General features: G+C 54.0%; 53 protein-coding genes and 2 pseudogenes (2 of these 55 running past the window's edge). 26 read left to right on the forward strand and 29 right to left on the reverse strand.

What is annotated here, in order from left to right; genetic code table 11:
- Window positions 1-334: the beginning of a ribonuclease PH gene (gene rph, locus A0251_RS00575; RefSeq protein ID WP_062814910.1), read on the reverse strand. It extends 383 nt beyond the left edge of the window; the window shows 334 of its 717 coding nt (coding positions 1-334); its start codon is at window positions 332-334; its stop codon lies beyond the left edge, outside the window.
- A gap of 160 nt (window positions 335-494) precedes the next feature.
- Here rph and A0251_RS00580 point away from each other — a divergent pair, with 160 nt between their 5' ends.
- The 4 genes from A0251_RS00580 to A0251_RS00595 all read left to right on the forward strand — a co-directional run bounded on the left by A0251_RS00580 (window position 495) and on the right by A0251_RS00595 (window position 4,777).
- A complete protein-coding gene (locus A0251_RS00580) occupies window positions 495-1,346 on the forward strand; it encodes a YicC/YloC family endoribonuclease (RefSeq protein ID WP_231874132.1) in 852 nt (283 codons plus the stop codon).
- A 292-nt stretch (window positions 1,347-1,638) separates the two neighbouring features.
- Complete coding sequence (locus A0251_RS00585; RefSeq protein WP_062814912.1) at window positions 1,639-2,856, forward strand: site-specific integrase; 1,218 nt, start codon at window positions 1,639-1,641, stop codon at window positions 2,854-2,856.
- 449 nt (window positions 2,857-3,305) lie between these two features.
- Complete coding sequence (locus A0251_RS00590) at window positions 3,306-3,620, forward strand: helix-turn-helix domain-containing protein (protein WP_052042919.1); 315 nt, start codon at window positions 3,306-3,308, stop codon at window positions 3,618-3,620.
- Window positions 3,621-3,853: 233 nt separating this feature from the next.
- Window positions 3,854-4,777 carry an alpha/beta hydrolase gene (locus A0251_RS00595; protein ID WP_035248713.1) on the forward strand — a complete coding sequence of 308 codons (924 nt, stop codon included), beginning with the start codon at window positions 3,854-3,856 and terminating at the stop codon, window positions 4,775-4,777.
- 74 nt (window positions 4,778-4,851) lie between these two features.
- Here A0251_RS00595 and A0251_RS00600 read toward each other — a convergent pair whose 3' ends face one another.
- From A0251_RS00600 to A0251_RS00620, 6 genes and pseudogenes are all read right to left on the reverse strand, one after another.
- Complete coding sequence (locus tag A0251_RS00600; RefSeq protein ID WP_035248714.1) at window positions 4,852-5,739, reverse strand: LysR family transcriptional regulator; 888 nt, start codon at window positions 5,737-5,739, stop codon at window positions 4,852-4,854.
- A gap of 194 nt (window positions 5,740-5,933) precedes the next feature.
- A pseudogene (locus A0251_RS17085) lies at window positions 5,934-6,095 on the reverse strand (integrase core domain-containing protein); the annotation flags it as partial.
- Between the two features lie 19 nt (window positions 6,096-6,114).
- Window positions 6,115-6,489: pseudogene (locus A0251_RS00605) on the reverse strand (iron-containing alcohol dehydrogenase); the annotation flags it as partial.
- A gap of 148 nt (window positions 6,490-6,637) precedes the next feature.
- Complete coding sequence (locus tag A0251_RS00610) at window positions 6,638-7,819, reverse strand: lipid-transfer protein (RefSeq protein ID WP_035248717.1); 1,182 nt, start codon at window positions 7,817-7,819, stop codon at window positions 6,638-6,640.
- Between the two features lie 23 nt (window positions 7,820-7,842).
- Window positions 7,843-10,830, reverse strand: a complete 2,988-nt coding sequence (locus tag A0251_RS00615) for a peroxisomal multifunctional enzyme type 2 (RefSeq protein WP_052042931.1) — start codon at window positions 10,828-10,830, stop codon at window positions 7,843-7,845.
- Between the two features lie 54 nt (window positions 10,831-10,884).
- Entirely contained in the window at window positions 10,885-12,060 is a 1,176-nt protein-coding gene (locus tag A0251_RS00620) for an acyl-CoA dehydrogenase family protein (protein ID WP_052042934.1), read from the reverse strand.
- Between the two features lie 204 nt (window positions 12,061-12,264).
- On the opposite strand from A0251_RS00620, the gene A0251_RS00625 reads away from it, so the two are divergent.
- A complete protein-coding gene (locus A0251_RS00625) occupies window positions 12,265-12,888 on the forward strand; it encodes a TetR/AcrR family transcriptional regulator (RefSeq protein WP_052042950.1) in 624 nt (207 codons plus the stop codon).
- A 681-nt stretch (window positions 12,889-13,569) separates the two neighbouring features.
- Here A0251_RS00625 and A0251_RS00630 read toward each other — a convergent pair.
- From A0251_RS00630 to A0251_RS00645, 4 genes are all read right to left on the reverse strand, one after another.
- Window positions 13,570-14,802 carry an NAD(P)/FAD-dependent oxidoreductase gene (locus A0251_RS00630; protein ID WP_062814913.1) on the reverse strand — a complete coding sequence of 411 codons (1,233 nt, stop codon included), beginning with the start codon at window positions 14,800-14,802 and terminating at the stop codon, window positions 13,570-13,572.
- A gap of 97 nt (window positions 14,803-14,899) precedes the next feature.
- On the reverse strand, window positions 14,900-16,555 hold the full coding sequence (locus A0251_RS00635; RefSeq protein WP_062814914.1) for a GMC family oxidoreductase: 1,656 nt from the start codon (window positions 16,553-16,555) through the stop codon (window positions 14,900-14,902).
- Entirely contained in the window at window positions 16,555-17,925 is a 1,371-nt protein-coding gene (locus A0251_RS00640) for a cytochrome P450 (RefSeq protein ID WP_404840817.1), read from the reverse strand. The genes A0251_RS00635 and A0251_RS00640 overlap by 1 nt, the downstream gene beginning before the upstream one ends.
- A 56-nt stretch (window positions 17,926-17,981) precedes the next feature.
- Window positions 17,982-18,302: a 2Fe-2S iron-sulfur cluster-binding protein gene (locus tag A0251_RS00645; RefSeq protein WP_062814916.1), complete on the reverse strand. Its 321-nt coding sequence runs from the start codon at window positions 18,300-18,302 to the stop codon at window positions 17,982-17,984.
- A gap of 135 nt (window positions 18,303-18,437) precedes the next feature.
- Between A0251_RS00645 and A0251_RS00650 the strand changes: the two genes are divergently transcribed.
- Window positions 18,438-19,469 (forward strand): AraC family transcriptional regulator, encoded by a 1,032-nt coding sequence (locus A0251_RS00650; RefSeq protein ID WP_231874133.1) that lies wholly within the window; start codon window positions 18,438-18,440, stop codon window positions 19,467-19,469.
- Between the two features lie 59 nt (window positions 19,470-19,528).
- Here A0251_RS00650 and A0251_RS00655 read toward each other — a convergent pair whose 3' ends face one another.
- Window positions 19,529-20,134, reverse strand: coding sequence for a TetR/AcrR family transcriptional regulator (locus tag A0251_RS00655; protein ID WP_062814918.1), 606 nt, complete (start codon window positions 20,132-20,134; stop codon window positions 19,529-19,531).
- Between the two features lie 181 nt (window positions 20,135-20,315).
- Between A0251_RS00655 and A0251_RS00660 the strand changes: the two genes are divergently transcribed.
- The 10 genes from A0251_RS00660 (at window position 20,316) to A0251_RS00705 (ending at window position 33,974) form a co-directional block, all read left to right on the forward strand.
- On the forward strand, window positions 20,316-21,248 hold the full coding sequence (locus A0251_RS00660) for a metal-dependent hydrolase (protein WP_062814919.1): 933 nt from the start codon (window positions 20,316-20,318) through the stop codon (window positions 21,246-21,248).
- An 8-nt stretch (window positions 21,249-21,256) separates the two neighbouring features.
- Window positions 21,257-22,084, forward strand: coding sequence for an SDR family oxidoreductase (locus A0251_RS00665; RefSeq protein ID WP_062814920.1), 828 nt, complete (start codon window positions 21,257-21,259; stop codon window positions 22,082-22,084).
- 39 nt (window positions 22,085-22,123) lie between these two features.
- Window positions 22,124-23,083, forward strand: coding sequence for an alpha/beta hydrolase (locus A0251_RS00670; protein ID WP_062814921.1), 960 nt, complete (start codon window positions 22,124-22,126; stop codon window positions 23,081-23,083).
- Window positions 23,080-24,687 (forward strand): NAD(P)/FAD-dependent oxidoreductase, encoded by a 1,608-nt coding sequence (locus tag A0251_RS00675; RefSeq protein ID WP_062814922.1) that lies wholly within the window; start codon window positions 23,080-23,082, stop codon window positions 24,685-24,687. The genes A0251_RS00670 and A0251_RS00675 overlap by 4 nt, the downstream gene beginning before the upstream one ends.
- Before the next feature lie 359 nt (window positions 24,688-25,046).
- Window positions 25,047-26,408 (forward strand): OmpP1/FadL family transporter, encoded by a 1,362-nt coding sequence (locus A0251_RS00680; protein ID WP_062814923.1) that lies wholly within the window; start codon window positions 25,047-25,049, stop codon window positions 26,406-26,408.
- Window positions 26,409-26,442: 34 nt separating this feature from the next.
- Entirely contained in the window at window positions 26,443-29,523 is a 3,081-nt protein-coding gene (locus tag A0251_RS00685) for an Ig-like domain-containing protein (RefSeq protein WP_062814924.1), read from the forward strand.
- A 186-nt stretch (window positions 29,524-29,709) separates the two neighbouring features.
- A complete protein-coding gene (locus A0251_RS17090) occupies window positions 29,710-30,666 on the forward strand; it encodes an alpha/beta fold hydrolase (RefSeq protein WP_082810717.1) in 957 nt (318 codons plus the stop codon).
- Window positions 30,663-32,189, forward strand: a complete 1,527-nt coding sequence (locus A0251_RS00695; protein ID WP_062814926.1) for an NAD(P)/FAD-dependent oxidoreductase — start codon at window positions 30,663-30,665, stop codon at window positions 32,187-32,189. Before A0251_RS17090 ends, A0251_RS00695 begins: the two co-directional genes overlap by 4 nt.
- Window positions 32,186-33,049, forward strand: coding sequence for an SDR family oxidoreductase (locus tag A0251_RS00700; protein ID WP_062814927.1), 864 nt, complete (start codon window positions 32,186-32,188; stop codon window positions 33,047-33,049). Before A0251_RS00695 ends, A0251_RS00700 begins: the two co-directional genes overlap by 4 nt.
- A 40-nt stretch (window positions 33,050-33,089) precedes the next feature.
- Window positions 33,090-33,974: a metal-dependent hydrolase gene (locus A0251_RS00705; RefSeq protein WP_062814928.1), complete on the forward strand. Its 885-nt coding sequence runs from the start codon at window positions 33,090-33,092 to the stop codon at window positions 33,972-33,974.
- 647 nt (window positions 33,975-34,621) lie between these two features.
- Here the strand turns inward: A0251_RS00705 and A0251_RS00710 are convergent.
- Genes A0251_RS00710 through A0251_RS00740 form a run of 7 tightly spaced genes read right to left on the reverse strand, consistent with a single transcriptional unit; the run spans window position 34,622 to window position 42,976 of the window.
- Window positions 34,622-36,223, reverse strand: coding sequence for a GMC family oxidoreductase (locus A0251_RS00710; protein WP_062814929.1), 1,602 nt, complete (start codon window positions 36,221-36,223; stop codon window positions 34,622-34,624).
- A complete protein-coding gene (locus A0251_RS00715; protein WP_035248740.1) occupies window positions 36,210-37,325 on the reverse strand; it encodes an acyl-CoA dehydrogenase family protein in 1,116 nt (371 codons plus the stop codon). The genes A0251_RS00710 and A0251_RS00715 overlap by 14 nt, the downstream gene beginning before the upstream one ends.
- An 8-nt stretch (window positions 37,326-37,333) precedes the next feature.
- Complete coding sequence (locus tag A0251_RS00720; RefSeq protein WP_007150215.1) at window positions 37,334-38,494, reverse strand: acyl-CoA dehydrogenase family protein; 1,161 nt, start codon at window positions 38,492-38,494, stop codon at window positions 37,334-37,336.
- A 47-nt stretch (window positions 38,495-38,541) separates the two neighbouring features.
- The gene (locus A0251_RS00725) at window positions 38,542-40,092 is read right to left on the reverse strand and encodes a long-chain-fatty-acid--CoA ligase (RefSeq protein WP_035248742.1); all 1,551 of its coding nucleotides are present in this window, start codon (window positions 40,090-40,092) and stop codon (window positions 38,542-38,544) included.
- A gap of 58 nt (window positions 40,093-40,150) precedes the next feature.
- The gene (locus A0251_RS00730; protein ID WP_231866193.1) at window positions 40,151-41,131 is read right to left on the reverse strand and encodes a PaaI family thioesterase; all 981 of its coding nucleotides are present in this window, start codon (window positions 41,129-41,131) and stop codon (window positions 40,151-40,153) included.
- Complete coding sequence (locus A0251_RS00735) at window positions 41,106-42,107, reverse strand: BtrH N-terminal domain-containing protein (RefSeq protein WP_052042942.1); 1,002 nt, start codon at window positions 42,105-42,107, stop codon at window positions 41,106-41,108. Before A0251_RS00735 ends, A0251_RS00730 begins: the two co-directional genes overlap by 26 nt.
- A complete protein-coding gene (locus A0251_RS00740) occupies window positions 42,107-42,976 on the reverse strand; it encodes a metal-dependent hydrolase (protein ID WP_035248744.1) in 870 nt (289 codons plus the stop codon). Before A0251_RS00740 ends, A0251_RS00735 begins: the two co-directional genes overlap by 1 nt.
- A gap of 877 nt (window positions 42,977-43,853) precedes the next feature.
- Between A0251_RS00740 and A0251_RS00745 the strand changes: the two genes are divergently transcribed.
- The 6 genes from A0251_RS00745 to A0251_RS00770 all read left to right on the forward strand — a co-directional run bounded on the left by A0251_RS00745 (window position 43,854) and on the right by A0251_RS00770 (window position 48,336).
- Window positions 43,854-44,186: a membrane protein gene (locus A0251_RS00745; RefSeq protein WP_035248785.1), complete on the forward strand. Its 333-nt coding sequence runs from the start codon at window positions 43,854-43,856 to the stop codon at window positions 44,184-44,186.
- A 79-nt stretch (window positions 44,187-44,265) separates the two neighbouring features.
- A complete protein-coding gene (gene radC, locus A0251_RS00750) occupies window positions 44,266-44,760 on the forward strand; it encodes a DNA repair protein RadC (protein WP_062814930.1) in 495 nt (164 codons plus the stop codon).
- Window positions 44,761-44,801: 41 nt separating this feature from the next.
- Window positions 44,802-45,770, forward strand: a complete 969-nt coding sequence (locus tag A0251_RS00755) for a DUF932 domain-containing protein (RefSeq protein ID WP_062814931.1) — start codon at window positions 44,802-44,804, stop codon at window positions 45,768-45,770.
- A gap of 84 nt (window positions 45,771-45,854) precedes the next feature.
- Window positions 45,855-46,355, forward strand: coding sequence for a hypothetical protein (locus A0251_RS00760; protein WP_231874134.1), 501 nt, complete (start codon window positions 45,855-45,857; stop codon window positions 46,353-46,355).
- Window positions 46,352-47,359, forward strand: coding sequence for a YqaJ viral recombinase family protein (locus A0251_RS00765; protein WP_062814933.1), 1,008 nt, complete (start codon window positions 46,352-46,354; stop codon window positions 47,357-47,359). The genes A0251_RS00760 and A0251_RS00765 overlap by 4 nt, the downstream gene beginning before the upstream one ends.
- A gap of 95 nt (window positions 47,360-47,454) precedes the next feature.
- Complete coding sequence (locus A0251_RS00770; RefSeq protein WP_062814934.1) at window positions 47,455-48,336, forward strand: hypothetical protein; 882 nt, start codon at window positions 47,455-47,457, stop codon at window positions 48,334-48,336.
- Here A0251_RS00770 and A0251_RS00775 read toward each other — a convergent pair.
- Window positions 48,333-48,662, reverse strand: a complete 330-nt coding sequence (locus tag A0251_RS00775; protein ID WP_062814935.1) for a helix-turn-helix domain-containing protein — start codon at window positions 48,660-48,662, stop codon at window positions 48,333-48,335. The genes A0251_RS00770 and A0251_RS00775 overlap by 4 nt on opposite strands.
- Before the next feature lie 250 nt (window positions 48,663-48,912).
- On the opposite strand from A0251_RS00775, the gene A0251_RS00780 reads away from it, so the two are divergent.
- The 3 genes from A0251_RS00780 (at window position 48,913) to A0251_RS00790 (ending at window position 50,742) form a co-directional block, all read left to right on the forward strand.
- Entirely contained in the window at window positions 48,913-49,473 is a 561-nt protein-coding gene (locus A0251_RS00780) for a DUF4339 domain-containing protein (RefSeq protein WP_062814936.1), read from the forward strand.
- Window positions 49,474-49,512: 39 nt separating this feature from the next.
- Window positions 49,513-50,301: a hypothetical protein gene (locus A0251_RS00785; protein WP_062814937.1), complete on the forward strand. Its 789-nt coding sequence runs from the start codon at window positions 49,513-49,515 to the stop codon at window positions 50,299-50,301.
- 84 nt (window positions 50,302-50,385) lie between these two features.
- Window positions 50,386-50,742, forward strand: a complete 357-nt coding sequence (locus A0251_RS00790) for a hypothetical protein (RefSeq protein ID WP_035249895.1) — start codon at window positions 50,386-50,388, stop codon at window positions 50,740-50,742.
- Window positions 50,743-50,872: 130 nt separating this feature from the next.
- Here the strand turns inward: A0251_RS00790 and A0251_RS00795 are convergent, their stop codons facing one another.
- From A0251_RS00795 to A0251_RS00815, 5 genes are all read right to left on the reverse strand, one after another.
- Window positions 50,873-51,319 carry a type II toxin-antitoxin system YhaV family toxin gene (locus A0251_RS00795; protein ID WP_231874144.1) on the reverse strand — a complete coding sequence of 149 codons (447 nt, stop codon included), beginning with the start codon at window positions 51,317-51,319 and terminating at the stop codon, window positions 50,873-50,875.
- 80 nt (window positions 51,320-51,399) lie between these two features.
- Complete coding sequence (locus A0251_RS00800; RefSeq protein ID WP_062814938.1) at window positions 51,400-51,723, reverse strand: type II toxin-antitoxin system PrlF family antitoxin; 324 nt, start codon at window positions 51,721-51,723, stop codon at window positions 51,400-51,402.
- Between the two features lie 63 nt (window positions 51,724-51,786).
- A complete protein-coding gene (locus A0251_RS00805; protein ID WP_035249891.1) occupies window positions 51,787-51,975 on the reverse strand; it encodes an AlpA family transcriptional regulator in 189 nt (62 codons plus the stop codon).
- A 79-nt stretch (window positions 51,976-52,054) separates the two neighbouring features.
- Window positions 52,055-52,768: an inovirus Gp2 family protein gene (locus A0251_RS00810; RefSeq protein ID WP_035249889.1), complete on the reverse strand. Its 714-nt coding sequence runs from the start codon at window positions 52,766-52,768 to the stop codon at window positions 52,055-52,057.
- A gap of 225 nt (window positions 52,769-52,993) precedes the next feature.
- Window positions 52,994-54,340: a hypothetical protein gene (locus A0251_RS00815; RefSeq protein ID WP_156478204.1), complete on the reverse strand. Its 1,347-nt coding sequence runs from the start codon at window positions 54,338-54,340 to the stop codon at window positions 52,994-52,996.
- A gap of 304 nt (window positions 54,341-54,644) precedes the next feature.
- Between A0251_RS00815 and A0251_RS00820 the strand changes: the two genes are divergently transcribed.
- Window positions 54,645-55,379 (forward strand): hypothetical protein, encoded by a 735-nt coding sequence (locus A0251_RS00820; RefSeq protein ID WP_156478205.1) that lies wholly within the window; start codon window positions 54,645-54,647, stop codon window positions 55,377-55,379.
- A gap of 52 nt (window positions 55,380-55,431) precedes the next feature.
- Here A0251_RS00820 and A0251_RS00825 read toward each other — a convergent pair whose 3' ends face one another.
- From A0251_RS00825 to A0251_RS00835, 4 genes are all read right to left on the reverse strand, one after another.
- Window positions 55,432-56,709, reverse strand: coding sequence for a type II toxin-antitoxin system HipA family toxin (locus A0251_RS00825; RefSeq protein ID WP_062814941.1), 1,278 nt, complete (start codon window positions 56,707-56,709; stop codon window positions 55,432-55,434).
- Entirely contained in the window at window positions 56,699-56,986 is a 288-nt protein-coding gene (locus tag A0251_RS00830) for a helix-turn-helix domain-containing protein (protein WP_062814942.1), read from the reverse strand. The genes A0251_RS00825 and A0251_RS00830 overlap by 11 nt, the downstream gene beginning before the upstream one ends.
- 155 nt (window positions 56,987-57,141) lie before the next feature.
- Window positions 57,142-57,294 carry a hypothetical protein gene (locus A0251_RS17305; RefSeq protein WP_156478206.1) on the reverse strand — a complete coding sequence of 51 codons (153 nt, stop codon included), beginning with the start codon at window positions 57,292-57,294 and terminating at the stop codon, window positions 57,142-57,144.
- 281 nt (window positions 57,295-57,575) lie between these two features.
- Window positions 57,576-57,671, reverse strand: the 3' portion of a protein-coding gene (locus A0251_RS00835; protein ID WP_062814943.1) for a Glu/Leu/Phe/Val dehydrogenase. 1,332 nt of this gene lie beyond the right edge of the window; the window shows 96 of its 1,428 coding nt (coding positions 1,333-1,428); its start codon lies beyond the right edge, outside the window; its stop codon occupies window positions 57,576-57,578.

Genomic DNA, 57,671 nt, shown 5'->3' on the forward strand with positions numbered 1-57,671 from the left:
TGGTGCGCTCACCCAGCTTTTTCATGTCCACCGCCGCACGCAGGGAGCGGCCGATCAGTCGCTGGATCTCCAGGGTTCGGCCACCCTGCTTGCCCCGGGATGCCTCGCGACCGGAACGGGTGTGAGTGGAACGGGGCAGCATGCCGTACTCGGCGGTGATCCAGCCCTGGCCCTTGCCCTTCAGAAAGCGCGGCACACCCTCCTCCACGGACGCAGTGCAGAGCACCTTGGTATCACCGAAAGCGACCAGCACGCTGCCCTCGGCGTGAACGGTGTAGTTGCGGGTAAAGCTTAATTCACGCAGCTGATCGTGGGCTCGGCCGGAAGGACGCATGGAAACTCCTGAAGTGTCTAGAATGCAAAAGGGCCGCCATTGTAGCAAAGGCAGGGACCGGTCTGCCTGCCTGGCGCATTATTAGGCCACACCGGGCCCTGTGGTCTAGACTATGGGTCCGTCCCAACAGCTGTTTCGAGGTTCATCCATGATCTGCAGTATGACCGCTTTTGCCCGCGCCGACCGTCATCTGGAAGGTTACAGCCTGGTCTGGGAGATCAAAGCCGTGAACCACCGGTACCTGGAAGTGAGCCCGCGTCTGCCCGATGCGCTGCGCGCCCTGGAAAACGGCGTGCGCGAGAAATGCCGCCAGGCCCTGGCCCGGGGCAAGGTGGAAGTGACCCTGCGCTACCAGCAGGACGACAGTGAGGCATCCCTGGAATTGAACGAGGAGCTGGTCAAACAGCTTTCCGACGTGTCCCGCCGGGTGGGCGACATCGTCCAGCACCCGGGGCAAGTGAATCCCATGGAAATCCTCCGCTACCCCGGCGTTCTCAGTACCCGCCAGCTGGATGTGGAGCTGCTGCAGAACGAGTCCCTGTCCCTGCTGGATGAGGCCCTGGAAGCCCTTGTCGACACCCGCCGCCGGGAAGGGGAACAACTGGGCCAGCTGATCGTCGACCGGCTGGATGGCATCGGTACCCAGATCGAGATCGTCAAAGCCGCCATTCCCCGCATCAAGGACGCTCAGCGGGAACGGCTGCGCACCCGCATTCAGGATGTGATCGACTCGCCGGACCCGGACCGGCTGGAGCAGGAACTGGTGATGCTGGCCCAGAAAATGGACGTGGACGAAGAGCTGGACCGCCTGGTGACCCACGTCAGCGAAGTGCGCCGCATCCTCAAGAAGGGCGGCCACATCGGTCGCCGGCTGGATTTCCTGATGCAGGAGCTCAACCGCGAAGCCAACACCCTGGCAAGCAAATCCGTAGACAGCGAAACCACAGCGGCGGCGGTGGAACTCAAGGTGCTCATCGAGCAGATGCGGGAGCAGATCCAGAATATCGAGTAAAATCCAGGTAAGTCCATAATCGTATTTAATACGTTGTTTTTAAAGAATTAAATTCGAAACTCAATCCATGGAAATCCACTGCCATCCACCACTATCCAGACAAAAGTGGTGGGCAAAATGGTGGGCAAAAACGTGACTTTTCCCTCCCTGACACCTATATTGACCTGAAATGGTGGGCAGCCATCAAGAGACTGCCTGCATACCATTGATAACAGAGAATTTTTCTCTTTAATCAACAAACAAAAAGTGGTGGGCAGCCTGTTTTTATAGGCTCAAACGCCACAAGGTCAAAATGAGCAAACTCAGCGCCACTCAGATCAAGTCCCTGGCAAAGCAGGCCCCCAAGAAGCATACCGATGGTGGCGGCCTCTATTTCTGCGTGCGCAAGTCAGGCACGCCCTACTGGATGCTGCGCTACAGCGCCCAAGGCAAGCGCCACGAGATTACCTTGGGCCAATACCCCCAGATGTCCCTGGGTGACGCCCGGGAAGCCGCTGTGCTGACCAAGCAAGGCATCCGAACGGGCACCGACCCAATCCAGGAAAGGGCCAAAGTTGTCCAGCCCGACATCCGCACCGTCAAAGACCTCTTCCAGGACTGGCATGAGACCGATCTGTCCCGGCGCCTGAAACACCCCAACATCCCCAAGCGCATCTACCAGAAAGAAATCCACCCGGTGATCGGCCTCTACCCGATTGCCGACGTCACCCCAAGGGATATCCGGGCAGTCCTGCAGCGCGTTCAGCGCAGCAACCGCCCCACCATCGCCAATGACACCCTGATGTACATGAAGCAGCTGTTTCGTCATGGCATCAAACTGGACCTGTGCCAGAACAACCCGGCCAGTCCCTTCACCGTCAGCGACGCCGGCGGCGTCGAAGCCAGCCGGGAGCGCACCCTGACGCTGGAAGAAATCGAACATTCCTTTGGGGTCTTCCGGGAGCACATCAGCAGCTTTGGTCGAGACAACTATCGGGCCTGCTGCTTGTTCCTGGTGCTAGGCGTGAGAAAAAGCGAGCTATGCGAGGCCCGCTGGGAAGAATTCGACCTCGAGGCCGGAATCTGGGATCTCTCCAAAGAGCGCAGCAAGACTGGCGCATCGATCACCATCCCTCTGCCAACCCAAGCCATTGAGTGGCTAAAGGTACAGCAAGGCCATGCCTGCGGCTCCCCCTATGTGTTCCCTGCCAGGCGCGCCAGCAAACGCCCCCACATGGGCCCTGACACCCTGAACCGCGCCATTTCCAAGCTATTTGGCCGAGAGGCTGGCCGGAAGGTGCAGCCACCCAACAAAATGGACGACTTGGAACACTTCACCATCCACGACCTGCGACGCACCTTCCGCAGCCTCGCAGCTGCGGAAGGTGTGCCGAGCCATGTGGCGGAGAGGTGTTTGAATCACAAGCTGAAGGGGGTTGAGGGGATTTATGATCGGTATGATTATTTTGAGGAGCGAAAAATAGCTCACCAGCGAGTAGCCAACGCCATAGAAGCCTTAATACACCGATGATGCACAGGTGTGTTTAGGCTGTATTTATTGACTATCGACAACCATAAGCCAAGACCCTGAACTACAACCTATACAAAGAATCGGGATTTTGATGGACTCGCTTGGACACCTCTGGACAATCAGCAGCCTGCATCACACAACAGCAAATGTGGCCACGAATCGCTGTCCTGCTACCCTGCGCCGCCCAATGGCTTATGCATAATCTTTTAACCTGATCCAGCTCCCTAGCGCCACAGGTTGTCGCTTCTGCCTCGGATTCATTTTTGCCAGCCAGGTTGTTTAGTCAATCTATAACCGCTCAAGATACTGGCCGCTTGCGAAAAGATGGCGCCGCTTATACGCAGGGAAATTTGTTGGAGCCTGTTGTGCTCGCCGCTGGGGGGGGGCGGCGGCGTTACACCAAATCGGCAGAAAGACAGCGACATCACTCGCATCGGTCGGGTCACGACTTGGATGCATGCGAATTATCAAAAGTCTTTCAAAGTCGGGGAGCTGACCGCTATGCCGAATATAAGCCCCGCGTTTTTCATCGGCATTTCAAGACCATCAGCCAGCTAACCCAGGTGCAGTTCCAGGAGCGGGTGCGTTTGCAGGAAGCCTGGCGGCTGCTATTCAGTGAGCAGGACGTGGCCAGCGTTGATTACCTGGTCGGTTATGAAAGCCCGTCCCAGTTCAGCCGCGACTACCACAAGCTTTTTGGTGCTCCGTCAGATCGAGACAAGGCGATGATGCGGTCTAGTTTGGCGATTGAGAGTGGGGTTTAGGTGCTCGTAGACATGGAGCTGGCCTACCCCCCTTTGGGGTACGAAATAAGAGATCTGGGAAGATATTGCATCGTGCAGTAAAGCGCAGTGTCGAAAATATAGTACTGCCTTAATTCATTAGCTAAGCTAATAACCCCTTCCTTAAATTGCCATCTAATCAGAACAATCCCCGCTTGCTACCGTGAATCCCATAGTCACTGACCAACCTAATGGATTCACAAGAGGGTAAGACCATGAAAGCTGTGAGCTTCAAGAACCGTAATGTCGATGTGGCCGCCAATCTGTACTTCCCGGAAGGCTTTGATGCGTCCCGGCAGTACCCCACGATTATCTGTGCGCACCCGATCAGTAGCTGCAAGGAGCAGACCTCCGGTGCGATCTATGCCGCCCGGCTGGCGAAAATGGGGTATGTGACGCTGGCGTTTGATGCGTCCTTCCAGGGGGAAAGTGGTGGCGAGCCCCGTTTTCTGGAAGACCCGGCGACCCGGGTGGAGGACTTCCGCTGTGCGGTGGACTATCTGGTGACCCAGGATTTTGTGGATGAGAGCCGCATCGGGGTGCTGGGTATTTGTGGCGGTGGCGGTTATGCCGTGCATGCGGCCATGACGGAGCGTCGTATCAAGGCGGTGGGCACGGTGGTGGCGGCCAACTATGGGCGGCTGATGCGCGAGGGGGATATGTCCCCGAATGCAGCGATCCAGACCCTGGAGGCCATTGGCCAGCAGCGTACCGCCGAGGCCCGTGGGGCGGAGCCGCTGATCACCGGCTATATTCCCAACTCGAAAGACGAGTGTGAGCAGGCAGGCATTACCGATATTGATGTGGTGGAAGCGGTGGATTACTACACCACGCCGCGCGGGCAGCAGCCGGGTTCCCCCAACAAGCTGCGTTTCTCAGGGCTGGCACCGGCAGTGGCCTTCGATGCGTTCCATCTGGCTGAGCATCTGCTGACCCAGCCGCTGCAAGTCATCATCGGCAGCAAGACCGGGGCCTTCGGTTCTCACCGGGATGGCTACGAGCTGTATGGCCGTGCGGCGTCGAAAAACAAGGATCTGCTGGTGGTCGATGGTGCCAGCCATTATGACCTGTACGATCAGCCGCAAGCGGTGGATCAGGCGTTGGCAAAACTGCAGCAGTTTTATCAGGATCACTTGTAACACATCGCGACAGCATCAAGGGCGGCCAGGTTGGTCGCCCTTTTTTATATTCGGTCGATTGGTTTCGAGAGCTCTCAGGTAAGGCGCAAGGCATCAACCACCATGGCAAAGGCAGTGGAGGCCTTGCGGCGGCTGGTGTAATAGAGGTGATAGCCGGGAAAGGTGTGGCTATAGCGATCCAGCACGGAGATCAGGCTGCCGTCGTCCAGTCCCGGCTGGGCCAGGGCTTCTGGAAGGTAGGCCAGGCCCATGCCGTCTTTGGCCGCTTGCAGCACTTGCAGGATGCTGTTGAATACCAGTTGTCCTTCCGTGTGGGTTTTCACTTCTTTCTTGCGTACCTGAAACAGCCAGGGGAAAACGCCGCCCTGGGTGGGCAGGCGCAGGTTGATGGCGTTGTGTGCCACCAGGTCCTGGGGTTTTTGCGGTGGCGTGTGTCGGTTGAAGTAGTCCGGTGAGCCCACCACGACCATGCGGATCGGCGGGCAGATCGGTACTGCAATCATGTCCTTGGCAATCAGTCCGGCGCGGCGTACCCCGGCATCGAATCGTTCCTTGGCAATATCCACCAGTCCATAGTCCACGCTTAGTTCCACCTTGATATCCGGGTGGTCACGCAGCAGGGGCTGCAGGGCTGGCCACAGCACGGTGGAGACGGCAAATTCATCGGCGGTGATGCGTACGGTGCCGGCGGGTTTGCCCTTGAGCGAGTGCAGCTCCGCCAGCCCGGCGTCGATATCGTCCAGCGCCGGCCCTACCAGTTCCAGCAGCCGGTCGCCGGCTTCCGTGGTGGTGACGCTGCGGGTGGTGCGGTTGAGCAGCTTCAGGTCCAGCCGCTCCTCCAGGTTACGCAGGGTCTGACTGAGGGCGGACTGGGACACACCCAGCCCGGCGGCGGCGCGGGTAAAGCTCTGTTCCCGAGCCACGGCCATAAAGGCGATCAGGTCGTTCAGGTTCTCTTTCATGACTAATTAGCTGCGCTAATGGCTGATTCGGTATTGATCATGAAAGCATGAAGCGCGGAGGGGTGCCAGATTTAGTGATTCATGCGTGTCACCGACGTCTATCACGGAAAGCAGAATCGTTCTACGGGCTCACTGAGGAAGCAATCCATGAAGGTGTAATCCACCCATTTTTCATCGCTCGTTTGAGTATAGAGTCACTGTAGCAATCGGGCCGGAGGCACTCCGCCAATGGCCGAATTGGGCCATCCGTTATTGTATTGCCACCGCCACTGTGTGGTTAATAGCTGGGCATGGGCAACGCAGGTGAACTCGTGGAGATCCAGCCACTCGCGCCATGTCGTTCGATTAAATCGTTGTCCCCGTTTCCACAAAACCTCAGGCCTGCATCTTCTTCAACAGTGCCTCACACACCGTCTGATTCATATAGCGCGGTACCGCATAAATGAAATGCGCTTCCTGCAATGCAGCCCTGGCAATGTCGGGAACATCTTCGCTGCGCAATGCGTCCAGCTTCTCGGGAATGCCAAGCTCCTGTTTCAGTTCGCGGACACGTTTGATGAATTTTCCTGCCAGCGCTTCATCGGTTTCACCGCCCTGCTCCAGGCCGCTGACGCGGGCCAGTTCGGCCAGGCGCTCAATGCAGGCGGGGGCGGAATATTCGAGTACGTGAGGCAGCACAATGGCATTCGCCAGGCCATGGGGCGTGTGATAGTGGGCGCCGAAGTTGTGGGCAATGCCGTGGGCGTAGCCAAGACCGGCGCGGTGAGAAGCTGGCCTTTACTACCTTGCTTTTACTTTTTGTCGTTACCGCATTCATCCCGGACCTCCTTAACAGGGAAGCCGGCCTGCGAACCGGCAGGCCGGCACCCTGTATGTGACAGTTCAGTCTTTACGGTACTCAGTCATTGCGATACATGGTTACCACACAGGCACCACCCAGACCGAGGTTATGCTGCAAGGCCACCCGTGCACCGTCTACCTGACGCTTGTCCGCCTGACCGCGCAACTGCCACACCAGCTCAGTACATTGCGCCAGCCCGGTGGCGCCCAACGGATGGCCCTTGGACAGCAGGCCACCGGATGGATTGGTCACATACTTGCCGCCATAGGTGTTGTCACCATCCCAGATGAATTGCTCCGCACCGCCTTCCGGGCACAGACCCAGGCCTTCATAAGTGAGCAGCTCATTGGCGGTAAAACAGTCATGCAACTCGACCACATTGATGTCTTGCGGACCAATGCCGGCCTGCTCGTACACACTCTCTGCAGCCGCGCGTGTCATGTCGTAGCCGACCATCTTGATCATGGATTTTTCGTCAAAGCTGCTGGCGAAATCCGTGGTCATGGCCTGGGCGGCGATATACACCGGATTCTCAATGCCATGCTTTTTCGCGAACTCGTCCGAGCACAGGATCGCCGCACCGGCACCACAGGTGGGAGGACAGCACTGGAAGCGGGTGAGCGGATCAAACACCTCGTCGGACGCCATGATTTCTTCCAGCGACAGCACCTGGTTGAACAGCGCGTAGGGGTTGTTGGCGGCATGGCGGCGCGCCTTCTCGGCGATCTTGCCGAAGGTTTCCCGTTTGGTGCCGTGCTGCCACCGGTACTCGCGGCCCGCGCCACCGAACATCTGTGCCGCCGGCGGCGCCTGGTTGAAACCCTGCGCATCCATCATCACCTGCGCATGCTGACTCATGGGGTTTTCGCGATCATTGAACTTGGAGCCCAGCGCCCCGCGTTCCATTTTCTCGAAACCGAGCGCAATCACACATTCGGCCAAGCCGCCCTCGATGGCCTGGCGGGCCAGGAACAGGGCCGACGACCCGGTGGAGCAGTTGTTGTTCACATTGACCACAGGAATACCGGTCAATCCCAGCTCATACACGGCGCGCTGACCACAAGTGGAATCGCCGTAGACATAACCGCAGAACGCCTGCTCCACATCGCTGTACTGGATGCCGGCATCCTTCATGGCGGCGAGGCCTGCAGCCTTTGCCATCACATGGTAATCATCGCTGGCACCGGGCTTGGCAAACTTGGTCATCCCGACACCGATTACATTCACTCTACGTTTCATTGTCGTTTCTCCGAATTCGGGTGTTACAGGATTTGTTCGAGTTTGCGTACCAGCGACAGATCACCGTCCACGCGCATGTCGCCTTTCTGGTACAAGGCCCGCAAGGCCACCTTGCCGGTAATCAGATCGGCCAGCTTGCCGTCGTCCAGTGTCATCACCGCCACGGCGTCTTTTTCGCCGCTGGAGACAGCAGGCGACGAATCGGACAGGTCGATAAACCAGGTACTGTCAGGGCGTTGTACCTTGATCTGCAATACACCGCCCTGCCCGCCGATGGCCGACAGTTTTTCCGCCAGCTGCTGCAGCACTTTTTCCGCCTGCGGTTCCTTCTGCTTTTTCGGTGGCGCGGCGGCGGTGTCCGGCTGGCCGGAGGCCAGTCTCTTGTCCCGCGCCTGTTCCACCAGCTTCGGGTCCATGTCCTGCAATACGGTGAGCTTGTTGGAGGCCATCACATTGCCACCGATCTTCAGCTCGCCACCGAAGAACAGTTTCTGCACGGCAGCAAGGTCACCGCCAAACAGTGTCGGTGCATGCCTGGTATCCAGTTCCAGCGTCACATCCGCCTTGTCCAGCTGGCCCGGACCGGCAGAACCCGGCGCGTTCTTCAAATCGATAAAGAAATCCTGATCCGGGTTGCTGAACGCAAACTGGAAGCTGGTGCCGGTCTTCTCGATCAGGTCCGGGTTATCGGCAATGAAGTGGCCGATGGCACTGAACACATCCGCCATGGTCGGTTCCTGCGATTCGGCCGGTGCTGCGGCAACCTGTGAACCACCACCGGCAGCCACACGCTTGTCGCGTTCCTGTTCGGCCAGTTTCGGGTCCATGTCCTGCAACACGGTCAACTTGTTGGAGGCCATCACGTTGCCGGAGATTTTCAGCTCACCACCGAAGAACAGTTTCTGCACGGCAGCGAGATCGCCACCAAACACGGTGGAAAGGTGCTCGCTGTCCAGTGCCAGGGTCACGTCCGGTTTATCAATCGTGCCCGGCCCTGCCGCGCCCGGTGCATTTTTCAGGTCAATAAAGAACTGCTGATCCGGATTGCTGAACTCGAACAGGAAACTGGTGCCGGTCTGGTCGACCAGTTCCGGCTTCTGCTCGATGTAGGTCGCCACTGCCGCGAACACATCGTCGGGCGTCACCGCCTGCTCCACCTGTGGTGCAGACACTTCCTCGGCGGACACCCGCTCCGGCACCGGCGCTTCTGCCGGAATCTCCGAGAACAACTCGATGGCGGCATTCTTCAGCACCACCTCGTTACGCTCTTTCACCCAGGTTTCGAAGATGATGCGGTTATCGGATTCCTTCCACATGCGTGTTTCCAGGGTTTCACCCGGGAACACCGTCTTGGCAAAGCGCACCTTGATGCTCTTGAAGTAACGGCCATCGTTATTGCTGAACGCCTTGATCACATGGCGGCCCGCGTAACCAAAGGTACAAAGCCCGTGCAGGATCGGTTTGTCATAGCCAAAGGCCTTGGCAAACGCCGGGTCCGCATGCAGCGGGTTCCAGTCACCGCACAGGCGGTACAGCAATGTCTGGTTGGCGTCGGTTTTTTCCTCGATCACCGCATCCGGTTCGCGGGCGGGCGGCACATTGATCTCGCCGGAATCGCCACGCTCACCGCCCCAGCCACCGGCACCTTTCACGAACGAGGTCATCTCGTTGTAGGCCACCTCGTTACCGTTCTCGTCGGTGGAAGTAATGGCGAAGGTGACGACTGCGTTCGGGTCCTTGTCCAGCGCCTTCTTGAATTTGAAGGTGTGTTTCAGCTTGGCATGCGGCGGCAGTGGCCGCTTGATCTCGGTGTACTGCTCACCATGCAGTAAGCGGTCAAAACCAAAGTTCATCCCCGGCAAGGTCAGCGCACCTTCCTTCGCCGCTTTCAGCATCGCGCCGATCTGCGGCATGACGCCATAGGTGGGCAACGCCTGGAAATTGCCGCCCAGCTCGTAGACGAATTTCAGTTCATCTTTATCGAGCGGGTCACGGGCGGCGCCAACACTCAGCGCGTACAGCGACAAATCATTTTCATCATAGGCCGATTCCAGCTCGACGCTTTCCTTGCTGGCCACATCCAGATCGATGAATTCGTTGCCACCCAAAGACGGATTATTGATGTTGTCGAGGATCGGCGAGAAGGATTCGTTGACGTTGGAGGGATGGTTCGCATCCGTAAAATCGGTGATCTTGTCCCAGCGACGGGCCACGTCATCAACGCTGAAGGCCTTGCCGAGCGGGAAGTTGTTGCCCTGGGTGCGCTCCCAGCGCAACTTACTGATGTAGCCGGCACCCACTTCGAAGATGCCCTTGGTCTCTTCGCAGTCTTCATGACACAACCAGGCCACCAGCGGACTGACCGCTTCCGGCTTCAGGTTTTCCAGCAGGTTCGGCGGCATGATGGTTTCTGTCAGCCGTGAAGCGGCGATCGGCGCAATGGTATTCACATGAATGTTCTTGCTGCGCCCTTCCTCGGCCAGACAGTTGGCCAGCCCGGCCAAACCAAGCTTGGCGGCACAGTAGTTGGCCTGGCCGAAGTTGCCGTACAGGCCCGCCGCCGAGGTGGTCATGATGATGCGGCCATAGCCCTTCTCGCGCATGATCGGCCAGGCCGCATGGGTGACGCTCATGGAGCCTTCAAGGTGGACTTTCAGCACCAGGTCCCAGTCCTTCTTCGTCATCTTGGCGAAGCTCACATCACGGAGGATGCCGGCATTGTTGATCACGATATCCACGGTGCCGAAGTGATCCAGCGCGGTCTGCACTATCGACTCGCCGTTTTCCACCGAGTCATAGTTGGCAACCGCTTCTCCCCCCATGGCCCGGATCTCTTCCACCACCTTGTCTGCGGCGGACGATGACTTGCCGTCACCGTGGGCACTACCACCCAGATCGTTAACCACCACCTTGCAGCCGCGCTCGGCCAGGGTCAGTGCATGCTGGCGGCCCAACCCGCCCCCGGCACCGGTAACGATGGCCACACGATCATCAAAACGACGTTCTGCCATGATGCTTTCCTCCTTTTATTCCCGGGCCCACTGCACGCGAGCCCGGAGGAATCTTTAGATAGAACGGGAAATGAGTTCTTTCATGATTTCGTTGGTGCCGCCGTAGATACGGTTGGCACGAGTGTCGATATAGGCGCGGGCGATGGGGTACTCGAGCATGTAGCCGTAACCACCGTGTAGCTGCACACAACGATCCACTACCTTGCTGAGCAAATCGGACACCCAGTACTTGGCCGCACAGGCCGCCTCGGGGGACAGAGCATTGCGCACCACCAGCTCCATACAGCGATCCACATAGACCCGCGCAATCTGGATTTCAGAACGCATCTCGGCCAGTTCAAAGCGGGTGTTCTGGAACGCCGCCACCGGCTTGCCAAACGCCTGGCGCTGTTTCACATATTCCACGGTGGTTGCCAGCGCATGCTCGGCAGCTGACGCACAGATGATGGCGATCATCATTCGTTCCCAGGCCAGCTCCTTCATCAAGGCAATAAAGCCCATGCCCTCGGCGCCCAGCAGGTTTTCCCTGGGCACCTTGACGTTGTCGAAGAACAACTCGCAGGTGTCCTGCCCGCGCATGCCTACTTTCTTCAGTGGCTTGCCCTTGGAGAAGCCCTCGCGATCCGCCTCAATAATCATCAGGGACACACTTTGTGCTCCCAACTCAGCCGGCCCGGTTCGCACCGCCACCACCGCCATGTCACAGAGGTAACCGTTGGTGATAAAGATTTTCGAGCCATTCACCACATAGTGATCACCCTCAAGGGTGGCAGTGGTCTTGATGCGCTGCAGATCGGAACCGGTACCCGGCTCGGTCATGGCCACGGCAGTGACCGCTTCACCGGTGGCCATTTTGGGCAACCACTGGCTTTTCTGTTCATGGGAGCCAAAGTTGTTGATGTAGTTGGCAACAATGTCCGAATGCAGCGCAAAGCCGCTGGCCGAATCACCCACCCGGGCCTGCTCTTCCATAAGAATCATCGAGTAGAGGCGGTCAACGCCGCAGCCACCGTATTCCTCGGGCATGGTGGCACACAGCAGCCCAAACTCACCCGCCTTGTTCCACAGCTCGCGATCGAGATGCTGCTGCTCTTCCCACTTCTCGTGATAAGGGGCAATTTCCGTCTCGAAGAAACGTCGAGCGGTGGCGCGAAACGCTTCATGGTCTTCATTGAACAGGGTACGGGGAATCATTGGCGACACATCCGCCGGTACATGCACGTCACTCATTACAGGTTTTCCACTGTTGATTCATAAACATGACAAGAACTCTATAACTTACAATACGTACGTTCAACTTGTTTTTAATCGTTCGCGCGCATAAGCTATATATCGTTTAGAATCAGCATCCTACGCCAGAGAAAGCAAACCCGACAACAGGCAGATAACGTCATGAAGGCACAGCGACGAACCCAGGAACAACGTAGCGATGCCATGCGAGAACGCATCATCCAGGCGGTACTCACGTGTCTTGAGAAGGACGGATTTGCAGGCACGACAGTGAGTCGCATCATCGAGGTCGCTGGCGTTTCCCGGGGAGCACCGCTACACCATTTCCACAGCAAAGCCGCCATGATTGCCGCTGCTGCCGAGCAACTGATTCGCCAGCAATATATTCAACTGGGCAAAGCCATTGCCAAGCTGCACGGCTCTGAGGACCGACTGGAAGAGCTGATCTTTGGCGCCTGGAAAAATGTCTTTGATCAACCGGAATACATCCCGTTGATGCAGCTACTGACCGCCAGCCAGCACGATCAGGAACTCGCCGCCATTTTGCAGCGCGTCTGGACATCCAGTTATTTCATCGTGGGTAACGCAGCCGATCACTACCTGGAGGCCACCAAGGAAGATACCGATGTGCGCTCGATGATGATGTTGACGCAATGGCTATTGCGCGGCATGGCACAGGACCTGCACATCGTTGCGGACAAGGCGCTGTTTGACCGTTATCTGAAGCTTTGGTGTGACACGCTTGCCCTTCACTTGCGAGCTAGGGCGGGCGTAACGACACCGCCCCCTTATCCACCCAGGTGGGATCTACCGCTGACTGATGTTTGACGGTAGCTATCTCAGCACGCCATGTTTATGTCAACGTATCGCTTATCCAATACTCGATATGTCACAGCATTTCGCCCCTGGCTAGCAGCGATAATGGCAGACAGGGGTATCCTCAGCTGAGCATACGCCAATAATACAAAGGTACCCGAGTATCACTACGACTGATGCACAGGTGTTTATGGGCAAAGTCAGTGGAATTTCCAAGACAGGGAAGAGGCTGGCTACACCAATTACTACACTTTCAGTACGGTTACAGAAGCCGGACTGAAATACAGCCTAACCAGCTGATTTAAATAAAAGTACAAAGTCGAAAAAGGTGTTGCCCAACACGGTTAGCCCATCAAAAATAACCTGAAGATGGGGCCCGAACCCCTAGCGAGTAGCAGTGTATCGCAGCCCTCACGACAAGTCATCGAACGATGGAAAATCGCCAGCACAGCCAGGATCGTCCCACTGAAGAGACTCCAACACTCTATAATATTTTCCTTTCCACACAGGCATCCACCTTAGGCCTCAATGAGTGATCGTACATTCAGATGTAGTGTCAAATTAACTATCTCACTACAATTTACCCAGCCGATGCTCTCAAGGAGGCCATGCCAGTGGATCCCTCCTTTAAACCGGAATCTCTATTGGGATACCACGAAAGGATGACCGGTTACTGATCGCACTTCGCATGCTTCAGATTAAAGACTTCAGCTCGATATCCGTATTACTCAATGCGTCAGCGCTAACGCTCTTGCGTTGCTGGACCAACTGCTTGCCCACCATGAAAGCAATGGGCAGATTGACCGCGTCAACAGCAATGACAGAGCCCTCGAGCAGATAGAACACCGCAAATCCCTTATCATTGGTGGTGCCGCGCAGCACCCGCTGATCATGATTTTGCGACAGCCCAACCATCTGTAAGCGGACGTCATATTGGTTCGACCAGAACCATGGTGCGCTATCGTAGGGCATCTCCTCGCCCATCAAGGTCGCCGCCGCCGTACGCGCTTGATCAACCGCGTTGGCAACAGACTCAAGCCGTTGCATCTTTTCGAAAAAAAGATTCCGGTGGCGGGTACAGTCACCGATTGCCAGGATGTCGCGATCATCAGTGCGGGTAAATTCATCCACAACAATACCGTCATCGCAGAGTAGGCCAGCGTTCTCGGCCAATGTAGTTTCCGGTATGACACCTATTGATACGAGCACGATATCAGCCGGAACATTGCCACCATCGGCCAAGGTCACGCCTGCCACACGCCCCTTATCACCCGCTTCGAAGCCAGTTACCGCCGTGCCAAGACGCACATCAACGCCAGCAGCAGTGTGCTTGGCGTAGAAAAACGTGGACATCTCTGGCCCCGTAACACGCTGCATCAAGCGTTCGGTGGCTTCCAGGACCGTGACATGAACACCTTTCTTGATAGCGCTGGCAGCCACTTCAAGGCCAATATAACCGCCGCCCACGATGACCAGACGTTTACCCGGCACTAATTGATTGCGCAGAGCATCGGTGTCAGCGATATCATGCAGATAGTGTATTCCTTTCAAATCTGATCCGGGCGCTTTAAGGCGACGAACATGTGACCCCGTCGCCAGAACCAGTCGATCGTATTTCAATGTGCTTTGATCCGACAACTTGATGCTTTTCGCGTATCGGTCGATCCCTTCGACGCGCACACCGAGCCGCAACTGCTGCCCCGCATTCTCATACACCGAACGCGGCTTCAGGTACAGAGACGACTGATCAACCTCTCCTGCAAGATAACTTTTGGACAAAGGTGGACGCTGGTAGGGAGGATGAGGCTCATCGCTCACCAGTACTACCTCATGCTGATATTTCTTTTGCAGCAAGGCTGTCAAGAGCGTACCGGCTGCATGTCCACCACCAACGATGACTGTCGTATCTTTCTTTTTGTTAACCATAGGTTGTCTCTTTTGTGCGCCTTGGAAGCGTATTTTCATATCCCAACACCGCAGGTGAGCAAGAGGCCGCGATATCGATCGCGCACGCACAGGATGCCTAACTGCTGAGCATCTCAGCATCCTCAAGGATCATCGCGGCTCCCTTCTCGCCGATCATGGTTGCCGGCTGGTTGGTGTTACCGCCGACCAGTGTCGGCATGATGGAGGCATCAACTACCCTCAAGGATCGCAGGCCGTGCACTCGCAGACGCGGATCGACCACCGCCATCGGATCCACACCCATCTTACAGGTGCCGACTGGATGGTAGGCGGACTCGCCGCTACGCCGCACCCATGCGGCCAGGTCCTCATCATTCTGCAGCTCCGACCCTGGCGACATCTCGACTTCGTGGTGCAAGCAGAATGCAGGCTGCGCCAAGATCTTACGCACCAGACGTACCCCGCGAACGAGCTGCTCGACGTCGGCGGATTCGGCCATGTAGTTGGGATCTATCAACGGGGCAGTGAACGGATCAGCACTGTGCAAACCAATCCGCCCACGCGACAATGGCCTAAGTCCGTAGATCATCACTATGTAGCCATAACCACTCATTGCGACCTTCATGTCCCTCCCGTGATCGGCGTACAGCATAGGGCCAAAGTGTAGTTGCAGGTCGGGTATCGCCTCCTCCGGCCGGGAGCGGATGAACCCGCCTGCCTCGGCGCCGTTGCTGGACAGCACACCGCGCCGACCGATCAGGTATTGCAGCAGTGCCCCCAGGCCCTTTAGCCAGTAGCTAGGATGCATCGAGATACTCTGGCGGCTGCGCGTTCTGGCGCGCACGAACACGTCGATATGGTCCTGTAGATTCTGTCCAACGCCCTCCAGGACATGACGCAATTTAATTCCGTGCCGGTACAGCTCCTCACGCGGACCGATGCCGGATAACATTAGCAATTGCGGCGAGTTGAACGTTCCGCCGCAGAGCACAACTTCGCGCCCGGCACTGACCTGCACCAGCCCCTTAGCGCTTCGGTACTCGACACCGGTGGCACGGGTGCCATCAAGCAGCACACGGGTAACATGCGCGCCGCTGCGAACCGTCAGGTTGGAACGCTCCTCGGCGGGTTCGAGATAGGCACGCGCATTACTGCACCGCATGCCGTCTTTCTGATAAGCGTAGTAGAACCCCACTCCCTCCTGCTCACTACCGTTGAAGTCCCTATTGAGCCGGTACCCTGCCTGCCTCGCTGCCTCAACGAAGGTCGCACTTAACGGGTTGGTGTAACGGCGCTCGGCAACATTGAGCGGACCTCCGAGGCCATGAAATTCAACCTCGGCCGAGTTCAGCTTCGGCTCGAAATGTTCGGATCTACGAAAGTAAGGTAGAACATCAGTGTATGACCACCCATCACAGCCCTGCCGCGCCCATTCGTCGTAGTCCCAGGCATGCCCGCGGATGTAGACCTGCGCGTTCATGCCACTAGAACCACCAAGCATTCTGCCCCGCGGCTGGAACAAGACACGGTCATGCATATGGGGCTGCGGTTCGGTATTGAACTGCCAATTGAATCGGCGGCTGAACATCAGCTGCAGGAAACCCAACGGCATGTTCACAAAAGGGTTACCGCGGCTCTCAGGTCCGGCTTCAAGCAGCAGCACCGAATAGCGGCCGCTCTCGGACAAACGGCTTGCAACCGCACACCCAGCAGAACCCGCGCCGACCACCACATAATCGAATGCTTCAGGCGCCACCCCGCTCAGACGTTTCATTAACTTTTTGCCGTCAGCTTGACCATCAATTTGGAATAGCCCCGCACGAAGTTAGACTGCACACGCTCGGGCTCGCCAACAACTTCAATATTCTCGAAGCGTTTCAGCAACTCTTCCCACAGAATGCGAAGTTGCAGCTCGGCCAAGCGGTTACCCATGCAACGGTGAATGCCGTAACCAAAAGAGATATGGTTTCGCGCGTCCTTGCGATCAATAATAAGTTGATCAGGGTTTTCGAACTTGCGTTCGTCCCGGTTTCCCGAGGCATACCACATTAACACCCGATCCCCTTTCTTGATGGTCTGACCACGAATCTCAACATCCTGGGTAGCAACCCTGCGCATATTCGCCAACGGGGTTTGCCAACGGATGATTTCCGAAACCATATTCGGAATCAACTCCGGTTTTGCCTTCAGTTTTCTAAATTCCTCGGGAAACTGATTCAAAGCCAGCACGCCACCACTCATCGAGTTGCGAGTGGTATCATTTCCACCAACAATAAGCAGCGCCAGATTCCCGATAAACTCCATCGGCCGATTGATCAGGTCTTTTGTATCTTCGTTGCTCTGCAGCATGCTGATCAAATCGAAACCCGGCTCTTCGCCAGCTGCGCGGCGAGCTTCCTTGTCACGCCACAATCTGGAGAAAGCCCTCGCCATGTCAGCGGCGTCATCAAACATGACATCTTCGTCGGTAAATTCCCCACCAGTGGCAGATGCCGCACCGGACAAGCGATCAGACCACTCGACTAGCTTGTGGCGCTCCTCATAAGGGAAATCCAGCAGCGTAGCCAACATGCGCCCGGTCAGCTCTTTTGATACTGCTGGCACCCAGTTAAAGGGTTTATTCAAGGGCAAGCTGTCCAGCACTTCGGCTGCACGAGAACGAATCAGTCCCTCCATTTCCTTTAGGTTTTTCGGCGCCACCACCCCTTGTACAGCCCGACGCTGTACATCATGCTTGGGCGGATCCATGGCGATGAACATTTCTACCGATAGTCCTTCAGGTGGATCACCCAGAATAATTTGCGGCTCTGAGGAGAACAATTCGTGACTCTTGTCCACGAACAAAATGTCTTCATAGCGAGTTATCGACCAGAAAGGACCGAATGGGCTCTTCTTCTGGTAGTGCACCGGGGCCTCATCACGCAACCGCTTGAAATAGGCGCGCCACTGATCTTGTCGATACAAAAATGGGTTACTGGTGTCGATGTCTTCGAGTGAGAGGGTATTGATATCGGGCACTGGCGTTTCGACGAAGTTAACCTGGGGACGCCGAGAACCAACGGTCTTTTTCTTTGCCTTCATCAACATCTTCAGCGCCTTGATCTGCAAATGCATCGGCACCACTTTGGACGAAGCGTTGATCATTTTAGTCTGGATAGCATTGGTTGAGCTTGTTTTTGTTGACATGGCGTCCTCCGTGCTTACATCTGGAATTCGGGCAAATGCACGGTCATGCCGTCCATCGCCTCCGTGGTTTCTATCTGACAACCCAGACGGGAGGTTCTCGCCCGCTCCGGGGTCATGGACAACATCTGCTCTTCCGCGTCACCGACTGCTCCAGTCTTGTCAAACCACTCATCCGCAACAATCATGTGGCAAGTGCCGCAAGCGCATTCCCCGCCACAGTCCCCATCAATACCAGGAACGGCATTATCGACGGCAATTTGCATTAGCGTAGAACCCACACCAAATTCCGTAACATGCTCGGTGTTGTCATGTTCGATAAAGATAATTTTTCCCACTGCGCGTCTCCTGCCAGTAATGTCTACTCTGAAGATTGGCGATGTTCTGCCACACCGGCGAGGACATTTCTTGACAGAACGGGGACATTTAAAGACAGTTAAGGGCGTTTTGAGAAGTGGCTGATGGCAATAACGATGCAGAAGAAGGATTCGCACAACATGCAAGCCGATATTCCCTCGAATTACTCACGCCTGATCGCCCGTGAACTGGGTCTGACTGCACGACAACTTCCCAAACTCTTGGGCGACACTGGGCTGGATATTGCACAGTTGCTCAGAGATGAAAGCCTGCTCACTGCGGCTCAGCAGATCCATATCCTGCGCAACGCATTGGAATTATCCGGCACACCAGAGTTCGGTTTACGGCTGGGCAGACGTCTAACCCCAGCAACCCATGGTGCGATGGGTTTTGTTGCCAATAGTAGTCCGGATCTGTATGCCGCGCTGCAAGCCGTTCACACTTTCCTGCCTACTCGGGCAAGCTTTATTCAAGTGGACTTGCAACAGACTGAAGACGATCTGGAGTGCGTTGTGAACTTCCAGGTGCCGATGGAAAATGATGTAGAGCGCTGCCTGGCGGATACTGTGATCAAGGCTTTTTTCGAGATTGGCGAGTTCATCGTAGGCCGCCCCTTGTATGAAGCCGAGGTCTGCTTCACCCATCCAGCCCCCGTCTACAAAGAGATGTACCGAGACTATTTGCCAGGTAAGATTTACTTTAACTGCGACCTATTCAAGCTCAAATTGCCAATGGCGTTGTGCCGAAAACCGAACGCATCTGCCAATCATGAAAGCTATCATCTAGCCTTGCAGCAGTGCGAATCTATGCTTGCGCGGCTGCAGACTCGTGAACCGGACTATCGGACTCGGCTAAAGAAAATGATGTTGTCTCGACCACCCGGAACACTCAGTGAAGAAGAGGCTGCAGCCACCCTCTTCATGAGCAAACGCACCCTGGCACGCAAGCTCAAAAGAGAAAACAGCAGTTTCAGGCAAATTCGCGAGGAAGTGTTATCCAGGCAGGCAGCAAGCTATTTATGCGACAGCCAAATGTCCGTTGAAGCCATCGCTACACTGTTGAATTATCACGACACGGCGAGCTTTAGGCGGGCTTTCAAGCGCTGGTTTGGTCTGACCCCTGATCAATACAGGCAAAGTACACATTAAGGATTATTACTCACAATAACGGCAAGCACAGTCATGAGCTCTCATTGAATAGAAAAAATCTATCGCTTGAGCACTCCATCCTTAATTACCGTCCACACAAAGTCTCCGATATCCTTGGCGGTATATCGGCCACCTTCGTTAAACCACGTTGCTACCCAGTTTAACGCTCCTAGCCCGATAAGGCGCAAAAGATCACGATCCACATCAGGACGAATCAGGTTTTGAGAGGACAAGGATTGCAGCATGGCAGACCAAAGAAGCTCGTATCTGTCTCGTAAATCAATCATTTCCTGGCGTGATGCACCATGCAAGGAGCGCCACTCAAAAAGGAGCACATAGACCATATCCGACCCACCAACCAGCAACTCAAGGTGGGCATTGATCCCCTGGCGCAACTGCTCAAGCGGCTCACTCTCTCCCCGAATTGCCTCAGACAAGGACGCCGACGCCTGCTCAAGCGCAAGCCGCATCAGGTCTACCAGGATGCTCTCTTTGGAGGGATAACGGTAATGCAGGCTACCAGGCAACATGCCACAAGCTTCGGCGATTTCCTTAACGGTGGTTTTATCAAATCCCTTTTGGCGAAACAGGCGAGCTGCTGCACCAAGCACAAACTCTCGGTCAGTCTCCGCCACCGGCGTTACCTGATTTTTCTTTCTTCCCACAAGCCACTCCCATGCTGTAAGCCTTTGATTCTAGCATTCCTTTTAAGGACGGCCCAGCCTTGCATACAGTTGTCGCCACCCCGGTTATACAGATAAAAACACGCTGTCTACCTATAAATATTGCATTTGGTTGGTTGAACAAATAAAGTCCGATTAATGGACTTTATTTGGGAGCTATCCAATGGCCCTAGAAAATCGCAAGATCGGTTATGACGAGGTCGTAACCCGTGACATTCACTTTCCCATGAACGTCGAAAACGTGGCCCGCCACTGGTTCGGTAATGATCCTTGGTCTACCCACTGGATGAACGCCATACTCGCCGCCGTCCCCGACGGCGAGCGCTGGGTGATGAACTCTGCCAGGCGACAGCTTGACAAGCTTGACGACCCGGAGGTTCTCAACGCCGCCAAGGAATTCATTCGTCAGGAGCGCATTCATGCTCGCGAACACGACGAAATGAATGCCATCGGGGTGCAGCATGGGGTTCCCATCGATAAGGTTGAAGGAGTATTTAAGCTGATTCGCAAGCAGCTCCAGCACCGCCTCAGTGACGACATGCAGAGCTCCATCGCTGCGGCTTTCGAGCACTTCACTGCCATTATATCCTCTGTACTCCTTGAGCATCCGGAGCTGTTTGACAAGACCCATCCGGAATTACGCGCCATGCTCTACTGGCACTTTGTCGAAGAAACTGAGCACAAGAGTGTCAGTTATGACGTGTTCGTCGATGCCAGTGGCGGCGGTTTTCGCAGTTATCGGTTGCGCGCCAGCGGCATGCTACTAGCCATCGCCCTGGGCTTCCCCATCATGATCGGCAACCAGACCTATCTGCTCTACAAGGACCGTCAGATCCTGAACCTGCGTTCAGCAGCGAAAATGGCCAAGATACTGTTCTGGCGCCCGGGCATTCTCTCCAAAGTGCTCGGTGGCGTGCCTCCCTACTTTTCACCCACCTTCCATCCCTGGGATGACGATAATCGTGATGTGATTCGTATCTGGAAGCGCGCCTACGAAGAAACCGGCGATGCGCAGAAGGCTTATCAGGCGCTGCGAAATCACCGGTCCACCAACATCCCCGAAACACTCTCTGCAGCACAACCTGAGCTCGCATGAGGACAGGCATGAAAAAGAAACCCTTGCCCCCATCGACCCAGGCAGCCGCAGTTATCACTGGGGCAGGCAGTGGCATCGGTCGCAGCTTCGCCTACGAAGTTGCACGTCGTGGCGGCTCAGTGCTGTGTGTTGATATCGATGCAGACCGTGCCGAACAGGTGGCCATCAGCCTGCGAGCACTCGGTACCCACGCCGTTGCCCAGGGGTGTGATGTGGGCGATGAAAAACAGATGGCGTCCCTGGCGGAAAATGCCGAGTCCTTGCTCGGCCGGCCGGTAACGCTGGTGATCAACAACGCCGGTGTAGGTCTCGGCGGCCCGATCGGTGAAGTGTCGCTTAAGGACTGGCACTGGTGTATGAACGTCAATCTCTGGGGCGTCATTCACGGCTGCCATTTTTTTGCCCCTCAGCTGCGGGACCTGGGTTACGGAGGCATCATCAACGTGGCCTCCGCTGCCGCCTTCGGGTCTGCCCCGGAAATGACCGCTTATAATGTCACCAAAGCCGGGGTGCTGGCCCTATCGGAAACACTCTCTTCCGAACTGGCAGGAACCGGCGTACAAGTCACCGCCCTATGCCCAACCGTGGTCCCGACCAATATCGTCGAGAATGGGCGTCTGCCTGAGCGTCGTCGTGATTTTGCTCGTTCAGCGATGACTCGCTATGCCCTGACCAACGCCGACCAGGTTGCTCGCCAGGCCCTCAATGCCCTCGACCGTGGCGACATGTACATGCTGCCACAGATTGACGGTCGCATTGCCTGGCGATTGAAACGCTTGACGCCAAGACTATACGCCCGCGCCATTGGCGGAGTTTACAGAATTCTGGCTGATTAAACCGCATTCATGGAATAAGGAACATTCAAGGAACCAGATATGGCCTCCATTCCCGCAAACATCATGAAGTTTCTTCTTCGCGCTGGGGTCAAGCGCGACATACACGACCCGGACAAACTGGTAAGACACCTGCGCAGAGTAATGAACGCGCCTTTGGCACCCTCACTACTGCCACGTGGAATACGGTTGCAGCGAAGCAAAGTTGCTGGAATATCAGGCCACTGGCTTAGTACCGCCGACCCCAAAACAACAATTCTCTACCTGCATGGTGGCGCGTTTATAGGCGGCCGACTTGATACCTATCATCACTTTTGTGGGCGCCTGGCTCACTCAATGAACGCGCGGGTCTTTCTCCCGGATTACCGGCTTGCCCCCGAACACCCGTTCCCGGCAGCGACGGATGATGCCTTTCATGTTTATCGTGAACTGATGGCTGATCCCCGCCCCATCATTATTGCTGGGGACTCAGCAGGCGGCAATCTTACTCTGGTTACGTTACTACGCGCCCGTGATCATGAGCTGAAAATGCCGGTCTGCGCCCTGGCCATTTCGCCAGCGTCGGATGCCCGAGGCGTCCTGATGTCTCGACAGGCGAACAGTGATACTGATGCCATGCTGTCCCATGGCATGATTGAGGTTGCAACGGATATCTATCTGGCAGGCGCGGATCCCGCCCACCCATATGCCTCCCCAATCACCCAAGACTTCACCGGCTTGCCGCCTATGCTTTTCACTGTCAGTAGCGAAGAGTGTCTGCGCGACGATACCCATGCAGCCGCTCACTGCGCCCGAGAAGCGGGCGTACCTGTGCAGCTTGTGGAACGTAAAGATATGCCGCACGTCTGGCCCGTATTCACCTTTCTGTTGCCAGAAGCAAAACAGGACTTCGCCACTATCGTCCGTTTTCTTCGCAGACATCTTGCCTCCACTGAAGTCAGTGAGAGGTCGTCTCACACTTCGAACGTTGGCATTGCGACAATTGCGGAGACATCGTCATGAACATGGCTGCTTTTGCAATCCAGAATGCTCGCCACAACGTTGCTCCTGATCATGAAGTCGTCATCATTGGCGCTGGCATTTCCGGCATTGGTGCCGCAATTCAGCTACGTGCCGATGGCATAAAGGACATTCTGATCCTTGAACGCAGTGAAGATGTGGGAGGCACATGGCGTGATAACCGTTATCCGGGGATCGCTGTCGACATTACCTCTTTCACCTACTCATTCTCGTTCGAACAGAACGCAAATTGGTCACGTGTATTTGCTCCGGGAAACGAGCTTTACCAGTACACCCGTCAGGTAACAAGCAAATATGGCATCTACCCACTTATTCGCTTTGGTATTGAAGTTACCCGCGCCCGTTTCGATCTAGCTAGCCATGTCTGGTTGATTGAACTTGGTGATGGTAGACAACTTCGTGCGCGCCATATTGTCTCGGCCTGCGGCGGGCTGATATCGCCCAAAATGCCAAATCTTGAAGGGCTTGAACAGTTTCAGGGCGACGTTATTCACACCGCCCGGTGGCCGGACGATCTGGATCTCAGTGACAAACGAGTTGCTGTAATAGGCACAGGCGCTACTGCAGTGCAGCTGATTCCGGAAATTGCCGGCAAGGCCCGCCAATTGGATGTCTACCAGCGCACCCCCATCTGGGTACTGAAAAAACCCGATCATAGCCTGCCCGGCTGGCTCAAGACTCTGTTCCGAACCGTACCGGGCCTGCAACGCACCCTTCGGGGCGCCACCGATACCGCCAGTGAAACCCTGATGGTGCTTTCAGCAATTTATTATCGCCAGGCCCCCTGGCTGGTCCGCATGTGCGAAAAGGCGGGCATAAACAACTTGCGCGAACAACTGCCCAACCGCAAAGACCTGTGGGAGAAACTGACACCGAAATACGGCTTCGGCTGTAAAAGACCAACCTTCTCCAACGACTATTTCCGCACCTTCGGCCGGGACAACGTCGAGCTGGTGACGACGCCGATCAAACGCATCACCTCCCGTGGCATCACCACCGAAGACGGCCGCTCACGACGCATAGATACCTTGATCCTGGCCACCGGTTACAAAACTTTTGAGAAAGGGAATATCCCCTCGTTCGAAGTCATCGGCAGCAACAACATTAATTTGGGCGACTTTTGGCATGACCATCGATATCAGGCCTATGAAGGCCTGACCATCCCGGGGTACCCGAACTTTTACATCATGCTCGGGCCCTATGCCCTTATCGGAACCTCTTACTTCAAAATGGTCGAGGGCAATGCCATCCATCTCTCACGTTGTATTCGCGAAGCCAACCGGCGTGGCGCCACCCAAGTGGAAATTCGACAGTCAGTCCATGACAATTATTTCCATAATATCCAGAAACGTCAGCAGAACACGGTGTTCCTTAATCACAATTGCACGCTGTCGAACAGCTACTACTTCGACCATCATGGTGATGCGCCGATGCTGCGCCCATCAACATCTTTAGAAATGCTTTGGCGGGCCAAACATTTGCCGATGGACCACTACCGATTCAGTGAATTGGACTCCCACGCAAGCCACACCCCGGGAAGGCAGAACAATGGGAATGGGAGACAATCGGATAAGCGCACCCCCTGACGCCCAAGTAAAATGTCGGGCCGCTGGGCGCGGCAAAATAAAACAACTCAGCCAATCTGTAGAAGCATCCTAATGTAAACGGCACCCAAGATAATTTTTCGATTCTTCTAACCTTACGCTGGTGCGGTGCGCTGGATAGGTTTTACCTAGTCGAGAACACTGACTCATCGGCAACAGTTGACCGTAGTTTGCCAAGCGATATTACAACGCCCTATTCGCAAACCTCGATAGTCCATACAAGGGAGATAAGCAGCGACACTGCACAGACATGGACTCAAGAGCCTAAATCTGGCAAATTAATTGGTTCAACAACCAAACAATAAAACCGACATCAAAACTGATCTTTTCAGGAGCTCAAAATGCCTTCAACAAAAACAAAACGGTTGCCTCTCCTTTTTTTCACTTGCGGTACCGCTCTACTCTCTCCGGCTTTAACCAATGCTGGCGCTGGCGACGGAGCTACCAACTATGGGCTGGGCCCCATGAATGCCGGTACTGCCCTCGCGTTCAGCCCTTTTGCATCCAACAGCTGGTCGGTTTATTACAACCCGGCAGCCATGGCCGGCTCACCGGAAGGCGAGCTGAGCGCCATCGTGCAATATGGTGACCAGGAATTACGTGCTAAATCCCTGGGGGGAGCCGCGCCTTTAGCACGCGAGAATGATGTGCTCTCCGATACCAGTTCCGAACTATTATTAATCGGTTTCAAAAGTCGCATAGCCGGCATCTCAAGTATCGACAATCCCATATATTTCGGGCTTAACGTTGGCGTCGACGAATACTCATCCAACCTGCTGCCATACCAGGCAAACACTAGCCAGGAAGGGCAGTTTCTACGCTATGAATCACAGCCACTTTATCTCGCGTTTGGTGGTGCTATTAGTAATATCCTGAGAGGAGTCGACGTCGGCGCATCTGCGCGCCTGACACTGGAAGCCAAAGCAAACCTGGAAACAGTCTCCGACCTTGGCGGCAACACTGATTCAGAAAAGCTTTCTCTCGAAGCATCTCCGTCACTATCGCCGGCCCTGGGAATCAACATCCGCTCTGGCGAATTTTTTTGCGGTACCAGTCAGTGCATGCCTTTCGGCATGGACAAGTTGGAATTCGCACTATTTTGGCGCGGTGAAAGTAGTTACGAAGTTTCAGTCGATGCCAATGTGGTTGTGCCAGGGGTTATACCCGAACCAGGTCTGAGTCTGGCACTGAGTACAATCGACACTTATCAGCCCGAGGTTCTCGGTGCGGCCTTTTTGCTTCCAGTAGGACAATTCGAACTGACGGCAGGCATCGAGCAGCACAAATGGTCTGCGCTTGGACGCGAGTTTGCGAGTGACACTGTTCGCGACCAGGCCAATCTGGCGTTTGACGACATCACTATCCCCCGTATTGGCATCAGTTATCAGTGGTCGGAATCCATGAAGCTCTTTGCTGGCGCAGCCTTGGAGGAGTCACCCTTAAAGTCCACCCGCTCCCAGGACGTCAATTATCTGGACACAGATAAAAAAGTTTTCGGGCTAGGCGCAAGTTATCGTATAGCCAGTGCCCCGGTGATTAACATGCCGCTGGAGGTTGCCTTCGCTTACCAGTATCAGATGCTGGATGAGGCTGATTTCGAATTAACCTCCATTAACGCTCCCACCGACCCGGCACCTTTTGAAACCGTAAGGGCCGATGGTGAAATAAACGTATTTTCTTCCTCCCTGTCGCTGAAATTTTAACAGCATAAATGCGATTAATACCTGGAGAAGAGCAATGAATAAAAAACAACATATAATTCGCAAACTGTTTATTAGCGTGACAATAGTGATAGCAGCCCAGCTGACGGGCTGCGGTGGCGATCAGGGCGATGTGACCAATCAATGGAGCACTCCGGATACACTGATTTTTTCCTACCCTTATCCCGGCCAGACAGAAGTACCACCCACCGCGCCTGTGGTTCTGCGTTTTTCTTCCGTTCTTGATCAAACGGTAATGGATGATATTGAGGCGCGCCTACAGTTGGTCAGCAATATGGATGACAGTACTGTCATTGTTGACTATCAGGTAGTAGACAACGGCAGGGGGCTGATTCTGCGCCCTCAATCTCGTCTGCTTCCCACACAAACGTACCAGCTAGTTGTCATCGGCGATGGTTTGGGGGCCATTGATAAAGACTCCCTGGCCCGCGTGCAATTTCGTACCGCTGGCAACCAGGCGGGCGCATCGGAAGCCATGGGAAGTGGCTCTTTCAGGCTCCTCTCAGCTACCCCTCTGGACCAGCCATCATTGCTTGACTCGATTGATGATGCCAGCCGCTCCAACGACATGAGCACCTTCAGAATGTCGTTCAATCAAACGCTGGACCCGACGAGCATAGAATATGGTGAAAGCGGATCTGTGCAGCTTCGTGACAATCTGGGCAAACTGGTTCCCGCATCCATGTTCCTGCAGGGCCGATATCTGACACTTGACCCCGCCCGGGATCTGAAACCGGTAGAACACACACTGACTATTACCGGGCTGCGAGCCCAAACCTCCGGTGCTTTATTACCGCAATACGAGCGTACTTTTATTCCTGACTCAACACTTCCCCGCGCGACATCAATCCTCAAGGTAGGCAGCCTTGGTGTTGAACAACCTGAATTGACCTCAACATTAACCGGCAACCCGATCAACCAGGTGCCCGTACAATCCTTTGTACTAGGCGACAAGTCATTTACCGGGTTGAGCGGAAATCTTGCAGCCGATCTGGGATTTGCACCGAATTTTCCAGGTGCCGTGCCACTGCGGGTGCCCGCCGGCTCCGTCCTCAACGGTTCTCCTGTGGACGTCAATATTCTAGGCGAAATACCGTCCGGCCTCGAGACGGGTGAAGTCACCATCACTCTGCTCAGTGACGCCAATGGATATCTGATCCCCAATCCATTCAGCGATTCTTCGTCTGTCCCTCGTTATGCTTTGCTTAATATGGACGCGGCAATGACCGCAGAAGGGCAGGAGTCGAACGCAGCTCTCAGCCAGAACCTGCTAAATGTGCAGGTGGCCGGGTTAGCCGTTGTTAAAGATGGCATATTAGTGCTGGATGCGGTCAGCGTGGTCGAACCCGAGGTGCTGGGCTTGGAGAAGGCATCAGGCTTGCTCTCATTCCGCATGGAAGCCTATGAGAACCAACGTCAGGCGCCATCACCAACCCAGGATACGCGCCCTTTACAACTTCAGTCTTGGGCACCAGGACAAACCTTCCAACCCAATGCCCGTCCCGGTGATCCTGTTATTCTGAACTTCAATAAGCCCCTGGACCCTGCTTCTGTATTTCTCGACGGGGCATTGCAAGTCTCAGTCGATGGCATAACACAGACCTACCCGATGAGACATGATGGCGCCACCGTCTTGATCGGAGGGGACGTTCTTCAACACGGAAAAGACATCCAGGTGACCCTGACCAGCCTGCTTCGAGATACGCAAGGCAATCCGCTTAACCAGGATCGAACCCTCGACATTCGTCTTCCGGAATTCACCCTTCCCAATGACAACGCCAATGAATTACGTGCACCACTTGTCTCCGCTGTTTTCCCCGGATACCCCTGCGCGCTGACCGGGGCTGTGCTGACCGGGCAACGCGAAAACTGGCGAAACGGTCGATGCGTGGGAGGAAAAAATACTGACCCGCTTTATCCCGTACCGAACCTGTTCAAGGACTTTAGTCTCCGGGTTATCTTCAGCCGCAGCATCGACAGCAACACGGTCAATAACAATACGTTTGTTGTTGAACACTTCGATACCGTTAATAACGTATGGCAGCCCGTCAATGGTCGCCATAAAGTACTTGCACAGCGAATCGAATTTTTACCGAACAGTCCCTGGCGGGTTGGTGACCTTTACCGTTATACCCTGCACTCCGAGGAAGGAGCGCCGAACTGTGGAGTCAACGCCATATGTTCAAATGATGGAGCCCCTCTGCAAACACGGCAAATTTCTCAGTCCAGCTCCACAGCGCCTGGCCTTAGACAAGGAGGTCCGGACCTGACCAATCACTTTGTGGTAACAGGAGAAGAGGACAGGATTACCCGCGTATCATTACGGTCACTACCTGTAGCGGATGTCAACGCGAACCTCAGTCTCGATGACAATGAGCAAGGCGCCGTACCTGATGGCAATGGCGGAGCAACTGCCTCCGCCAATTACCTGAAACTTCAACTCAAAAGCCGATCAGGTGTAATAACCAATGCCAGCATTGGCTGTGGTATAGGCGACGACTGCCCAGAAAACAAGTTTGCCTTCGTCGCCTCAGGCGCCTTGCAAGCCGGGGTAAGCCAGTATGAGTCGGATATCACCATCAACCGACGCCTCATCGACAGCGACCCAATGACATCAAATGAAGTCACCGGCGCCGTCATTGCCAAAGTCTTCCCCACTGTTCTCCCAACGACGAGTGTGTTTCTGGAAGCCCGTGCACTGGGATTAATCACGATACCGTTAGACACCGGCCCCCTGGTGCTTCGCTTGGCATATGAAAACAATCAGCCCATTACTGGCTATATCACCCGAACCCCTGATGGCCCCTGGTTTAGCACCACGTTTGATCTCATGGTGGATGCACCAGAACTGGAACCACGACTACTCATTGAACTTGGGCATGACATCCGCAGTAAAAAAATAACCGGAGTCACCCTGGAAGGGCCGCTACGTTTTGTTGACGATGGTCGCCTGATTCTAAAAGTTCGCAACCCTGACCCTCTCGTCATACCAGCCAACATTGATCTGTTTGGCATAGGTTTGGCCGGTGTCGAATTGGAGGTACCGCCCCTCGGCGTGGACCTTACTTTTACCTTTTTGCCTGTAAAAGATTTTTAACGCACACCCCTCGTGCATATGCACATTTACGCCCCCTTTAATGGGGGCTTTTTTATGGTAGGTCATGCCCCTACAAGGAATTCGTCAGCCAGACAACCCAGCGATAATTTCCTCAAGCAGCACTTCCCTTTTTATACATGAAACGTTAATATTTGGTTGTTTAGCCAAACAAAAGCGCATCTAATAATGCATCATCACGATAGTCCCACAACGCTTGACCGGAGTGCTTCAAGCAGCCCCACGCAGACTGGCAGGAACATACAGTTCCACGGAAAAGGGGGGTTGGTTCTTAGTGCAACCCGGTTCGGAGATCCAAAGTCACCGCAGGTGCTACTGCTACATGGCGGCGGACAGACACGTCATGCCTGGGTGCACACGGCAAACGTAATGGCAAGGGCGGGATACTGCGCAACGACCATAGACGCCAGAGGTCATGGTGAAAGCCAGTGGTGCCCCAAAGGGGATTACAGCGCCACTGCTTTGATATCAGATCTCCGCAGCATCATTCAGTCTCTTCCCTCATCCCCTTATATCGTCGGTGCATCAATGGGCGGCCTCACCGCCATGCTCGCACTTGGAGAGGAGCCCTCCCTGACCTGCCAAGGCTTGGTACTGGTGGACGTAGCCCCCCGTCTAGAACGCAACGGTGTTCGCCGTGTTATTGAGTTTATGCGTCGCCACCATGACGGATTCGACTCGCTCGAGCAGGTCCAAGATGCTGTCGCTGCCTATAACCCAGCACGAAAAGCGCCTGCAAATTCTCAGGGACTGCGAAGAAATCTGCGTCAGGACGCTAACGGCCGCCTCCACTGGCACTGGGATCCGGCTTTTCTTGATCATGCGGTAATTCCTGAAGCAGATGAAAGCATGTTCGGTCGCACGCGGCTCAATCGCGCTGCTAAGAGCCTAGAACTACCAATATTACTGATCCGTGGTCATCACAGTGACGTGCTCAGCGAAGAGGGGGCCCAGGAATTGTTAGCCCTGGTGCCACATGCCCAGTACCGGGTGATCAATCAAGCGGGTCATATGGTAGCGGGTGATCGCAACAGCATCTTTACCGGAGCTGTGCTGGATTTTCTTCAGCGCCTTAACCCGAAATTTATTCACATACGCTCCTCTGACCGGAGATTTACATCATGAAACATAAGCATCTCGACGTGCTGATCATAGGCGCTGGCCTTTCCGGCGTTGGTGCAGCTTGCCACCTGAGCCGCAAGTGCCCACATCTACGCTATGGCATCCTCGAGCGACGCAAACGCGTTGGCGGTACCTGGGATCTATTTCGCTATCCGGGCATCCGTTCTGACTCGGATATGTTCACACTCGGCTATAACTTCCGCCCCTGGACAGACACCAAGATGCTTGCCGATGGCCCCTCTATTCGCAAGTACATTGAAGAAACCGCTGAACAGCACCAAGTCATTAAACACATTCAATTCGGTCTCAAAGTAATCTCCGAGGACTGGAGCAGCGATTTCAATCGCTGGACGGTGACCGCTATCAACGAGGAAACCGGTGAAGAGCAAACCTTCACGGCTGGATTTGTTCTCAACTGTACCGGTTATTATAACTATGATGCAGGCCACACGCCGAAAATTCCCGGCATCAACCGCTTTGGCGGAGATGTTATTCATCCGCAACACTGGCCAGAAAACTATGATTATAGCGGCAAACGAGTTGTAGTAATCGGTAGCGGTGCGACCGCAGTGACATTGGTTCCGGCAATGACAGACAAAGCCGAACATGTGACCATGCTGCAGCGCTCACCCACCTATGTCGCTTCCGTACCGGAACAAGATCTCATCTCCAAAAACCTGCGCCGGGTGCTACCAGAAATGGTCGTTTACCGTATGGCGCGCACACGCAACATCCTGCTGCAGAGAACCGTATTTAATCTTTCTATTCGCAAACCCAAAGCGATACGAAGAATATTGCTGGCCGCTGCCCGCAAGCAATTGGGGCCGGAGATCGACATGAAGCACTTCCAGCCTCATTACAACCCCTGGGAGGAGAGAATGTGCGCTGTGCCAAAGGGAGACCTTTTCAAGGTGCTTCGTGAAGGCAAAGCCTCAGTAGTGACCGACCACATTCAAAACATCACCAAAACCGGAATAAAACTGAAATCTGGTGATTGGATACCTGCAGATATTATCATCACTGCCACCGGCCTGGATTTACAAATGTTTGGAGGCGCAGATCTTCGTGTCGACGGCAAGAATGTCAACATATCAAACTCCATCATGTACAAAGGGCTGATGCTGGAAAATGTACCCAACATGGCATTGGTCTTTGGCTACACCAACGCCTCCTGGACTCTCAAAGCAGATATTGCCTCCGAGTTTGTTTGTCGCCTTCTGAAGCATATGCAGAAGACGGGTACGGAAAAGGTAACTCCTGTCGACAAAGAAGACTGCAGGTCTGATATCAACTTCCTCAACCTTCGTTCCGGGTACATTCAGCGCGCTGATGAACGTCTTCCTCGACAGGGCATCAAAGATCCCTGGCAAAATCTCAACGATTATCTTCACGATCTTCCAGCACTTCGCTATGGGAAAATGGACGATGGTTACCTGAAATTCGAGGGAGCAAATCTTCATAAAGCAAAACGCAGTCTAGTCCAACATCTTCTGGGCAGCACACTCACCAGGGAGGCACAACGATGAAATCATTTTCCGGAAAAGTCGCCGCTATTACCGGCGCAGGATCAGGCATCGGGCAAGCCACGGCAATTGCCCTGGCAAAAGAAGGGTGCCATTTGGCCATTTCGGATATCAGCCGGGAAAGCCTCGACAACACTATCGAATTGCTGGCGGGCTACCCTGTCGACATCAGCACTCATGTGGTTGATGTTAGTGACAGGGAAGCTGTCTATAAATACGCAGAAGACACCGTCACGACGCATGGAAAAGTGAACCTCATCATGAATAACGCCGGTGTCGGCCTTGGTGAGACCGTCGATAAAATGAGCTATGAAAACTTTGAATGGCTGATGAATATCAATTTTTGGGGAGTGGTATACGGAACGAAGGCATTTCTTCCTCACCTGAAGCAGGCAGGTGAGGGCCATATCATCAACATCTCCAGCGTTTTTGGAATCATCAGTGTTCCAACCCAGTCCGCCTACAATGCTGCAAAATTTGCCGTTCGCGGATTTACAGAGTCACTACGTGAAGAGCTTGATATCGCGGGAGATCCTGTCAGCGCCACATGCGTTCACCCAGGAGGGGTAAAAACCAATATCGCCCGCAATAGCCGCATGGGCGATATGGGCAGCATGAGCATTGGCGACAAGGAAGATGTTGCCAACATGTTCGAAAAGATTGCCATGACCACACCAGAAGCTGCTGCCAAAACCATTTTAAAGGGAGTTCGCAAAAACCAACGAAGAATACTGGTCGGCGGTGACGCGATCATGTTGGACACCACCCAGAGACTGATACCGACAGGCTATCAACGATTGCTCGAAGTCATGTTTAAAAAACAACAAATCTCGAACAAAAAATCGAATAAGGGTATTGCCTGACATTATTCAATAAACCATTACATTCTATACTGGAGGCGATATGCGCTCGTCTAAAACTGTAAAAAACATTAAGAAACTCAGCGGCGCTGTGGTGGGCATTCCGCCGCGTCATATCAATTTCGCATTTCCGGAATCCATGCCGAAATATTTTTATGCCGGAAATGCTACAGCAACCACCTTCTTTGCCATGCTTTCCGGTTTTTTTCCACCCGGTGAGCGTTACTTCATGGAATCCGTAAGACATTTCCGTGGCCAGGTAAAGGACGAATCACTACGGGCTGCTATATCAGGCTTCATGGGACAGGAAGCCATTCATGGGCGTGAACATGACCGGCTTAACCAGATTCTCGCCGAATACGGATATGACATGCAGTCGCCGGATCGGTTTGTCAAAATCGGCCTAGCCATACTGGAGAAATTACCGCCTAGCACTCGGCTAGCCGCTACAACCTTTATGGAACATTTCACTGCACTTCTTGCCGAACAGCTCCTTGACGATGAGCATTTCGTACGCCAGGCAGACCCAGAAATGATCAAGATATGGCAGTGGCATGCACTCGAAGAACTAGAGCATAAATCCGTTGCCTACGATGTTTATGAACTTATTGGCAACAGCCGGACAGAGCGGGTAGCCGCAGCACTCGCCTCCATGGTGGTATTGTTGCCGATGTTGGGCATTACCTGGAGCTGGATGCTCGCGAAAGACGGCCAGCTTGGCAAAATCAGTGACAATATCAAAGGACTCAATATACTGTTCGGGCGTAACGGCTTTGTGTCGCAAATCCTGTCTCGTCTTCCGGAGTTCATTCAGCCCAATTTTCATCCAGATCAACACGATACAAAAGGGCTGGAAAAACTTTGGCGTGAAAAGCTGTTCTCAGAAGGCGGTCAACTCCATGACCTTTATAGTAATCCGGCTGCGTGATTAGATGTATATTAAACTCCGCTCGCCACCCACATGGTGACGAGCGGAGCCAATCCTGGTTCATTTCTTCACTGACTTGCCAAGTCAAAAAATATTACAATATCGTATCAATTCGCCTATTACGCTTCCCGCATTTACAGTTCCAGCCTACCTATTAAAACCCTTAAACAATCCATAATAGTAAGGCCAACATTAAAATCGAAGCGATCCGCTGCCGGTAGCACCATGCAGGGCAGGATCACAATCGGGTTGTTTGATCAACCGGGGCCCTACTCGTATAAAGCCACCAGGCGTCAAAACGGAATAGGGAGCGTTTCTGCATCATAGAGAATAACCTCTTTGACTGCGAATAATGGTTGCGAGAACATCGCAGCGCCAAGGCCCACATCATGAGAAAACCAGAGAGCGTCTAAAAACTCCGAATTATCGTCATTCTTACAACCGTGACGTGCTTATTCGGAAAAGCGAAACACATATCGTCAGCTCGCTGACGGCCCACGGCTCAGAAGGCATGACATTCAGCGACATTTTTCAATGACTTAAGACACATTATGCCGAATATTGCCTACGGCAATTCCGGTATTTTCAGCGGTTTAACAAACCGCGAACCATATACCGTTAGCTTAGGATGCTTGACTGCCTGTTCGTTAACTCACATCCTCAAGAATGAATTGTGCTGCTCGCTCACCAATCATCATGCACGGCGCATTCGTATTACCACTAATTAACAATGGCATGATCGAGGCATCCGCGACTCGCAATCCCCGCACACCGTTTACCCGCAGGCGAACATCTACCACCGCCTTTTCATCACTGCCCATACGGCAAGTGCCGACGGGGTGATAGATTGTTTCCGCCCGCTGACGAATATCTGCGTCAATCTGGTCATCACTCTCAACGCAAGAATCCGGCTCATCATCGCCGCCAAACGCAGAAACGAAAGACTGGCTGTGAAACACTTTTCTGGCTAGTTTCACGCCTTCACGGAGCACAAGAATATCGTCAGGATGAGAAAGATAGTTTGGGTCTATCAAAGGCGCAGCAAATGGATCGCTATTGGCCAATCGAATCTGTCCTCGACTCTTAGGCCTGAGTTGGCACACATGAATCGTACAACCAAACCCTGGCGTCAACTGACGTCCATGATCTCGAAGATAAGCCGGTAAAAAGTGTAGCTGAGCATCCGGACGATCCGGCTCGCTGAGCAGGCTGACAAAAGCCCCTGCTTCCGCCGCGTTACTGGCAAGAAAGCCGCGCCGATGACGAAAATACTGGTAGAAGGCACTAATCAGCCGAGGTATAAAAAACGGTGACATGCCGATTGATTGACGGCTTTTGTCCTTGATCATGACGGTCATATCAAGGTGATCTTGAAGGTTCTCCCCAACTTCCGGCGAGTCTTGCAAACAGGTGATGCCGATTTTCGATAGGTGCTCTCGCTCTCCAATACCCGACAACATCAGCAACTGAGGGGTATTGATCGCCCCACCGGACAGGATGACTTCTTTGTTCGTACGAATGACCGATTGAGCACCATCACTATCACAAATTTCGACGCCAATCGCCCTGCCGCAATCCAGTAACACCTTGGTTACCTGCACATCCGTCATGATGTGCAAGTTATCGCGGCCACGTGCAGGATCCAGGAAAGCACGCGCGGCACTCCACCGGCGCCCTTCTTTTTGTGTTACCTGAAACCGGCCAAAGCCTTTCTGTTCCGGCCCGTTAAAATCATCGTTTCGGGTATAACCCAGCTCTTCACCGGACTTAATAAACAGCGGGGTTAACGGGTTAACATCCCTGACTCGGGTAACATTCAGTGGCCCACCCACACCATGCCAATTGTCAGCGGAGTATTGTTCATTGTTTTCATGTGCATTGAATACCGGCTGCACATCTTTCCACGCCCACCCTGTTGCGCCTTGCGCTGCCCAGTCATCATAGTCTTGTTGTTGGCCTCGAATGTAGACCATGGCATTGATTGAGCTGCTGCCCCCCAGTGTTTTTCCTCGCGGCCAGTAGAGGCGCCTTTTATTAAGGTGACTTTGTGGCGCGGTGTCGTAGCCCCAGTTTCGCTTTCCTTGTTTAATTAGACCGATGAGTCCAAACGGAATATTAATAAAACCGCTATTATCGTGGGGGCCGGCCTCAATAAGACAAACGGAATACTTGCCGCACTCGCTTAACCGGTTGGCAAGAACACAGCCCGAAGAGCCCGCCCCCACGACGATAAAATCAAACGACTTCATTTTGCTTCTCCCCCGCCTGAATAAACCGTGACATGTGGTGCTCTCGGTCGCCATGACTCAATGATGCATGTGTCACCAGACGGAAGTAATGGCCAATGTTCAGCTCTTCCGTAACACCAACGCCACCATGGATCTGGATACCTTGCTGAGTGATACCAACGGCCCGGTTTGCGTAGTAAGCCTTTGCCGCCGCTGTCGCGCGCCCGCGCTCACCGACGTTTGCGCTCTCTCCTTTTACTGACACCATCAAGAGCATGGATTCCAGCTGCTGGAGATCAATAAACGCATCAACAAGGTAGTGCTGGATTACCTGAAAACTGCCAATCGTTCTACCAAACTGTTTACGCGTTCGAGCGTATTCCAGAGTGGCCTGATACACCTCTCGGCAGGCGCCGTACATACGTGCGCAGTCCAATGCGCACAGATAATCGAACCAGGCAGAAACCGCTTGCTTTGCCGCATCACCACGACACAAAACCATTTCGTCTGTGATGAGCACATCATCAAGCGTCAAACTGGCAGCACGGCTTCCATCGAGCAGTCGATATCTTTCAACGTCACAGGCGTCGAAAGGTAGCGCGACAATGACCAACTCATCACCAGACATAGCGGAGACGAGCACGGCGTCTGCAACGCCACCATCAGACACAACGTGCTTCTGCCCGGAAAGTCGTTCTCCGTTTAGCCTCAAGGAAGGGTTCAGCACGTGATAACCGGCATGCCGGTCATAAAGACCGCAAGCCACACGTGCCTCACCAGCAATAATGCGATCAAGCAACGCCAAGGATGTTGGCGTATTGGCGAACTCCAATAACTTGCCGGGGGAAACAATTAAATCGACAAAAGGGTCAAGACAAAGCGCGGCTCCTAACTCCTGAACAATGGCGCACACGTCAAGCAATGAGCCGCCATACCCTCCAACAGATTCAGCAAACGGAAGGCCAAACCAACCCAAATCATTCATGGCCTGCCAGCGATTCGCTTCAAGGTGATTACTCTCATTCAACTGTGCAATGTAGGTGTCAAATGAATAGTTGTCTTTAAGATAACGGCGCGCGGTATCCGCAATCATGGTGGTATTTTCGGGTAACTTGAAATCCATTTTTCACCTCACAATCCGAGCAACATCTTCGCCAACACGTTTTTCTGGATCTCGTTAGATCCACCATAGATGGTGCACGCACGCAGGAAGTTATAGCGGCGACTGGCCTGATTAAAAATTTGCTCCCCAATAGGCTCCTCGTTATCCCATGGCAAAGACATCAAACCTCCGATTTCCACCATCGCTTGGGAAACCCTTTGCTGTAGTTCCGTGCCTTTGATTTTCAGTCCTGACGATTCTGGGCCGAACGGCTTGCCTTCATCTGTGGCAGCAACGGTGCGAAAGTTGGTGTATTCCAGTGCCATAAGATCGACTTCCAAGCCAGCCAACCGACGCACCGCCAACTGCTTATCTGTTTCCGTTGGTAGCGCATCGATAGCACTTTTAAGGCGATTGATTTCGTAGTGAATATCCGCCACACCGGCAATGGTGGTGCGTTCGTGGGTAAGAAGAAACTTGGCAATGGTCCACCCCATTCCTTCTTGACCCACCAAATTTTCCACAGGCACTTTCACGTCGGTAAAATAGACTTCGTTAAGGTGATGATGCCCATCAATTGAATAAATCGGCCGTACTTCAAGCCCGGGGGTTTTCATATCGATCAGCAGGAATGAAATACCCTGCTGCTGTTTCACGGTGCTATCCGTTCGCACCAAGCAAAACATCATGTCTGCCCAATGGGCCTGTGTCGTCCAGATTTTTTGACCATTAACCAAATAATGGTCGCCATTACGCGTGGCTCGCGTTTTTAACGAGGCCAGATCTGAGCCCGCATTGGGCTCAGAATAACCTTGGCACCATAGCGTTTCGCCACGCTGAATGCCGGGCAACCACCGTTCCTTCTGTGCTTCAGAACCAAAGGTATATAACACCGGCCCAACCATGGCCACACCAAAAGGACTTGTTGGCGGAGCCCCTGCCGAGGCGCGTTCCTGATCGAAAATATACCGCTGGGTTGCGCTCCACCCTGGGCCACCAAATTGTTCTGGCCAAGTAGACGTGAGCCAACCTTGACTGCCCAGCAAACGCTCCCATCGTTGCTGCATATTCTTGTCTGGCATCGCTCCTCGGGCAGTACAGCGCCGAATATCATCAGGCACATTTTCCTTCATCCACTGCCGGATACTCTTACGAAATTCTTTTTCGTCATTACTGAAATCCAGATTCATGGAAGCCTCCAAGCCAATAAATTTCGCAATACAAGGTCATCAATTACTCAATTAACCTGTTTACCGTTGCTCTCCCAAAAGGGGGCTCGCAGTTCGTTTTTCAGCACCTTACCTGCCCCACTCACCGGCAACGACTCTGCCTTAAAATCAACGCTACGAGGCACTTTGTAACCTGCAATTCTTTCACGGCAATGTTCGATAATCTCTGCCTCACTGGCGTGCTCTCCTTCACGCAGCACCACGATTGCATGCACAGCTTCACCCCAGCGTTCATCGGGAATACCAATTACCGCGCACTCCTGTACCGCAGGATGGCTATAAATGGCACCTTCAACTTCAACAGAGAAAATATTTTCTCCACCGCTGATTACCATGTCCTTGGCTCGATCAACGATGAAGACAAATCCATCCTCGTCCATGTAGCCAAGGTCGCCGGTATGTAGCCAACCATTGCGCAAGGTATCAGCGGTTGTTGATTCCATTCCCCAGTAACCCAACATGACGTTTGGTCCCCGCGCACATATTTCGCCAACCGTACCTTGAGATACCACCTGATCATTTTCATCAAGCACCACCACCTCCACACCCAGTGCTGCGCGACCGGCGCTACGTAATTTTTCTCCGCCGGGAATGTGATGTTCTGGCCCGAGTGAGGTAATGATTGGGGAGGCTTCGGTCTGGCCATAGCCCTGAGCAAATGACACTGTCGGCATTTGTTCCATAGCACTAATCAATACCGCCTCTGGCATTGGCGAGGCGCCATACAGCATGCGTTTTATGCTGCTGACATCGTAATTGGCGATGCGCCCAGATGAGGCTAGAAGATTGACCATGGTCGGCACCAACAGGGTGTTCGTGACTTTCTCCTGCTCAATGAAAGCCAGCACTTCATCAACATCAAAGCGAGGAACAATGCCATGTGTCCCCGCAGCCAGTGTCACGGCAAACGTGCTGGCCATATCAGCCAAGTGGAACATGGGCCCGGCATGCATATATATGGTGTCACTGTCATAGCCCATCTCGGCAACCACGTTTAGGGCATTGAATACCAGGTTGTCATGACTCAGCATCACGCCTTTTGACCGCCCAGTGGTACCACCGGTATAAAACAGCCCCGCCAGATCGTCACCGCCAGCATTGGCGTCACGGATTCGATCGGCGTTGGCGACAAGGGATTCATAATCAATACACCCTTGTGGACACTCACCCTCACCCATGAAGACAACATGCTTGATAGACTCAAGCTGTGGCTGTAGGGATGGCAGCAATGCTGCAAAGGTGTCATCAACGAAAAGCACTTTAGAACCTGAGTCATTCAAGGTATAGGCGATTTCAGGTGGTGCGAGCCGAATATTGACGGGATTCACTGCCGCACCGGCCCACGGCACTGCATAGAAATACTCCAGGTAGCGATCGCTGTTTAATGCCAGTATGGCAACCCTGTCACCCGCATTGACGCCCAGACTTAGCAACCCGTTAGCAAGGCATGCGATACGGTCTTCAAACTCTCGCCAGGTTTGCCGCCGACCAGCAAAAACGGTAGCCGTACCTTGGCCGTTTAATTGAACCGCACGGCGTAAAGTCTGTGAAATATACATAACAGAACTCCTCTATTGAGGCAGAAAAGGAAGGGGGGAGGGTTGTTTATAGATTGGATTAGCTGGAAGCGAAGGCTCTCTTATAAATGAAGCGACCTCGGGAAACCTGGGCGCCATCAAGAAACACATCCACAACAACCACAATGAAGCGCTTTCCTTCACGAATAATGTTCGGCTTGGCCACCAACGTACCCGCAAAGGCCGGGCGCAAATAATCCAGAGTCATACTTGAACATACTGGCTTATTTTGTTCAGTCTGATTCGCTGTTAAGTGCGCGCCAGCAACAAGCTCCGCGAAGCTTGCGATAATACCGCCATGAAAAGTCTTGATCAGAGGGTTGCCAATGTGCTGCTCGCGAAACGGCATTTTATAGGTTGCTTCGCCATTATCGTCCGAAGCCGTCATACCAAGAAATTTTTCGTATGGTGATACATCGCCGACCACAGTAGAGAGAGCGGTTACCCTTTCTGTTTCGAAGCTGATGATTCCTTCATCATCGATTGTTTTTTTCTTGGAGGGGGCTCTCTTATTGCTAGGATTCACAGATTGATCAAAGGACGGGCCTGCCGTTCCTATCGCAAAACTGCCTGATACCGACGCCAGCAAATTGCCGCCATCACGCCCAAATGCCTCTCCACGGACATAAGCAATATTTTCTTCAACTGCAAAACAGGTGACATTACATGCCACCCCTTCGCCAGCCTCGGGTTTAGCGATGAAATCAACGCGCAAGTCAATTGTCGCAATTGGGCGCATGTCGCCGAGGCGCACAAAAATCGCCAAACCACATGCCGTATCAAGCAAGGTAGCGATGGCTCCCCGATGAAGCTTTCCCTGTTGATCACAAACCTCTTCCACACAAGGCATGCTCATTACCGCGCCATCTTTGGTAATGTCATCCATTGCGATACCAAAAACCCTGAACAACGGATGCCCTGAACCAAAAAAAGCCTTTGCGGCAAGCAGTTCTCTCGGGAGTGATGTCTCAGCTGTCATAGTTAGCAACTTTTTATCAGAATGTTGAAGCGGCATCCGCATACCGGGTCTCTGCAACACGCACAGATTCAATGGCGTCCGTTATTGCCTCTTCAGGGAATGTTTCACTTTCGGACCCCTTTCGCAGACAATCAGCCAGAGCGGACCATGCCGCAGCACTCGTGCGCATCAACTCGACCAAGCCTGCCTCATGTATTTCAGGAACAATTTCACTCGCTTCATCGAGAAATTCTGAATACATCGCTCTAAAGCCGCTGCCCCCCGTTCCACGCTTCTCGATCACTTGATAGGCGAAACGGAGCAACCATTGCCATTTATCCACTGCCTTCCAGCGAGGAAGTTCCTGGATCCAAGTTGTTAGCGCTTGAATACCGTGATTCCTGCTTCCTTGCAGGAGATTATCTGCATTCTTCACAATCGCACTGCGCACGTTATCGGCAGACACCTGAACCGAAACACTTTCGGGTGCGAACAATGAACCATGATGGATAAAGGGTGGCGACAAGGAGAATCTGGCTTCAACCAACTTGTCACGAGGCACCTCTAAAAGCCCTGGGCGCTCGGTATCGCTAACGAGCATCGTCTCGCCCTTCTCGGCTCGCTGCCAGGCGACGATGGCGTGACCGGGGAAATGTGTACTGCTCTTGAAATAAGGAAGGTAAAAAATATCAGTTAAGAGAAGCGCAGGCCGCCCCGCATCAAGATGGGCATCCAGCGCATCGGCGGCAGCACATTTATCTTGCCAAGTTTCCCAGCGAAACGGCACGCCCAGTGTAGAGAACACCGTTTCCTCAAATCCCATTGAACGGACATGGACAATAAACGGGGTGTCCGTGCCTGGTATTTCCACATAAGTAATACCAAGCCCGGCACCCAGCCCGAAGCAGAAAGCTTCCGTCAAATTAAGCCCATGAAACTCCAGCAGGTCTCTGATAGCTGAACTGCCACAGTGACGCCCAGGCCGATGTGTATGAGGAACATCGACGGTACTGGGGACATCCTGCTTGTCTCCATGCATCAGGCTGCCTCACTCACTGGAGCCGGACCGTAAATGGTTTCCGATGCCCGCATCGGATCTCCATGAGTCTCATACTCCGCCAACCACGCGGCAACCTTCTCAGGCATACCGGTATCCCAAGGGTGAAATCCAGGGCGGAACCAAGCGAGGAAATCAGGCAGCATGCCTGTGAGAATACCTTTTCGCCCATAAAGCTTGTTCAGGCCTCGCAGAATCACACCAGGCTGGCGCGTTACGCCATCAAGCTTGAGCATATTCCAAAATACTGGAGCCACGACAAGGTGAACCATCAGGGTCGCAACCACCAACGCAGACGCGCGCGTCAAGTAGCCTCCACCTGCTGCGCCCTGATAAAGATCATAGGCCACGGCCTTGTGCTCTACTTCTTCGACCCCGTGCCACAGAAATAGCGCTCTCATGACGGGGTCAGCCTCGCTAAACATCTCGCTCTTCTCGCTGACCATGGTTTCGCCCAGGGTTGCCGTAAAGTGCTCAAACGCCGCCGTCATGGCGAGCTGATACTTCTTCGGCAGGTACTTTTGTGTGGTGCGAATAAAGGTCCTTAGATTCGCAGTGACCTTATCCACATCCACGCCCTGGCTGGCCATCACATCGTTGAAACGATCATGGACAATCCCGTGCTGACCTTCCTGGCGAATAAAGTGACGAATATCCTCGCTCAGCTGATCATCTGTCACTTGATCCTTGAAGTTACGCACTGACTGGATAAAGAAGCGCTCCCCCTCCGGGAAATGCACTGAGAGGGCATCAAAGAAGCGGGTCAGCACGGGGTCACCGCCATTCCAGTGCCGTGGCACTGACGAGACATCAAAAGCGACTTTGCGCGGCTGAATTGATACAGAACTCATAATTCCTCCAAATAAACAGGCTGTCTACGTAGTGACATCCCTTGATCTTATTTGGCTGAACAACCAAATGTCAATAACCTTAGGTCGCAAGTCTCCTCTGTGAAGCAGTCATTATGCATAAAGCTGCATTTAAATGGTTTTGGAAGTGTGGTCCGACCATGGAAGATACGCTGTATAAAATTGAATCGGTGTGCTGTTTTTCGAATATTTATCTTTCCCGGAATGCCGATGAAACTTCCACCTTGAACTTTCGATGCCTGCGGGATGAGCTGAATCTGTGCAAGATTCTAGTTATTGCAATATCCAGAATCGCAAAGAAAGAAGCGCAAGACTAAGTGATTTATCGCTGAACGTTCTGGAATGCAATCCACGACGAGGAAGACAGCACAGCAATGCGAGACCAGCAAACCAGCGCGCGAACTAACGTGAACATACATTCCGGGTGATTAAAGGTATCTTCGGCTACAGAAAGGTGCCACCTTGGCCAAGCCTAGAATACCAACAGGCTATATACCTTGGCGGGGCCAATAACCTGTTCGGAGTGAAACGGGAGCTGCCGCGCCTGATTGCTGCTTTTCTTGAGCATCATAAAACCGAAAAATGCACGATATTCAGGCCCGCCCTAACTCGTATGAGAATTCACCAAGCAGGTGCTGTCGAGAAGATGAGAGGCATGTTAGGCCGCAGCTCACCAACATCGGCCAACTAAATAGAGAAGAGCGATCGGCGTAGTATCGAACTATCCAAATACTACACAGAAACTTCAACTACCCGCATGAAGAGAAATGCGGCCACTATCCCAGATTTTTTCAACCATATATCACCTCTATGAAGCCAGGAAGGAATGGCCTTCCTGACCCTGTCTCATGGAGGTTTCATGATCATTCAATGTCCGTCCTGCCGTTCCATCCGCGTTGTCGCCCTGCAGAATGGCCGCAAGGTCGGCGGCTCTGTAGGCACGGTTGCAGGTGCCGCCAGCGGCATTGCCATGGCTAGCAGCGGTGCTCGCGTGGGCGCTACGGTCGGCCTGGCGTTTGGCCCTGCCGGGTCCGCCATCGGCGGTATCGCCGGTGCCGTGTTTGGCGGTTTGGCTGGCGGCGTGGCCGGTGGTGAAGCTGGTGCTGCGCTGGGCGCCAAGCTCGACGAGACCTATCTCGACAACCTGGAATGCCTGGATTGCGGACACAGCTTCCGCCTCGATGCCGAGTAAGTCCCACTCTCCCCTTACCACTCACACACCCCTGAAGCCCGCCCAGTGCGGGCTTCTTTATGCCGCTATGGAGGCCTGGATGGATATTCCCACTTTCGTAAAGAACGAGCAGGGCCTGTACCACGTACAGGGCTGCGTGAAGCCTGAGGAGATCGTCAGTACGGCGGCCACCATTCTGCTGGATGAGCTAACCGGTCGGGAATCGCTCACTGCGCCCACCGATGTCGCCCAGTTCCTGCAGATGGCCCTGGCCCAGGAGAAGAACGAGGTCTTCTCCGCCATCTTCCTCAACAACAAGCACAAGGTGCTGGGTTTCGAGACGTTGTTCAACGGCACCATTGATAGCTCCGCTGTTTACCCTCGCGTGGTGGTTCAGCGCGCTCTGGACTGCAATGCCGCAGCCATCATCTTCGCCCACAACCATCCTTCCGGCTGCAGCGAGCCTTCGACTGCCGACCGGCAGATCACCAAACGCCTCAAGGACGCCCTAGCGCTGATCGATGTGCGGGTGCTCGACCACTTTGTGGTGTCCCGTTCTGGCTACGTCAGCCTAGCCGAGCGCGGCTGGCTCTAACCCTGCCCTTTGGGCATTTCTTAGTTATTAGGAGATTCACCATGGCACATCTTGTCGAAAGCATGGCCTATGCAGGCCGTACCCCCTGGCACGGGCTGGGCAACCAGCTCGCCGCCAAACAACCCCTCAATGTCTGGATGCAGGAAGCCGGCATGGATTGGGAGATCCGCGAGACTCCGGTCCGCTTCATCAGCAGCAAGGCTGGCGCCCTCGGGCAGATTTCATCCTTCCCGGATCAGAAGGTTCTGTTCCGCTCAGACAATCAGGCGCCTCTGTCCGTAGTGAGTAACCGCTTCAAGGTGGTTCAGCCCCGGCAGATCCTCGAGTTCTATCGAGATCTCACCGAACAATCCGGCTTTGAGCTGGAAACCGCTGGCGTCCTTAAAGGGGGCCGCAAGCTCTGGGCGCTGGCGCGTACCGGGCAGTCCGGCAGCCTGGCAGGGAATGACCAAACCAACGGCTATGTGCTGCTGGCCACCGCCTGTGACGGCACCCTGGCCACCACGGCTCAGTTCACCAGTATCCGGGTGGTGTGCAATAACACCCTGGCGGTAGCTCTCAATGGCGCAGGGCAGGCAGTGAAGGTCCGCCACAACACCACCTTCGATGCCCAGGCTGTCAAGAAGCAGCTGGGTATCTCCGTCTCTGCCTGGGATGACTTCATGTATCGCCTGAAGGCCCTGAGCGAGCGGCGCATCACCCGCAAGACCGCCGAAAAGGTCATGCGTTCGGTCTTCACCGATGTGAACTACTCATCGGGGGACATGCTGGTGAAGCCTAATGAACAGGCCATGAAGAAGGCCATGGCGTTGTATGACGGGGCCGGTCGCGGCGCGGAGTTGCCGTCAGCCAAGAACACGGCCTACGGCCTGCTCAATGCCGTGACCGAGTTCGTGGACCACGAACGTCGCGCCCACAGTACCGACAACCGACTGGATTCCGCCTGGTTCGGCAAGGGAGCCCAGATCAAGCATCGGGCTCTGAGCCAGACTCTGGAACTGGTGGCCTGACTGATTCCCGACTCATTCTTTTCCCTCGACTAAAGCCCGACCCGCTCTGTGCCGGTCGGGCTTTTTATTGTTTGGAGCCTGACCATGACAGAACGTAATCACGATAGCCGTGTAAACCCAGAAGCCAGACTTTCTGCGCCACCCCTCTCCCCGCATCTGGCCGCCATTTGGGGCGCCTTTCTCCATGAGGGGCTGATGCTGAACAACAACCGCAGCACCCGGCTTCTGGAAGTCTGGGGTAATGGCTGCATCGAGCTGATCAGCACCCTGTGTGATTTCATCCCGGAAATCTGGAAACAGGTGCAGCCCTACTGGTACGGCCCGCAAGGGTTTCCTGGGGTGTTCGAGTACGAGGTGGTGTCCATCCTGGGCGAACAGCTGGGCACCTATCTGCTCGAGAATGACGGCAATCTGCCACCCCATGACGACATCCAACAGATGATCACCGATCTGGTAGTCACCTTCTTCAGTCAAGGCGGCAGTCATGAGATCCCCTCGGATCAGACGCCCCAGACCCATCGGCTGATCAATCTCCATGATCGCTTTACCAAGCGGCTGACCCAACTGGAAGGAGGTCACTCATGAGTACACCCCGCGCTATCAAACCCTCATCCCGTCCGGCCCTGCGCCTGGTGTCCACCAAGGGCATGAACCGGGAACAGTGGCTCAAGGTCCGCAAGCAAGGTATCGGGGCCAGCGATGCCGCTGCGGCGGTGGGGCTCAACCCGTATCAGTCGCCCCTGGAGCTGTGGATGATCAAGACCGGTCGGGATGGCCTGTTACCAGCTCCTAATCCGGACGACATCCATACCCCGCTGTACTGGGGCAACCTGCTTGAACCCAAGGTGGCCGAGGCCTATGCCAAGGCGACGGGCAACAAGGTCCGGCGAGTGAATGCCGTGCTCCAGCACCCGGATGCGGACAAGTCCTGGATGCTGGCCAATCTGGATTATTCCGTTGTGGGCAATCCAGAGGTGCAGATCCTGGAATGCAAAACCACTGGCCTTAATGGCGCCAGGCTCTGGGCCGAGGGGGTACCGGAGTACATCCAGTGTCAGGTACAGCATCAGCTGGCCGTCACCGGCAAGCAGGCGGCGGACGTGGCGGTGCTGATCTGCGGGCAGGAATTGCAGATACACCGCATCGAGCGGGATGAAACCGTCATCAAGCAACTGATCGAGCTGGAGCGGGCATTTTGGCACTTGGTAGAAACCGATACACCACCCGACGCCGATGGCTCCGACTCCGCCGACCAGTCATTGCGAGCGCTCTACCCTCGTGATGATGGCGAAGCCCTGGATCTCATTGAAGACACCGCACTCAACGGCGACTTCAGTGAGATGCTGGATATCCGGGAACGCTTGGCCCGTCTGGCCGAACGGGAAGCCCGGCTCAAGCAACGCATCCAGCAACGCATGGGTGACGCCGCTCGGGCTTACTTCATCGACGGCCAGGTGAGCTGGAAGCGCAGCAAGGACAGTACGGTGCTCGATACTGACGCCCTGCTCAAGGCTCAGCCCGCGCTACTGCAGCAATTCCCCAAGCATCGGGCCGGCAGCCGCCGGTTCCTGGTCAAGGCCACCACCTGATCGTTCTCGCATCACCTCATTCAACACGCCAGCCTAAAAGCATAAACGCCGGGCCCTGCCCGGCGGCTGTGCGTTTTTTATAACAGGAGACTCCCATGATCAAAGGACTCGCCATTACTCCACCCGTAATTGGCCGTATCAGTATTGGCCGCATGGTGGAAAAGAACGGCAAGCGTCTGCCGGAGAAAGACGACCAATTCACCATTACTACCCAGATCCAGACCCGGGAGGGCTGGCTACCGCACCCACTGGATGAGGCTCTGCGCCAGGAGGGTCAGGGCAAGAAACTACGCAGCATTCCCGTCACCCTGCCCTTCAATGATCCGGACCTGAATCTGCGGGCGGAGTACACCTTCTTCGAGCGCAAGAGTGGCCGGCCCCTGTGCAGTGGCGACGGTGAGAGCTGTCGACGCCGCACCGACCAGGGCCTGGAACAACTGCCCTGCCCGTCACCCGACCTATGCGAATTCGGCGCCCACGATCTGTGCAAGCCCTACGGACGGCTGTATGTACGGATCGGGGAAGAGGATGAACTGGGCTGCTTCGTGTTCCGGACCACTGGCTACAACAGCATCCGCACCTTGGCGGCCCGGCTACGCTACTTCCACGCCATCAGTGGTGGCAACCTAGCCACACTGCCTCTGGAATTGAAGCTACGCGGGAAGAGCACCACCCAGAGTCACCGGGCACCGATCTACTACGTGGATCTGACACTGCGCGCAGAGCAATCCATGGTGGAGGCCGTCAGCCACGCCAGGGAAGCGGCCAAGGTCAGGGAAAGCCAGGGCATTCACCAGGCAGAATTGGACAAGGTAGCCCATGCCGGCCTGCTCAACGCTCAGTTCGAATACTCGGAGGAGGAAGGGTTACAGGTTGTGGAGGAGTTCGTGCCGGAAGGCACTGCCCCACCCGGCAATGCTCAACCACAGCCCGTACAGGGACTCAGCCAGAAGCTGGCCGGGAAACAGGCAGGTTAATCAATCATGGCCAGCAGGCCTTTGCGACGTTTGGCAGTCAGACGCCGGTAGCCCTTGAGTAGTTGGGCTTCGGCGTCATTGCGTACCTGGGCGTCATACTTGGACTTCAGCTCTGAGGCACCCTCAACCTGATCGCCGCAGATCAGATGATCCAGCGATACACCGAGGACCGCCTTCAACTTCGGCAGTAAACGAAATCCGGGCGAATCACGGCCATTTTCCCAGGCGGATATCGTGGATTTGGTCACATGAAGCTCGTCGCCCAACTGCTCCTGGGTCAGACCCAACGCCAACCTTGCCGCCTTCAGGCGCTCGGGAAAGCTCATCACGCCCACTCCATCAATCTGATAGAGCAACGCTACGGCAGTGCCATACCTCTGTCGTACCGGAATACTTGACCCTTAAGGTATAGCATTGCAATACTTTGCGAGTCTTGAATTACATAACACTCAAACTGAGACACACCTTCCAAACCAGCGAACACAGCGCCTGAGCGAGACCGCTCTTCCCAGGCACAGCACTCGACCTGTGCTTGGCTAAAAACCATGGAAGGACAGCCACTACAAGGAATGAACAATGGAAAATAGCACCACGGGGAACGAGATCTGGTTCTACGAACTCAACGGAGAAAGGAAGGGAGGCATCTCTGAAACCGATCTCATCACCCTGATCAGGAACGGCACACTGCGCCACGGATCATCCGTCTGGAAGAAGGGATTCGCGGACTGGACCAGCATCGAAGAAACCCAGCTACGAGAGCACCTTGATGACACGGCCCCACCGCCGCTAACCGGCGCCAAAGTCAACAACACCGTTGTATGGATTCTGGCGTTCGCCCCACTGATTGGTCTCACCCTGGAATATTTTGTGGCCTACATGGTTCACAGCAGCGAGTACCGTGCCGAGCAAGCCGTTGCCAGCGGCCATTTCATTTACATCACCCTGATTCTGAATATCGCCCTGTCTTTCCTGGATGAAAAGAGACTCAAGCAAGCCGGCACTGACACCAGCACATTTGGTGGATGGGTGTGGCTGGTGCCCGTCTATCTCTACCAACGATCCCAAGCCCTGAAGCAGAACCTGGCGTACTTCATCGTCTGGATCGTCTGCTTCCTCTTAATTGTGGTTGGTGCTTAAGCCAATCACCTCATGGAACGATTTTAAAAGGGAACCATCATGAAAAACCTCAAAGTAGCCCTAGCATGCATTTCCCTGGCAGCCCTATCCGGATGTTCTTCTGAAATAGACGTCATTCGGGAAGGGCGCCTTGAATTACTCCCTGAATATACGGTTGGCCAGGCGCTGGATAACCGTAAGCTTTGTGAGAGCACAGACTGGTCTGTCATTGAGGACGAACGGGGCCGAGATGTCGTTCGTTACACCTGTGATTTCAAGGACATAGAAAAGAATTACAGGGATACAGCAAATGAAATGATCGATGCTGCAAAAAACGACAGCAGGCTGATCACATTGCAGGAAAGGTTAAACGAACTCGAATCAGAAATAGCGAGAGAAAAACAGCTATTAAAGAAAGCCCAAGATCATATCGATAGCGGGAATTCTTGGACTGAAACGAAAACAGAAAACGGCTCCGGCTACACGGTTTGGCCTCGTGTCAAACAGCAATCAATAGCCGATATTGAGAATCACGAAAGAGAGATCCGGAGCATAAAAAACCAGATCTCGATGATTGAAAAAGAAAACCAGGACTCCCTCTCTCTGGCTCAGGAGACTCTTGATAAATACAAAGGAGCCAGGGCCTTTGAAACCATTGACTGGGTAGTAATGGAGGACGGCAGTTTCATGGTCCTTTCCGGCAGCATGCATCACACCAACATATTCAAGGGCGTCATCGAGGAAACACCCCACGAAAATATACAGTCCGCCCTCTACCTTATCTACAACGAAAACTTCGACACGCTATTTGCTTATGAAGATGCGCTACAGCAGATAGCGGAGCTTTGATCATACTTCAACAAGAACCATTCGCTGACTTGAACGGGCAGCAAATCTGCCCGTTTTATCAACTCCTCAAACAAGGAAAACTCAATGAGCAAAGATATTGACATCGAAAAATATACCTCCGAAGACATCACTACTGAAAAGCTCTCTGAACTCATTGCCAAGAAAGCTTCCTTTCAAATTGTCGCGGTCAAGAACATCAGCTCCGTGGTAAACAAAGTCGAGGGCGCTATTGAAAAGAAAGGACTACGTTGCCGCGTGTACACGGAATACAGAGCGGCCTCCTTAGCCAGCTTCGCTATCCCGACCGGCTTTACCCAGGTTACTGGCTTTGCCTCAGTGATTGGCATCGCCGCTCATAACCTCGCCACTTTCAACCCTGATTATGAGATAGGTAAGAACAAACCTGCCGGCAAAGTCACCGTCATTTACAAAAAGGACTGATTCTCCACAGAATCAGTTAGTCGATCAGCCCACTTCAGGTTGGTGCACAAACTCTTCTTATACATATTCGGGATGGCAAAACCCTACAACATCAAGAGAATTTGCGAACTCGAAACAACGGCAAAGAAGATCAGTAACCCATGTCCTGATTTTGGGCTTGCTCGGCTAGGGAACGCATGGCTTCCTGACTCTGCTCATCCCGTCTTACTTCGATCAAAAGCTGATCCCAATCATCGGGAGGGTGGCCATTTTTCAACATCTTGCGGAAAACCCGGTAGGCATCATCGGAGCTCTCATACGCCCGCTTGGTGCCCTCATCATTTACCCAAGCATAGACAATCACCTTGCTTGAGGCGTGATAACGAAAGAATAACCGGTATTGCTGAAAAAACTTCGCGCGGAACCAGTGCTTGTGATCAGCGCCAAGCGTACCACCCTGACGGTACTCCGGCCTTGCAGGGTCCTGCGGGATAACCTCGAATGCTAACTTGGCAATCGCAGCCAATCGCTTGGTAGCATTTTTCTTGGCGAACCCCTCGGCATTTTTTTCTTTGTGACTTTCGACTTGTCTTGCCAGGGTTTCAAGCTATTCCATAAATAATGGGTGAGCGTAAACCGCCCACCCACTGATAGTTAGAGTGGTCGATTGCCTCCCACTCATTCATCGTCTTCCTGTAAAGGCGCATCCAGATCAACCTCGACACCCTTCGTCAGCGACTGAATACGCTGCATTAACGCATCCTCAACCGCAAGGATGTGCTCCGGATGCTCGGCGATATCAATCGCCAGGAAATCCAGGAACGACCCCAGAGCCGGGTCATCGCCTTCGCTGGTAGCCCGGGTCAAGACCACTTCGCCATTCTGGCGGATGACATACTGAATTTTGTCTCGCTTGTTGAGCTTGAGAGCACGGCGAACCGTTTCCGGCACGGTGGTCTGATACCGATCTGTCAGCGTGGATTCGACTTCAAGCGTGGCCATGGCCGCCTCCTGCACTATGTGGGATGACACGCAAATGGTAATGCAACCGCATTACCAAAGACATCACCCTGCCTGATCCCTCTCTCCAATTCTCTCCAGAATCCAGGACTCCACCTCGTCCGAGACCCATCCCGTTGCACGGGCACCCAACGGAACCGGCTTTGGAAAGACCCCGTCCGCAATCAGCTTGTAAATGTAGGACCGTCCCAAGCCGGTGGTATCCATCACTTCTTTCAAACGCATGATTCTCATGAGCAATCTCCTTCATCTCATGAGATGCGGCATGTTGGTAAAATAAGACTGGGCGGACGACCACCCAGCCTCTCATCTCCTACCGGCTACAACGCAGATTCCGGCTTCCGTCTCCGAATTGCTTTGTCTCCTGCTTGGCAAAGTAGCTAAGACGATTGAATAGCCCCGCTATCTGGCTATCGCACTCCATAGACCCACGCCTGACCCAGTACACTCCGCCTTCACAGAAGTGCACCAGCCCCACAGCCTGCTCCATGCTCAAGCCCAGCGCCCTGGACCAGGCAAGTACGATTTTCTTGGCCAAACTGTCGGCTTCCCCGGCAGCAGGATCTACCGGCAAGTCAGGGTCGAAATCCTGAGCTCCGGCCCTGCACCCCTCTGGCATCCGCCCCAATCCCCGGTAGCACTCTCCATTCAGAAAGAGACACAGGTGGTAATGGTGATGGAAGGCATCTGCCGTCTCCTTCACACAGACATAGCCAACCTTGCAAGCAGGCCCTCGGCGCCCCTCTCGTCTACGCCGATCCATATCAGCATCAATCTGTGCTTGCAGGGACTGGATAAAGAAACCAAACAGATCGCCATCACGCATGTAGCCGTGCCTTGGCAATTTCAGATCCACCCTTACGGCCATTGTCCTGGCTTGGCGGTCTGCCTCTCGCTCCATGGCCTGATGAATTCTTTCCAGATACGGAATGAACAGCGGTCCCCGCTGTAGCTGGACGTCATATCCATTCCAGGGGCCAGAGTGGTGAAGGGTAAGGTTGGTGTTCTCGGGATGACGCTTTCTCATGATTACCTCTTAAGAAATGAGGAGGGAATTCTCCATAAGAGGTAGCTATCGAGTAATTATTAATGAAGTTATGTGCTTTGGTCATACTTATCAATGAGTTACGATATACAGTAAATATCCAAGAGGCCAACCTGCCTTATCATTACTATTACCGTTTCCACAAAGCTGAACGAGCCGCAGCATCTCTGAGCTGTAGACTGCAGCCCACTCAAAGGTTAAACCAAATCAATCGCCTTCAGTGGGAGGGGCTCCGGTGACCAAATTGCTGAAACTCGCATCTTCAGCCAGGCCGGATCCATGTGATTTATTCAGAGGATATCTCTTCCCGACACCTCGCAACCCCCATAATTCGGCCTGAGCACCTAACTCTTGCTCTTTCCCCGCATGCCTCCTGTACGATTGCCTATATAGCCGCCTTCCCAGATCAGGCAGCATGCTCACTTTCCAGCACTCCCCCCTCATCTCGTCAGGAATCCCTTCACCAGATAAGACAATAGGAGTAACCACGTGAGCGTCCCGCACTTCAAATAGTGGCAGTATAAGGCAACGTGCCCCTGACATGACCACCCTCCAGATCTCCGCATCCGAAACCAAAACTTCCCATACCCTGACTGCCTCGTGGATTGAAGCACAGACAATCGCATCCACCACAGCCAAAGGTGCCTGAGCCGCCTTGGTACCCAAATGCTGCCTTATTTCGGTCCGAAGCTCTCCATTTTCATCATTACCATCCCAGCCTCCATGATGTAGGCAACTATTAACAATCAGGCTGGCATATCGGTTGATGAGCATCTGCAGGTATCGGGAAAATCTCTCACTGGGAGTATCTCGAAAGTTCTCATGCAAGTTGCAAGGAGCCCTCAACTCTCCCCTTGCAGTAAAAGCCCTCTCAAACTCCATGGCCGTCTGGGTGCTAGGTAGTATTCCCGTATCACCTGCTCTCCACCTAGCCGATTTATTAGCCTCCCTCGCCTCCTTCTGCTGCAAACTACCAATCACTTTGGCTGCGTTGTACATACCAAAAGCCGTACGGTACCGATTCTCTTTACTACTTAGTTTGGCCTCCCTGATTAGAAAGCAGGCAGCGCCACCTATACCCATAAAGTCAGGGTGAGCGAGGTTAATGAAATATGCGCCTTTCGACATTCCCAACAAATACCTCCCGGTTACTCCTGCAACCCTGCTTCGAAGGTATCCACGCTGCATCAGCGTACTCAACTGGGATCTCAATCCGTCATCGGTCAGGCCCGCCAAGCGCTTCAGATCACTCCCCCCAACCCCATATACTGCGCCCGCTGAATTGGACCCAACCAGCAGCGCCGCCAGCACCAAACGATTGTAGGGAGTCAACCATTTCTGGCCTGGTTTGCCTGTATCATCTACGGTCGCAGTTAACACATGTTCAGCAAGACTGCGGAGCTCAACGACCGGCTGCTCACTTTCCAGACCAGCAAGCGCTTCCTCAAGCTGAGGCTCCAACTCCAAGCACCTCCTTCTTTTTCCCAGCCCCCCATCGACAAATCGTTTCTGTAACACCCCGCTCTCAGACAACTCCCGGATTGCTTTACTCACCACCCTGTCGTTTAGCTTAAAGCGCTCGACATAGTCCTGGACTGTAAACGCAACGCCACGCCCCTCATCGTCGCAAAGCAGCCGATACAAGAAGTAACGGGTTGGCCCTGCAATAGACGCGAGACCATTCCGCCGATCAAATTCCGCTGATGTTCCTAGCAACCCAAGCACGCAACCCCCCCCCCCGAAATATGTCATCTCTTTCTATTTGTCGTAATTATACCAGATGGCATGTTTTTAGCAGTACGAATATACGTCTATAATACGTCTTACTCGTACTATTTAATTTTTCGGGGTTTTCAGCATGGCAAGGTCAGAAATACCTCTAGAGGATTGGCTCACGAATGATCAAGAAATGCTGACTTGGCTTGAGCAGCACTTGAGACGAAAAGGCGCACCCATCCAGGTTTTAAACCCATATAACCTTCGCCCAGCGCTCCTCGATGCCGCTCATTATTTGATCATCAATAGCAGCAGCCAGAAGGAGCTCATGAACCTCAAGGCCGCATGGAGAAGATACAAATCAGACAAAAAGCACGGAAACCAGGTGGTCCAAGTCAGGCTCAGTCCACGCGTGAAAAGACAGCTTGCCAACCTCTCCAAGAGAACAAGTGTTTCCGAAACTGTTGAGAGATTAATCAAGGAGGAAGTCGGCTATTTCAAAGACAGGAATGCAGCAATCCAGAACGCTATTCAGGAGCATATTCAGCGTCACGAAGAGTCCGCCGCAGGCAAACTCGACCACCTGCAGAAGGAACGCTCGAAGCTGATATTTCATAATGAAGAGCTCCAGGCGGAGCTCTCGGAAACCCAGAAAGAGATGAGCAATATATTGTTTAGGCTGGTCGAGCTTGAGGTCGCCCTTAACATACAAGCAGGGGAAAGCCTTGAGCTAACACCAGATGAGAAACAAGAAGCCCTGCACAGACACCAGTCTCTGCTCGACTACTTCCGCAAGCAGTTAAAAGCGACGGCCTCACTTGCTCAAGCCGAGAACCACAGCAGCACCAATCAAGGACCCAGACCACAGAAAACCTGAGAAGGAACAGCCACAGCACCTGGTCTCAGCCCCTCTTGAGTAGAGGGCAGGCTTAACCTCCATACCCATCCCTCAAACCAGCAAGCTGCCGGTCAATCAGCTCAGCAACACCACTATCCACTCCGAAATCTCTGGCAACGACAGCGAAATCAGCGAGAAAAGTCACGATCTCCTCAATATCGCGCTGGGCCTGCTCCCATTTGGCGTAGCCCGCCCGCGCCGCCAGCGCTTGGATGGCTTTCAGCGGCGGATTCTTGCCGAAACCGGCATAGGCAGTGGCATGCTCCTGGTATGGGTGAGGGCTAAAGGTCACATCGTAGAAAGGGGCAGGCACCCAGTCGCCGGCATCATCCTGCAGGAAAGCCCAGTTCTTGCTGTGGTCGTCCTGGTTGCAGGCAAACAGGTTGAACATGGCTCTGCGGAACTGCAGCTTGCCGACCGCTGGCGACCGGCAAAGATGGCGGCTGGCCTTGATCAGATCTTCGTAATCCAGGCTGGGGGTACGGAAATCCGCATCCAGCAGGCCGCAGGCGCTGTGCATGTGGAGTCGACCCGCTTTTTGGGGATGGCTTATCCAATCGAACCGCTTTACCCCGAGCCAGGCACGGGCGCCGCTTTGCTCTGGCGCTTCGAACAGCCGCCACTCAGGCGGCTCCAGCCCCAGCTTTCCGGCCAGGTGCAGATAGACCGCTTCACAGAGCCCTTCTTCATGGCCGAGGGGCAGATTCCTGGAGGTAAACTTGACCAGCCAGGCCTCATCGCCTGGCCTCGCCACCGTGCGGCAGCGATCTGGCTCATCCGGGGAGATGTAGAACTGCGCCTTGGGTCTGGCACCACCGGAGCTACCTGCTGCCACCAGATCCGCCAGCACCTCTTCCGTCTGACCGTCAAAAAACGCCTGCGCCTCCAGACCCAGCTTCGCCAGGTCGATGTCGCCGGTTGAGGCAAGCTGGTATTCCGAGGTCGGCGAGAATGACAGGGCACCCATCCCGGAAGCCCCTACAAACGCCAGGCGATCCATGGCGGTGATCTGGGCAGGGAGAATGCCATGCTGTCGGAACACTCGGTCTTGCAGCAGGGAACCCCAACCATCAGGCAGACTATCCCCGAACAGGCCATGCAGGCCAGAATGCGGCCTTTTGGGAGCAAGCTGCAGCTCAGCGGTTGCCTTCAGGCCAAAGGGCGACAAGTTCCCGAAGCGCCCGAGATAATCGGCATCGTACTGAAAGAAGACACCCTGCCGGTTCTGCGCCAGCACACCAACCGTCACCGTCTGCCCCGTTGCCAGCGTGCGGGTTACCGTCAGCTTGCGGACCGGCTTAAAGGTCATCGCTCAATACCTCATCGATACTGAATGGCATCTCCGCTTGATCAGGGGAGTGACGAGTTAGCGCGTACAGGCGACGCAAATCGTCCAGACTCTGCCAGAGGAATAGCAACTGCCGGAACGAGATCTGGCCGGTAAGCTCGAATTTCTTGATGGTGGAGGCGGGCACCCCACTACGCTCAGCCAGCGCATCACGAGACAGCTTGGCCTGCTTGCGCAAACGTCGCAGATGGGTGGCAAATGCCTGCTGGACATCGGCATCGTCAAGTAAGGCGACCATATCACACCTATATGGATACTATTTTGTCCAATTATCGCATTTAACGGGAAAAATAGACACCATAATGCCCAATAATAGCCTCACGAGAGCACCAAAGACCAGAAATCGTACTGCCGTCAGCAACGACTCCTGCGCCAGCAATTTTGACCAAATCCCTACACTAACAGACGTGAGAGTCCTGGAGCCTTATTCAGCAATAAGGCCAGCGCCGGGCCCAATGAAGAATCCGCTTCCCAGATCTTCAGCCCCGATCCTTCTTCATGATTAGCTACCAGCCATCCATCCAGGTAACGCCAACGAATTGTCATCTTGCTCTCCAGTGAATACATTCACCAGAAACCCTATCGTCACGACCTGAAAAACCGAGCACGTGGACCCTGAATTCTCAGCAGCCCACCCCTCCCCCAAAAGGCCCCGCGTATTTGCTCATTAAGCTAAATCAAGGACTTAAAAGTGGTGGGCAGCATGGTGGGCAAAGCAAAAACCACCATGCAAAAAATACAATAAATCACTGATTTTTAAGTGCTTTCATTTTTTAACCAACAAGAAGATCCAGAATATTGAATAAGCCCCGCGCCATTTTCCTTTTTCAGAAACCGATATCCCGGTAATGCCGGGAGACTTTCTCGATGGCGATCACATAGGCCGCCATGCGGTAGTCGTCGATCTTCGGATTCTCGTTACG

Source organism: Alcanivorax sp. NBRC 102024 (assembly GCF_001602235.1).
Lineage (GTDB): Bacteria > Pseudomonadota > Gammaproteobacteria > Pseudomonadales > Alcanivoracaceae > Alcanivorax.

Bases quoted from the DNA above. Each gene is read 5' to 3' on its own strand.
- A0251_RS00580 (WP_231874132.1), top strand. From the start codon at position 495: ATGACCGCTTTTGCCCGCGCCGACCGTCATCTGGAAGGTTACAGCCTG.
- A0251_RS00585 (WP_062814912.1), top strand. From the start codon at position 1,639: ATGAGCAAACTCAGCGCCACTCAGATCAAGTCCCTGGCAAAGCAGGCC.
- A0251_RS00595 (WP_035248713.1), top strand. From the start codon at position 3,854: ATGAAAGCTGTGAGCTTCAAGAACCGTAATGTCGATGTGGCCGCCAAT.
- A0251_RS00600 (WP_035248714.1), bottom strand. From the start codon at position 5,739: ATGAAAGAGAACCTGAACGACCTGATCGCCTTTATGGCCGTGGCTCGG.
- A0251_RS00610 (WP_035248717.1), bottom strand. From the start codon at position 7,819: ATGAAACGTAGAGTGAATGTAATCGGTGTCGGGATGACCAAGTTTGCC.
- A0251_RS00615 (WP_052042931.1), bottom strand. From the start codon at position 10,830: ATGGCAGAACGTCGTTTTGATGATCGTGTGGCCATCGTTACCGGTGCC.
- A0251_RS00620 (WP_052042934.1), bottom strand. From the start codon at position 12,060: ATGAGTGACGTGCATGTACCGGCGGATGTGTCGCCAATGATTCCCCGT.
- A0251_RS00625 (WP_052042950.1), top strand. From the start codon at position 12,265: ATGCGAGAACGCATCATCCAGGCGGTACTCACGTGTCTTGAGAAGGAC.
- A0251_RS00630 (WP_062814913.1), bottom strand. From the start codon at position 14,802: ATGGTTAACAAAAAGAAAGATACGACAGTCATCGTTGGTGGTGGACAT.
- A0251_RS00635 (WP_062814914.1), bottom strand. From the start codon at position 16,555: ATGAAACGTCTGAGCGGGGTGGCGCCTGAAGCATTCGATTATGTGGTG.
- A0251_RS00640 (WP_404840817.1), bottom strand. From the start codon at position 17,925: ATGATCAACGCTTCGTCCAAAGTGGTGCCGATGCATTTGCAGATCAAG.
- A0251_RS00650 (WP_231874133.1), top strand. From the start codon at position 18,438: ATGCAGAAGAAGGATTCGCACAACATGCAAGCCGATATTCCCTCGAAT.
- A0251_RS00660 (WP_062814919.1), top strand. From the start codon at position 20,316: ATGGCCCTAGAAAATCGCAAGATCGGTTATGACGAGGTCGTAACCCGT.
- A0251_RS00665 (WP_062814920.1), top strand. From the start codon at position 21,257: ATGAAAAAGAAACCCTTGCCCCCATCGACCCAGGCAGCCGCAGTTATC.
- A0251_RS00670 (WP_062814921.1), top strand. From the start codon at position 22,124: ATGGCCTCCATTCCCGCAAACATCATGAAGTTTCTTCTTCGCGCTGGG.
- A0251_RS00675 (WP_062814922.1), top strand. From the start codon at position 23,080: ATGAACATGGCTGCTTTTGCAATCCAGAATGCTCGCCACAACGTTGCT.
- A0251_RS00680 (WP_062814923.1), top strand. From the start codon at position 25,047: ATGCCTTCAACAAAAACAAAACGGTTGCCTCTCCTTTTTTTCACTTGC.
- A0251_RS00685 (WP_062814924.1), top strand. From the start codon at position 26,443: ATGAATAAAAAACAACATATAATTCGCAAACTGTTTATTAGCGTGACA.
- A0251_RS17090 (WP_082810717.1), top strand. From the start codon at position 29,710: ATGCATCATCACGATAGTCCCACAACGCTTGACCGGAGTGCTTCAAGC.
- A0251_RS00695 (WP_062814926.1), top strand. From the start codon at position 30,663: ATGAAACATAAGCATCTCGACGTGCTGATCATAGGCGCTGGCCTTTCC.
- A0251_RS00700 (WP_062814927.1), top strand. From the start codon at position 32,186: ATGAAATCATTTTCCGGAAAAGTCGCCGCTATTACCGGCGCAGGATCA.
- A0251_RS00705 (WP_062814928.1), top strand. From the start codon at position 33,090: ATGCGCTCGTCTAAAACTGTAAAAAACATTAAGAAACTCAGCGGCGCT.
- A0251_RS00710 (WP_062814929.1), bottom strand. From the start codon at position 36,223: ATGAAGTCGTTTGATTTTATCGTCGTGGGGGCGGGCTCTTCGGGCTGT.
- A0251_RS00715 (WP_035248740.1), bottom strand. From the start codon at position 37,325: ATGGATTTCAAGTTACCCGAAAATACCACCATGATTGCGGATACCGCG.
- A0251_RS00720 (WP_007150215.1), bottom strand. From the start codon at position 38,494: ATGAATCTGGATTTCAGTAATGACGAAAAAGAATTTCGTAAGAGTATC.
- A0251_RS00725 (WP_035248742.1), bottom strand. From the start codon at position 40,092: ATGTATATTTCACAGACTTTACGCCGTGCGGTTCAATTAAACGGCCAA.
- A0251_RS00730 (WP_231866193.1), bottom strand. From the start codon at position 41,131: ATGCGGATGCCGCTTCAACATTCTGATAAAAAGTTGCTAACTATGACA.
- A0251_RS00735 (WP_052042942.1), bottom strand. From the start codon at position 42,107: ATGCATGGAGACAAGCAGGATGTCCCCAGTACCGTCGATGTTCCTCAT.
- A0251_RS00740 (WP_035248744.1), bottom strand. From the start codon at position 42,976: ATGAGTTCTGTATCAATTCAGCCGCGCAAAGTCGCTTTTGATGTCTCG.
- A0251_RS00745 (WP_035248785.1), top strand. From the start codon at position 43,854: ATGATCATTCAATGTCCGTCCTGCCGTTCCATCCGCGTTGTCGCCCTG.
- radC (WP_062814930.1), top strand. From the start codon at position 44,266: ATGGATATTCCCACTTTCGTAAAGAACGAGCAGGGCCTGTACCACGTA.
- A0251_RS00755 (WP_062814931.1), top strand. From the start codon at position 44,802: ATGGCACATCTTGTCGAAAGCATGGCCTATGCAGGCCGTACCCCCTGG.
- A0251_RS00760 (WP_231874134.1), top strand. From the start codon at position 45,855: ATGACAGAACGTAATCACGATAGCCGTGTAAACCCAGAAGCCAGACTT.
- A0251_RS00765 (WP_062814933.1), top strand. From the start codon at position 46,352: ATGAGTACACCCCGCGCTATCAAACCCTCATCCCGTCCGGCCCTGCGC.
- A0251_RS00770 (WP_062814934.1), top strand. From the start codon at position 47,455: ATGATCAAAGGACTCGCCATTACTCCACCCGTAATTGGCCGTATCAGT.
- A0251_RS00775 (WP_062814935.1), bottom strand. From the start codon at position 48,662: ATGAGCTTTCCCGAGCGCCTGAAGGCGGCAAGGTTGGCGTTGGGTCTG.
- A0251_RS00780 (WP_062814936.1), top strand. From the start codon at position 48,913: ATGGAAAATAGCACCACGGGGAACGAGATCTGGTTCTACGAACTCAAC.
- A0251_RS00785 (WP_062814937.1), top strand. From the start codon at position 49,513: ATGAAAAACCTCAAAGTAGCCCTAGCATGCATTTCCCTGGCAGCCCTA.
- A0251_RS00790 (WP_035249895.1), top strand. From the start codon at position 50,386: ATGAGCAAAGATATTGACATCGAAAAATATACCTCCGAAGACATCACT.
- A0251_RS00800 (WP_062814938.1), bottom strand. From the start codon at position 51,723: ATGGCCACGCTTGAAGTCGAATCCACGCTGACAGATCGGTATCAGACC.
- A0251_RS00805 (WP_035249891.1), bottom strand. From the start codon at position 51,975: ATGAGAATCATGCGTTTGAAAGAAGTGATGGATACCACCGGCTTGGGA.
- A0251_RS00810 (WP_035249889.1), bottom strand. From the start codon at position 52,768: ATGAGAAAGCGTCATCCCGAGAACACCAACCTTACCCTTCACCACTCT.
- A0251_RS00820 (WP_156478205.1), top strand. From the start codon at position 54,645: ATGGCAAGGTCAGAAATACCTCTAGAGGATTGGCTCACGAATGATCAA.
- A0251_RS00825 (WP_062814941.1), bottom strand. From the start codon at position 56,709: ATGACCTTTAAGCCGGTCCGCAAGCTGACGGTAACCCGCACGCTGGCA.
- A0251_RS00830 (WP_062814942.1), bottom strand. From the start codon at position 56,986: ATGGTCGCCTTACTTGACGATGCCGATGTCCAGCAGGCATTTGCCACC.
- A0251_RS17305 (WP_156478206.1), bottom strand. From the start codon at position 57,294: ATGACAATTCGTTGGCGTTACCTGGATGGATGGCTGGTAGCTAATCAT.